Annotated in this window: 52 protein-coding genes, 1 other RNA gene and 2 pseudogenes (2 of these 55 cut by a window edge); 21 read left to right on the forward strand and 34 right to left on the reverse strand. The window is 38.1% G+C overall.

Annotated features, from left to right (window positions below; genetic code table 11):
* Window positions 1-1,637, forward strand: partial view of a heme ABC transporter ATP-binding protein/permease CydC gene (cydC, locus tag DV424_RS04340; RefSeq protein ID WP_118859193.1) — the 3' portion only. It extends 94 nt beyond the left edge of the window; the window shows 1,637 of its 1,731 coding nt (coding positions 95-1,731); its start codon lies beyond the left edge, outside the window; the stop codon is at window positions 1,635-1,637.
* A gap of 20 nt (window positions 1,638-1,657) precedes the next feature.
* On the opposite strand, the gene ffs is transcribed toward cydC, so the two are convergent.
* An RNA gene (ffs, locus tag DV424_RS04345) (signal recognition particle sRNA small type) lies at window positions 1,658-1,756 on the reverse strand.
* 128 nt (window positions 1,757-1,884) lie between these two features.
* Here ffs and nrdG point away from each other — a divergent pair.
* On the forward strand, window positions 1,885-2,352 hold the full coding sequence (nrdG, locus tag DV424_RS04350; RefSeq protein WP_046942786.1) for an anaerobic ribonucleoside-triphosphate reductase-activating protein: 468 nt from the start codon (window positions 1,885-1,887) through the stop codon (window positions 2,350-2,352).
* Between the two features lie 56 nt (window positions 2,353-2,408).
* On the opposite strand, the gene hpt is transcribed toward nrdG, so the two are convergent.
* From hpt to DV424_RS04375, 5 genes are all read right to left on the reverse strand, one after another.
* Entirely contained in the window at window positions 2,409-2,948 is a 540-nt protein-coding gene (gene hpt, locus DV424_RS04355) for a hypoxanthine phosphoribosyltransferase (protein WP_118859194.1), read from the reverse strand.
* A gap of 285 nt (window positions 2,949-3,233) precedes the next feature.
* Window positions 3,234-4,547: a fimbrial protein gene (locus tag DV424_RS04360; RefSeq protein ID WP_118859195.1), complete on the reverse strand. Its 1,314-nt coding sequence runs from the start codon at window positions 4,545-4,547 to the stop codon at window positions 3,234-3,236.
* A 19-nt stretch (window positions 4,548-4,566) separates the two neighbouring features.
* Complete coding sequence (locus tag DV424_RS04365) at window positions 4,567-5,235, reverse strand: fimbrial protein (protein ID WP_118859196.1); 669 nt, start codon at window positions 5,233-5,235, stop codon at window positions 4,567-4,569.
* Between the two features lie 13 nt (window positions 5,236-5,248).
* Window positions 5,249-7,762, reverse strand: coding sequence for a fimbria/pilus outer membrane usher protein (locus tag DV424_RS04370; protein WP_118859197.1), 2,514 nt, complete (start codon window positions 7,760-7,762; stop codon window positions 5,249-5,251).
* Window positions 7,763-7,856: 94 nt separating this feature from the next.
* The gene (locus tag DV424_RS04375; protein WP_005630389.1) at window positions 7,857-8,570 is read right to left on the reverse strand and encodes a fimbria/pilus periplasmic chaperone; all 714 of its coding nucleotides are present in this window, start codon (window positions 8,568-8,570) and stop codon (window positions 7,857-7,859) included.
* A gap of 609 nt (window positions 8,571-9,179) precedes the next feature.
* Here DV424_RS04375 and DV424_RS04380 point away from each other — a divergent pair.
* Window positions 9,180-9,818: a fimbrial protein gene (locus DV424_RS04380; protein WP_421800045.1), complete on the forward strand. Its 639-nt coding sequence runs from the start codon at window positions 9,180-9,182 to the stop codon at window positions 9,816-9,818.
* 96 nt (window positions 9,819-9,914) lie between these two features.
* Here DV424_RS04380 and DV424_RS04385 read toward each other — a convergent pair.
* A pseudogene (locus DV424_RS04385) lies at window positions 9,915-10,001 on the reverse strand (SlyX family protein); the annotation flags it as partial.
* A gap of 210 nt (window positions 10,002-10,211) precedes the next feature.
* Here DV424_RS04385 and DV424_RS04390 point away from each other — a divergent pair.
* Complete coding sequence (locus tag DV424_RS04390) at window positions 10,212-10,874, forward strand: hypothetical protein (RefSeq protein ID WP_118859198.1); 663 nt, start codon at window positions 10,212-10,214, stop codon at window positions 10,872-10,874.
* The gene (locus tag DV424_RS04395) at window positions 10,855-11,394 is read left to right on the forward strand and encodes a type II toxin-antitoxin system YafO family toxin (RefSeq protein WP_080563567.1); all 540 of its coding nucleotides are present in this window, start codon (window positions 10,855-10,857) and stop codon (window positions 11,392-11,394) included. Before DV424_RS04390 ends, DV424_RS04395 begins: the two co-directional genes overlap by 20 nt.
* A gap of 285 nt (window positions 11,395-11,679) precedes the next feature.
* Here DV424_RS04395 and DV424_RS04400 read toward each other — a convergent pair.
* Both DV424_RS04400 and pmbA read right to left on the reverse strand, forming a co-directional pair.
* Window positions 11,680-12,333 (reverse strand): annotated as a pseudogene (locus tag DV424_RS04400) (opacity family porin); the annotation flags it as partial.
* 275 nt (window positions 12,334-12,608) lie between these two features.
* The gene (gene pmbA, locus DV424_RS04405; RefSeq protein WP_005630381.1) at window positions 12,609-13,964 is read right to left on the reverse strand and encodes a metalloprotease PmbA; all 1,356 of its coding nucleotides are present in this window, start codon (window positions 13,962-13,964) and stop codon (window positions 12,609-12,611) included.
* 87 nt (window positions 13,965-14,051) lie between these two features.
* Here pmbA and yjgA point away from each other — a divergent pair, with 87 nt between their 5' ends.
* Genes yjgA through rapZ form a run of 6 tightly spaced genes read left to right on the forward strand, consistent with a single transcriptional unit; the run spans window position 14,052 to window position 17,846 of the window.
* Window positions 14,052-14,588 carry a ribosome biogenesis factor YjgA gene (gene yjgA, locus DV424_RS04410; RefSeq protein ID WP_005630379.1) on the forward strand — a complete coding sequence of 179 codons (537 nt, stop codon included), beginning with the start codon at window positions 14,052-14,054 and terminating at the stop codon, window positions 14,586-14,588.
* A gap of 49 nt (window positions 14,589-14,637) precedes the next feature.
* The gene (gene lptC / locus DV424_RS04415) at window positions 14,638-15,246 is read left to right on the forward strand and encodes an LPS export ABC transporter periplasmic protein LptC (RefSeq protein ID WP_005630377.1); all 609 of its coding nucleotides are present in this window, start codon (window positions 14,638-14,640) and stop codon (window positions 15,244-15,246) included.
* On the forward strand, window positions 15,227-15,745 hold the full coding sequence (gene lptA, locus DV424_RS04420) for a lipopolysaccharide transport periplasmic protein LptA (RefSeq protein WP_005630375.1): 519 nt from the start codon (window positions 15,227-15,229) through the stop codon (window positions 15,743-15,745). The genes lptC and lptA overlap by 20 nt, the downstream gene beginning before the upstream one ends.
* A 3-nt stretch (window positions 15,746-15,748) precedes the next feature.
* Window positions 15,749-16,474 (forward strand): LPS export ABC transporter ATP-binding protein, encoded by a 726-nt coding sequence (gene lptB / locus DV424_RS04425; RefSeq protein ID WP_005630373.1) that lies wholly within the window; start codon window positions 15,749-15,751, stop codon window positions 16,472-16,474.
* Window positions 16,475-16,476: 2 nt separating this feature from the next.
* The gene (gene ptsN / locus DV424_RS04430; RefSeq protein ID WP_005630372.1) at window positions 16,477-16,971 is read left to right on the forward strand and encodes a PTS IIA-like nitrogen regulatory protein PtsN; all 495 of its coding nucleotides are present in this window, start codon (window positions 16,477-16,479) and stop codon (window positions 16,969-16,971) included.
* Window positions 16,972-16,988: 17 nt separating this feature from the next.
* A complete protein-coding gene (rapZ, locus tag DV424_RS04435; RefSeq protein ID WP_005630370.1) occupies window positions 16,989-17,846 on the forward strand; it encodes an RNase adapter RapZ in 858 nt (285 codons plus the stop codon).
* Window positions 17,847-17,886: 40 nt separating this feature from the next.
* Here the strand turns inward: rapZ and DV424_RS04440 are convergent, their stop codons facing one another.
* The 18 genes from DV424_RS04440 to DV424_RS04525 form a co-directional block, all read right to left on the reverse strand.
* Window positions 17,887-19,044 (reverse strand): chorismate mutase, encoded by a 1,158-nt coding sequence (locus tag DV424_RS04440; RefSeq protein ID WP_005630368.1) that lies wholly within the window; start codon window positions 19,042-19,044, stop codon window positions 17,887-17,889.
* 124 nt (window positions 19,045-19,168) lie between these two features.
* Window positions 19,169-20,086, reverse strand: a complete 918-nt coding sequence (lpxC, locus tag DV424_RS04445) for a UDP-3-O-acyl-N-acetylglucosamine deacetylase (protein WP_005630366.1) — start codon at window positions 20,084-20,086, stop codon at window positions 19,169-19,171.
* A gap of 43 nt (window positions 20,087-20,129) precedes the next feature.
* The gene (ftsZ, locus tag DV424_RS04450; RefSeq protein WP_118859199.1) at window positions 20,130-21,392 is read right to left on the reverse strand and encodes a cell division protein FtsZ; all 1,263 of its coding nucleotides are present in this window, start codon (window positions 21,390-21,392) and stop codon (window positions 20,130-20,132) included.
* An 81-nt stretch (window positions 21,393-21,473) separates the two neighbouring features.
* Complete coding sequence (ftsA, locus tag DV424_RS04455; protein WP_118859200.1) at window positions 21,474-22,751, reverse strand: cell division protein FtsA; 1,278 nt, start codon at window positions 22,749-22,751, stop codon at window positions 21,474-21,476.
* 15 nt (window positions 22,752-22,766) lie between these two features.
* A complete protein-coding gene (locus tag DV424_RS04460; protein ID WP_118859201.1) occupies window positions 22,767-23,531 on the reverse strand; it encodes a cell division protein FtsQ/DivIB in 765 nt (254 codons plus the stop codon).
* A complete protein-coding gene (locus tag DV424_RS04465) occupies window positions 23,531-24,451 on the reverse strand; it encodes a D-alanine--D-alanine ligase (protein ID WP_118859202.1) in 921 nt (306 codons plus the stop codon). Before DV424_RS04465 ends, DV424_RS04460 begins: the two co-directional genes overlap by 1 nt.
* An 85-nt stretch (window positions 24,452-24,536) precedes the next feature.
* The gene (gene murC / locus DV424_RS04470) at window positions 24,537-25,964 is read right to left on the reverse strand and encodes a UDP-N-acetylmuramate--L-alanine ligase (RefSeq protein WP_118859203.1); all 1,428 of its coding nucleotides are present in this window, start codon (window positions 25,962-25,964) and stop codon (window positions 24,537-24,539) included.
* A 96-nt stretch (window positions 25,965-26,060) separates the two neighbouring features.
* On the reverse strand, window positions 26,061-27,116 hold the full coding sequence (murG, locus tag DV424_RS04475; RefSeq protein WP_118859204.1) for an undecaprenyldiphospho-muramoylpentapeptide beta-N-acetylglucosaminyltransferase: 1,056 nt from the start codon (window positions 27,114-27,116) through the stop codon (window positions 26,061-26,063).
* Window positions 27,117-27,127: 11 nt separating this feature from the next.
* On the reverse strand, window positions 27,128-28,312 hold the full coding sequence (gene ftsW, locus DV424_RS04480) for a putative lipid II flippase FtsW (RefSeq protein ID WP_118859205.1): 1,185 nt from the start codon (window positions 28,310-28,312) through the stop codon (window positions 27,128-27,130).
* Between the two features lie 22 nt (window positions 28,313-28,334).
* Window positions 28,335-29,648 (reverse strand): UDP-N-acetylmuramoyl-L-alanine--D-glutamate ligase, encoded by a 1,314-nt coding sequence (gene murD, locus DV424_RS04485; protein WP_118859206.1) that lies wholly within the window; start codon window positions 29,646-29,648, stop codon window positions 28,335-28,337.
* A gap of 123 nt (window positions 29,649-29,771) precedes the next feature.
* Window positions 29,772-30,854: a phospho-N-acetylmuramoyl-pentapeptide-transferase gene (gene mraY, locus DV424_RS04490; RefSeq protein ID WP_118859207.1), complete on the reverse strand. Its 1,083-nt coding sequence runs from the start codon at window positions 30,852-30,854 to the stop codon at window positions 29,772-29,774.
* A complete protein-coding gene (gene murF / locus DV424_RS04495) occupies window positions 30,848-32,221 on the reverse strand; it encodes a UDP-N-acetylmuramoyl-tripeptide--D-alanyl-D-alanine ligase (RefSeq protein WP_118859208.1) in 1,374 nt (457 codons plus the stop codon). Before murF ends, mraY begins: the two co-directional genes overlap by 7 nt.
* A 13-nt stretch (window positions 32,222-32,234) precedes the next feature.
* Window positions 32,235-33,701 carry a UDP-N-acetylmuramoyl-L-alanyl-D-glutamate--2,6-diaminopimelate ligase gene (murE, locus tag DV424_RS04500; protein ID WP_118859209.1) on the reverse strand — a complete coding sequence of 489 codons (1,467 nt, stop codon included), beginning with the start codon at window positions 33,699-33,701 and terminating at the stop codon, window positions 32,235-32,237.
* 9 nt (window positions 33,702-33,710) lie between these two features.
* The gene (locus DV424_RS04505) at window positions 33,711-35,543 is read right to left on the reverse strand and encodes a penicillin-binding transpeptidase domain-containing protein (protein WP_118859210.1); all 1,833 of its coding nucleotides are present in this window, start codon (window positions 35,541-35,543) and stop codon (window positions 33,711-33,713) included.
* A gap of 12 nt (window positions 35,544-35,555) precedes the next feature.
* On the reverse strand, window positions 35,556-35,879 hold the full coding sequence (gene ftsL, locus DV424_RS04510) for a cell division protein FtsL (protein ID WP_053465432.1): 324 nt from the start codon (window positions 35,877-35,879) through the stop codon (window positions 35,556-35,558).
* A 2-nt stretch (window positions 35,880-35,881) separates the two neighbouring features.
* Window positions 35,882-36,847 (reverse strand): 16S rRNA (cytosine(1402)-N(4))-methyltransferase RsmH, encoded by a 966-nt coding sequence (gene rsmH, locus DV424_RS04515; RefSeq protein WP_118859211.1) that lies wholly within the window; start codon window positions 36,845-36,847, stop codon window positions 35,882-35,884.
* Window positions 36,848-36,884: 37 nt separating this feature from the next.
* Complete coding sequence (gene mraZ, locus DV424_RS04520; protein ID WP_118859212.1) at window positions 36,885-37,340, reverse strand: division/cell wall cluster transcriptional repressor MraZ; 456 nt, start codon at window positions 37,338-37,340, stop codon at window positions 36,885-36,887.
* A 202-nt stretch (window positions 37,341-37,542) separates the two neighbouring features.
* Window positions 37,543-39,129: a carbon starvation CstA family protein gene (locus DV424_RS04525; protein ID WP_118859213.1), complete on the reverse strand. Its 1,587-nt coding sequence runs from the start codon at window positions 39,127-39,129 to the stop codon at window positions 37,543-37,545.
* A gap of 198 nt (window positions 39,130-39,327) precedes the next feature.
* On the opposite strand from DV424_RS04525, the gene DV424_RS04530 reads away from it, so the two are divergent.
* On the forward strand, window positions 39,328-39,561 hold the full coding sequence (locus DV424_RS04530) for a zinc ribbon domain-containing protein (protein ID WP_118795663.1): 234 nt from the start codon (window positions 39,328-39,330) through the stop codon (window positions 39,559-39,561).
* Between the two features lie 36 nt (window positions 39,562-39,597).
* Here DV424_RS04530 and fdhD read toward each other — a convergent pair whose 3' ends face one another.
* The gene (gene fdhD / locus DV424_RS04535; RefSeq protein ID WP_118859214.1) at window positions 39,598-40,410 is read right to left on the reverse strand and encodes a formate dehydrogenase accessory sulfurtransferase FdhD; all 813 of its coding nucleotides are present in this window, start codon (window positions 40,408-40,410) and stop codon (window positions 39,598-39,600) included.
* A 274-nt stretch (window positions 40,411-40,684) separates the two neighbouring features.
* Here fdhD and fdnG point away from each other — a divergent pair, with 274 nt between their 5' ends.
* The 4 genes from fdnG (at window position 40,685) to fdhE (ending at window position 46,395) form a co-directional block, all read left to right on the forward strand.
* On the forward strand, window positions 40,685-43,768 hold the full coding sequence (gene fdnG, locus DV424_RS04545; RefSeq protein WP_154099477.1) for a formate dehydrogenase-N subunit alpha: 3,084 nt from the start codon (window positions 40,685-40,687) through the stop codon (window positions 43,766-43,768).
* A gap of 1 nt (window position 43,769) precedes the next feature.
* Window positions 43,770-44,708: a formate dehydrogenase subunit beta gene (gene fdxH, locus DV424_RS04550; protein WP_118859216.1), complete on the forward strand. Its 939-nt coding sequence runs from the start codon at window positions 43,770-43,772 to the stop codon at window positions 44,706-44,708.
* Complete coding sequence (locus tag DV424_RS04555) at window positions 44,701-45,417, forward strand: formate dehydrogenase subunit gamma (RefSeq protein WP_050949328.1); 717 nt, start codon at window positions 44,701-44,703, stop codon at window positions 45,415-45,417. Before fdxH ends, DV424_RS04555 begins: the two co-directional genes overlap by 8 nt.
* 69 nt (window positions 45,418-45,486) lie before the next feature.
* A complete protein-coding gene (gene fdhE, locus DV424_RS04560; RefSeq protein ID WP_105877343.1) occupies window positions 45,487-46,395 on the forward strand; it encodes a formate dehydrogenase accessory protein FdhE in 909 nt (302 codons plus the stop codon).
* 38 nt (window positions 46,396-46,433) lie between these two features.
* Here the strand turns inward: fdhE and rimI are convergent, their stop codons facing one another.
* Together rimI and holD are read right to left on the reverse strand one after the other, a co-directional pair.
* On the reverse strand, window positions 46,434-46,874 hold the full coding sequence (rimI, locus tag DV424_RS04565; protein ID WP_105877344.1) for a ribosomal protein S18-alanine N-acetyltransferase: 441 nt from the start codon (window positions 46,872-46,874) through the stop codon (window positions 46,434-46,436).
* A gap of 2 nt (window positions 46,875-46,876) precedes the next feature.
* Window positions 46,877-47,281: a DNA polymerase III subunit psi gene (gene holD / locus DV424_RS04570; protein WP_005657846.1), complete on the reverse strand. Its 405-nt coding sequence runs from the start codon at window positions 47,279-47,281 to the stop codon at window positions 46,877-46,879.
* A gap of 105 nt (window positions 47,282-47,386) precedes the next feature.
* Between holD and rsmC the strand changes: the two genes are divergently transcribed.
* Window positions 47,387-48,379: a 16S rRNA (guanine(1207)-N(2))-methyltransferase RsmC gene (rsmC, locus tag DV424_RS04575; RefSeq protein WP_118859217.1), complete on the forward strand. Its 993-nt coding sequence runs from the start codon at window positions 47,387-47,389 to the stop codon at window positions 48,377-48,379.
* A gap of 63 nt (window positions 48,380-48,442) precedes the next feature.
* Here the strand turns inward: rsmC and era are convergent, their stop codons facing one another.
* Genes era through lepA form a run of 4 tightly spaced genes read right to left on the reverse strand, consistent with a single transcriptional unit; the run spans window position 48,443 to window position 52,887 of the window.
* On the reverse strand, window positions 48,443-49,351 hold the full coding sequence (gene era / locus DV424_RS04580) for a GTPase Era (protein ID WP_118859218.1): 909 nt from the start codon (window positions 49,349-49,351) through the stop codon (window positions 48,443-48,445).
* A complete protein-coding gene (rnc, locus tag DV424_RS04585) occupies window positions 49,348-50,031 on the reverse strand; it encodes a ribonuclease III (protein ID WP_118859219.1) in 684 nt (227 codons plus the stop codon). Before rnc ends, era begins: the two co-directional genes overlap by 4 nt.
* A 1-nt stretch (window position 50,032) precedes the next feature.
* Window positions 50,033-51,082 carry a signal peptidase I gene (lepB, locus tag DV424_RS04590; protein WP_118859220.1) on the reverse strand — a complete coding sequence of 350 codons (1,050 nt, stop codon included), beginning with the start codon at window positions 51,080-51,082 and terminating at the stop codon, window positions 50,033-50,035.
* Between the two features lie 8 nt (window positions 51,083-51,090).
* The gene (gene lepA / locus DV424_RS04595) at window positions 51,091-52,887 is read right to left on the reverse strand and encodes a translation elongation factor 4 (RefSeq protein ID WP_118859221.1); all 1,797 of its coding nucleotides are present in this window, start codon (window positions 52,885-52,887) and stop codon (window positions 51,091-51,093) included.
* Window positions 52,888-53,194: 307 nt separating this feature from the next.
* Between lepA and DV424_RS04600 the strand changes: the two genes are divergently transcribed.
* The 4 genes from DV424_RS04600 to DV424_RS04615 all read left to right on the forward strand — a co-directional run.
* Window positions 53,195-53,803 (forward strand): fimbrial protein, encoded by a 609-nt coding sequence (locus DV424_RS04600; RefSeq protein WP_118859222.1) that lies wholly within the window; start codon window positions 53,195-53,197, stop codon window positions 53,801-53,803.
* Window positions 53,804-53,869: 66 nt separating this feature from the next.
* Complete coding sequence (locus tag DV424_RS04605) at window positions 53,870-54,565, forward strand: fimbrial biogenesis chaperone (RefSeq protein ID WP_118859223.1); 696 nt, start codon at window positions 53,870-53,872, stop codon at window positions 54,563-54,565.
* A 70-nt stretch (window positions 54,566-54,635) separates the two neighbouring features.
* Window positions 54,636-57,131, forward strand: a complete 2,496-nt coding sequence (locus tag DV424_RS04610) for a fimbria/pilus outer membrane usher protein (protein WP_118859224.1) — start codon at window positions 54,636-54,638, stop codon at window positions 57,129-57,131.
* Between the two features lie 122 nt (window positions 57,132-57,253).
* A protein-coding gene (locus DV424_RS04615) for a fimbrial protein (RefSeq protein ID WP_239993570.1) crosses the window boundary here: on the forward strand, window positions 57,254-57,671 show its 5' portion. It continues 599 nt past the right edge of the window; the window shows 418 of its 1,017 coding nt (coding positions 1-418); it begins with the start codon at window positions 57,254-57,256; its stop codon lies beyond the right edge, outside the window.

Below are 57,671 nucleotides of genomic sequence, written 5' to 3' on the forward strand. Positions count from 1 at the left end.
GCATGGGCTTGCTTACCATTTCAGGCTGGTTTTTAGCCGCTACAGCCATTGCAGGACTAGGCACGCTATTTAACTTTTTCTACCCTTCAGCCAGCGTGCGAGGTTTAGCTATCGGACGAACCGTCATGCGATATTTTGAAAAAATAGTGACGCATGATGCAACATTCCGTATTTTGTCGAAATTGCGCGTACAAGTATTTGAAAAAATCATTCCTTTAAGCCCAGCAGTATTAAATCGTTATCGTAATAGCGATTTGTTAAATCGTTTGGTGTCTGATGTTGATACGCTTGATAGCCTCTATTTACGTTTACTTGCGCCATTTTTCACTGCTGTATTTGTAATCATTGCCATGACGATTGGACTGAGCTTTATCAATATTCCACTCGCACTTGGTTTAGGCTTATTTTTGTTAATTTTATTAATAATTATCCCTACTGTTTTCTATCGACTAGGACAGCAATTTGGCGAACGCTTAATCCAAGCACGTGCGACCTATCGAACCCAGTTTTTAGAATTTATCCAAGCACAAGCCGAGCTTTTATTATTTAATGCAGAAGATAAATTAAAAGAAAAAATGTCAGTCACAGAAAAAACATGGCAGGAAGATCAAGCCAAAGAAGCAAAATTAAGCGGATTTTCTACCGCACTTGTTCTCTTTCTTAATGGTTTGTTGATTTCTGGAATGCTATGGTTTGCAAGTAACGCCGATTTTGGCACAGATGAATACCACACGGCTTATATTGCACTTTTCACTTTTGCTGCACTTGCAGCCTTTGAGATCATCATGCCATTGGGTGCGGCATTTTTACATATAGGTCAAGTGATTGCAGCAGCAGAGCGTGTGACCGAAATCATTGAGCAAAAACCGCTTGTTGAGTTTAATGGTAACGAGGAATTTGAAACAAAAGTGCGGTTAATTTCTGCGAAGAATTTAAATTTTTCCTATCCCGAACAAGAAACACTCGTATTAAAAAATCTTACATTAGATTTAGAACAAGGACAAAAAATTGCTATTTTAGGCAAAACTGGAAGTGGAAAATCTTCACTTCTTCAACTTTTAGTACGCAATTATGATGCGAATCAAGGTGAGCTTTTATTGGCAGAAAAACCCATTTCCGCCTATTCAGAAGAGACATTACGCCAGCAAATTTGTTTTTTAACTCAACGTGTTCACGTATTCAGCGATACACTTCGTCAAAATTTACAATTTGCAAGTGCGGATAAAATTTCTGATGAAAAAATGATTGAAGTACTACATCAAGTTGGCTTAAGCAAATTACTTGAGCAAGAAGGAAAAGGTTTAAATCTTTGGCTTGGGGATGGCGGTCGTCCACTTTCTGGTGGGGAACAACGCCGTTTAGGTTTAGCACGTATTTTACTCAATAATGCGCCAATTTTATTGTTAGATGAACCAACAGAAGGTTTAGATCGCGAAACTGAACGTCAAATTTTACGTTTAATTTTGCAACATGCCGAAAATAAAACCCTAATTATGGTCACTCACCGTCTAAGTTCAATTGAACAATTCGATAAAATTTGTGTAATTGATAACGGAAGATTAATCGAAGAAGGCGATTACAATAGCTTAATCACAAAAGAAAATGGTTTCTTTAAAAGATTGATTGAGCGAGTATAAGAAAAGGAAGTTGGGCGGAAACCTTCCCAGCTTCTTCTCGGCACACAGTAATTCCGACTTTGGCTGCTTCCTTCCGGACCTGACCGAGTAAACCAGACACCGTTGCGAGAGACCGAGAAGGTTTCCATTGATATCGCAATGCGATTGCGCGCTATTATGCAGAAATTACCGCCGTATTGCAAAGATTAATTAAAAAGTGCGGTGAATTTGGCGAGAATTTAAGCCACATTTTTAGGATTTTTATGAAATGAACTATCTCCAATACTACCCTACCGATGTTATTAATGGCGAAGGTACAAGATGCACACTTTTCGTCAGTGGATGCACGCATGCTTGCAAAGGCTGCTATAACCAAAAAAGTTGGTCATTTTCAGCGGGTGTATTATTTGATGAAGCAATGGAACAACAAATCATCAATGATTTAAAAGACACTCGTATTAAACGCCAAGGGCTGACGCTTTCAGGTGGTGATCCACTTCATCCCCGTAACGTAGAAACATTATTGCCATTTGTGCAACGTGTAAAACGAGAATGCCCTGATAAAGACATCTGGGTTTGGACGGGTTATAAGCTAGATGAATTAGATGAACAACAATGTGCTATGTTGCCTTATATTGATGTGTTAATTGATGGAAAGTTTATTCAAGAACAGGCTGACCCAAGTTTAGTTTGGCGAGGCTCAGCAAATCAAATTATTCATCGATTTAAGTTATAAAAAGTGCGGCTAAAAATTCATTTAAAATTTCAACCGCACTTTTCGATAAAATCAAATTATTCTTCTAAAACAACTTTACCGATGTAGCCTAAATTACGATGGCGTTGTGCGTAATCGATACCATACCCCACCACAAATTCATCAGGAATTTCAAAACCAACCCATTCAACAGGCACTTCCACTTCGCGGCGAGATGGTTTATCAAGTAACGTACAAATTGCAAGACTAGCAGGCCCACGCAAATTCAAAATATCACGCACTTTTTCCAACGTATACCCCGTATCAATAATATCTTCCACAATTAAAACGTGTTTACCTTTTATATCGCCGTCCAAATCTTTGGTAATACGAACGTCGTGATTCGTAGTCATGCCTGTGCCATAACTTGAAGTGGTCATAAATTCAATTTCCACAGGTAAATTTATCTGACGAACGATATCTGCCATAAACATAAAGGAACCACGTAAAAGGCCCACAACAACAAGGCTATCGATATATTTTTCTTGATAAAATTTTGTAATTTGAGCACCTAATTCAGCAATACGAGCATGAACATCGTTCTCTGAAATTAAAACGTCAACGTGGTGTTTTTTCATTGTGTTTCCTTATGAAATGAGAGGGGATAAAATCGTTTGCTATTTTACAAAAAAAAGGCTGAAGTTTAAACCTTCAGCCTTTATATTCCCACCCTACGTTATTATTGATATGACATTGTAAAAGTGGCAGCGGCTTTGACTTTTCCTTCGGTTAAGGTGCCTCTTGTTGAATCTTTAACGTAATAGTTGTAGGGTGGGCTTCAGCCCACCTTTGTTATGGCTAAATGGATAAAAAACGGTGGGCTAAATGAATAAAAACGGTGGGCTAAAGCCCACCCTACGTTATTATTGATATGACATTGTGAAAGTGGCGGCGGCTTTGACTTTTCCTTCGCTTAAAGCACCTCTTGTTGTGTCTTTAACGTAATAGACTTTGAAAGTTTCTCGGGCGTTTTTATCCCCTTCACTAGGTTGTTGGTGTACTGCAAATTGTCCTGGATTCTTCATATTAGCTGAATCAGGTCCATATTTAACCGAATCGCCATTACCACTATCACGTTTGATTTTTAAGCTAACGCCTGTGGCTTGTCCGTTACCTTTTTCTGTTTTGAGTAAGTCGCTTGAACCGTTATTGGCAGTGTCTTGTTCGCCTGTGAAAGTAATCATGACACGAGGGAATAACCATTGTCTGTTTATTTGGTTTTCTTGTCTATTGCAAGATACTCTTAGTTTAAATTCGCCGCCCTCAATTTCATTTGTGTTATCAAATGCGCTTTTTTTGACTTTTTTTAATGTAACAGTAGAGGGTACATCTCCATTATTCGATAGATAACATTGGCGTTGCTGGTGTATTAAACGGATTTTGGGGGGTTGTAAATGAACGGCTATTTTCCCATTATCCTGCACAATAAATCTCAAACCTTTATTATTTGTGGTTTCAGTTGGAATTAATCTAATATACCCTAAATTTAAATCTGCCAATGAAATATCTTTCGTCTGATTTATTATATTATTGCCAAGAACGTGTAATCTAGCACGAAGCAAAAAAATAATTGATACATAATTTCCAAAATATATTTCAACCGTGCCAATTCTTGCACTGTTAAGTCCATCAAATTGCAACGGTGGTAAATAAGCAGTATGACCTTGATATTGCGTGCCTAGTTGAAAAGATACCCCTAACTCTGGGTGGTCACTAAGTTGAAAAATGGTATCTCCAGTATCACTAACTTGATCAGTTTTGATTAATTTACCTTGATTTAAATAAAAATCTAATGGCAATGTTATTTTAGGACAATTAGAGCAAGAAAAGCCTGCAAAAGCATAGCCTGAATCCCCTGTTACAGTAGTGGTAATCCAATTAGTTAATGGATCAAATGGACTAAATAAACCATTTATAGTGTTACTGGAAAAAGTATCATATTTAGTATTATCTCGAGCTTTAGAAAAAAGAACTACTTCAGGTTGTGAAGATTTTGCAGTCAAACTACTGTCTCCATTAAATGTAAAGGTTTTTGTTCTATCTCTACCATATAATTTATCCTCTGAGTGAGCCTGCTTCGGAGCCGCCATTACTGGATATGCGGAAAAAAGAAATAATAGCACCATAAGATATGCTAAAAGAGAGAGATGGCGCGGGCTTGATTTTAATGTTTTCATTTTATTTGCCTATTAAAAATTACTTATACTGCACTTGAAAAGTTGCAGTGGCTTCAACATCGCCTGCGGTGGCGGCACCTGTGGCGTAATAACGTGCGAAGTAGTCAAAACGGGGTTGAATAACTGTGCCGTTTTGCGCTTTGCCTGTGTCGGGGGCTTTTTCGCTGTCGGATTGGCTGCCGTCCACTTGAATGGGCGTGCCTGTGCCATCGGCTTTGACAATTTGAATGCCAACATTAGTGGCTTTGCCGCTGTCTGTGGCGTTAGGAAGATAAGGTTTCCCTGCTGTTGCCCCGCTAAATAGCAGATTAGCTTTTTCAGCATCAGCTATCTTGCATTCTTTTAGCGTGATGGAAAAAGGCACGGGCGCAGCTGTTTGCCCTGTGCTGCTTAAATTGGCTTTTCCCACTGTTGGCAGGGTAACAGTGCGATTTTGGCTGTCTGTTTCAATTTTACAAGTGCCATCACTTAAAATCTCCCCTTCAAAGGTCACTTTGCCATCAGCGGCGGCATAAGCAGGCAGTGCCACAATGCAATCAAGCAGAGCCACGCAAGCAAGCAGCGCCAGACGATGAAGCCTAAAGCATTTTGAGCCACTATAATTTGCTCCACTATAATTTGATCCACTACAAGAAGCGGTGGATTTTTGATGGAAAAGTGCGGTTAATTTTTTGGGTGTTTTTTGCATAAATCCTCTTCAATTATTCTGCGGTTTTGCATTGAATATCGTGGCTTTGTATTTGTGCGTTATCCAAATCAACTTGATATTGGAAGCGGCATTGTTCGCTTTCTCGCTCACCCCATTTGACGATTAACTCGCCTTTTGGCTGGGTAAGTTTATTAGCGAAAAGCACGCCCCCTTGCACCACATCGCCCACAAATACCCCTTCGCTATCTTGTGCGGTGGATGCCATTGGCACTGGCTCGCCATTTGGCAAAGTGAGGTTAAATAACACCATTGTGTTTTTGCCCGTGCGGAAATCCACTAAGCTAATTGAATTTGCACGAGGAATGATTTGGCGTTCAGTGGCTTCAAATTCCACATTTGCCTCCGCATCAGATGGATTGATACCGATATAATTGATTTCATACGGGCTGGTGTAAGGCATAACCGCATTGCCAAAATAATCAAGGCTCACATTGGCACCTGATTCCACTTTTGCCCCTGCGGCATCTTTGGCGTGAATAATGGCAAAACTTTCGCCAACAGGTTGGCTTAAGGTAATACCGTGTTTGTGCGCCACGACAGCACCGCTTGCGCCTAATGAAGTGGAGCGATTTTTGAGGCTGTCACGTGAATAAGAAGCACGGTAACTACCAATGCTATTGTTATGTGCAAGATTTGCGTCATAACTGCGATAACCTTGATTATTGCGTGAAGCGTTAATGCCATAACTCCATTGATGACGTTCACCAAAAGAGCCATTTACGCCAAGTCGTTGGTTAATATCGTTACCACTGCGAGAATAACTACTATCTGCAGAATGGTTATCGCCTAATGGCAGGCTGAGACTCAAATAAATGCTGTTGTCACGTTTGCCCGTTTCTTTATCAATACTCTGTGAGAGGTTTACAGAGTAATTGAGAATGTGGAAGCTGTTTGAATAGGCAACTTGATATTGCGTATTCGTGCCACGTTTTTCCCAATAATTATAGGTTTGTCCTGAAAGATAGAGATTTCCCCAATTCCCCAGACTTTGGCTTAAACTCACTTGAAACTGATTTTTTGGGCGGTAAATTTCAGGCAAATACGCACCGCTAAATTGTCTGAAAGTACGGTTAAGACCAATGGTGTCGCTTAAGGTGTAAAAATCCCGTGAAGAATAGCGATAGGCTGCCAACGTGATATTGGTGCCACTTTCATTGAAGTTAATACTATAACTGCCGTGCAAGCTGTAGCCGTTTTTGCTCACATGTTTTAGCGGAAATTCAGCGTGCGACCAAGTGGCATCAGCAGAAAACGCCCCAATCGGCGTATTTAAACCAAAACCAAACAGCCCTGCACGATAATGACGTGTATAAAGCAGGCTTGAATTCAGCGTGAGATGATTAGTTAAACCATATTGCAACACGCCTTGTAACACACGTTCATCAAAGGTGCGGCTGTCAATTCGATAACGTCCGCCAGCTAATTGATAACGCAAATGCCCCACACGCATTAATGGGGCAAGATTAGAAAACGGCACAATAAATGACCGCACTTTGCCATCACTTTCTTGGATTTCCACCGTTAAATCGCCGCTATAACCGCTGGCATACAAATCGTTAATCACGAAAGGCCCAGCGGGAACGGTGATTTGATAAATCGTATAGCCATTTTGTTTGATGCTGACTTTGGCGTTTGTGTTTGCCACGCCACGCACCACTGGGGCAAAACCACGTTGTGATGGAGCAAGCATTCTATCATCAGAGGCAATACGCAAACCACGCATACCAAAATTTTCGCCAATGCGGGCTGTGCTGAAAAAATCCCCAACAGTGACATTGCCACGAAGCAGGGCGAAATCTCGTTGTAAATAGGTATCGCCACGTTCGTAATGATTTTTGCCCTTATCAGTAAAACCCGAGCTACTTTGGTTTTCAAAACGGCTAAAACTGCCGCTATGACGCAATGCCCAGTTGCCAAAATTTACGCCACTACGCAAACCCACATACAAACTTTCGGATTTTACTTCGGGATTACCAGAACGATAATAGTTGATATCGTAATTTGCAAAAGCGGCATTGGTGCCAGTTTGCCAGCGAGATGGCGCAATATAGCCTCTTGGTCGGCGAATAGTGAGAGCTTGAGGGAGCTCAAGTTTCAATTTCATTTCGCCGCTTTGATATTCAAACGTGCCTTGAGGAATGGCATCAGAAGCAAAGACACAAGTGTCATCTTCTGAATTGGGCGATTTCACAATGGCTTCATCCATCAAATCCAGTATTTCTTGAAGTTTAGGCGTAAAGCATAATTCTGCCCGACCTGTGGCAGGATTATCAGCAAAAATAATATCGCTTTCGCCTTTTTCTTCATTATTCACATAGATTTGAGCTTCATAACGCCCTGGTAACACGGCATTTTTTACATTAAATCGGGCAAAATCAACGCCCAACACCGAACCATCTCCCCAAAGAGAGGCATCAAATTGATCTTCCGCCCACGCTAAAGGATTTGCCAATAGCAGTGAACAAGCAAACGCAATTTTATTTAAGGGAAAAATTTTTGTTTTCACAGATTAATCGTTCTTTGTGGTTGTAGGGTGGGCTTCAGCCCACCTTTGTTATGGTTAATCGGTGGGCTAAAGCCCACCCTACACGAGTTCGTTATTATTGAGCGATGGCTTCGCCTTCTTGGTCGGCACCGTAATCATTAACCAATACCCATTTCAATTTATCGCCAGAACGCACGCCTTTGGCTTCAAATACCGCTTGAGAAAAAGGCGCAACCATTTTGACATTTTTCGCAGGTTTATTTTGATGTAACAAACCAATATAGTTCATATAATAAGGTGTTTGATTATCCACCAACACCCCTTCAGGCGTGGCTTTAAACACTACTTTTTTCATTGCATCAAAAGAATCAATCGAGAGTTTCGCAGGGCGATAAAACAACTTCAAACGTGAACGAATGGCAATTTGCATAAAACTGCCGTGTTTTGCCAGAAATGCTGCATCAGGTTTCGGCGGAATATCTAACAAATTAAAATAAAAGAGGCTTTCGCGATCGTCAGGCAAAGGCTCGCCGCCTGTGAACGTAATCCGCAAACTTTGCCCTGATTTTGCTTCCACGCGAGCAACAGGCGGGGTAATCACAAAAGGGGTTTTGGTGTATTTTGGATCGGCATTTGGATTACCATTATCAATCCAGGCTTGCACCAATGCTGCCGAATCATCATTATTTTCCAGTTTAACGATAACATTTTTCTGCCCAGCGGGATAAATCACTCTGGTGCCAGTGATAATCACATTTGCATTGGCTGAAAATGCACAAAGTGCAGTAAAAAATAGTGCGATAAAAAATAAAAGTGTTTTTTTAAACATTGTTTTCCCCATTTCAACATAATTAAATCCGTAAATTGGGCTAAGCCCATATTTATCCTTATTCATTTCCCCGTAGGTGGGGCATAAGCCCACCGCGCCTAATACATTACAGTTGTTTGATTATGTTCCGCGTGGGCTTACGCCCACCCTACAAATCTTTTTTATATGTCTCCACGTGGGCTTACGCCCACCCTACAAATCTTTTATATGTATCCACGTGGGCTTACGCCCACCCTACAAATCTTTTTTATGTGTCTCCACGTGGGCTTACGCCCACCCTACAAATCTTTTTTATATGTCTCCGCTAATCTCGTAGGGTGGGCGTAAGCCCACGCGTTAAAAAAGTGCAATGCCTCGTGTTGTAAGGTTTTCTCGTCTTTCCCACGTAAGCTAAAGCCAACCTACAGCGAAAATTCAAAATAAAATATGCAATTTTTTTCAAAAAGAACTTTAATTATATATATATATATATATAATGGAAGCGTTTTTTACTTTTTTTGGGAAAACAAATCTTGCTGTTTATTGAGGCTTTGGCATTTTGATAAACGGTTTATATTCATCTTTTGCCTTATTTATAAGGCGCAAACCTCTTTTATGGAGCAATTTATTATGAAAAAAACACTACTTGGTAGCTTAATTTTATTGGCATTTGCGGGAAATGTGCAGGCGAATGTTAATGCAGAAACCTCTGGTAAAGTTACTTTCTTTGGTAAGGTTGTTGAAAATACTTGTAAAGTGAAATCAGAACATAAAAATCTGAGCGTTGTGTTAAATGATGTAGGTAAAAATAGTTTATCTACTGACGGAAATACTGCGATGCCAACGCCATTTACGATTACATTGAACGATTGTCAAATTGCCGCTCAAGGCAATAATCAAGCGAAAAAAGTTGGGCTATATTTCTATTCTTGGGACAATGCGGATAAGAATCACAACTATACATTGAAGAATATGACAGGTACAGATAAAGCGAGTAACGTTAATATTCAGCTTATGGAAGCTAATGGTACAACACCAATTAAAGTAGTAGGTAAAGAAACGGAAGATTTTGTTCATTCGAACGCCAATGGAGTACAAGGAACACAATTAGACTCAACCGCCGTAGCGAATAAACATATTTCGGGCAGTACAGCATCAACAAATAATAACTCAGTTGACCTCCATTTTATTTCTCAATATTACGCAATAGGTCAAGCAACCGCGGGCAAAGTACAAACCTCAGTTGATTTCCAAATTGCTTACGAATAATTCCTAATGTAACGCAATCTAAGCCCACGCGTTTGTTATATCCCGCGTGGGCTACGCCCAGCCTGCAATTACTTTTCATTCTCTACATCACAAAAATTAATAATAAGGCGGGGGTGTTTCTTCAGATTGGCTTGCAATATTAGAGGGTTGAAAATCTTTTAATTTATTTGCCAATACATCGAGCAACAACAAACACCCGATTAGTTAGCCTTGAAACGGCTACGCCGTTTGTTTCTTATATCTCCGCTCTAAAAAACGGAGTTTTACGGCTGGATCTGATAAATTTTCTGCTTTTATACATTATGGAAGTTGTAATGGAAGTTGTATTTTTCCTGTAATTAAGTATTATACTTAACATAAATTAAACAAAGTATATCTATTCAATTCTGTATTATGTCTAAACTACCTCCTCTTTCTATTGGAAAAACTTTCTTTGTAGGTTTGTTTGCTGTAGCGATTGGAGCATCCAAAACAAGTTCTGATCTTCCATCCTCTTACAATGCTACAAATAAAGCTATCATTCAAGTTACTAAAAGTATGAATAATGAAAAAATTAGAGAGATTAAAGAGTTGATCAATAATCATAAAACTCCTTTAAAAACTATTGATCAAACCAAGATTCTAGAATTTAAAAACTTTATCAATGAGATTAGTAGTGATATTTCAGAACTAAATGATGGCATTTATGAATTACTTGTTCTATTAAAAGATATTCAATCTAATATCTCGTTCTTAAAGAAAAATCGAAGTTTTTTTACTAAACAAGTAGCTAAAAGTGCAAAAATATATATTCAATATGTTGAGTCTTTAGAGGGCATTCTTTCAATAAAAAGAGAACTAAATTTAGATTTGGCAAAAAATGAAAAAAGTATACTAAGAGAAATGCAATTAATTAGAAGTGGCTTAAGAGACATTTCAATAACCATAAAGGATATTTCTTTGTTATCCTTTCCAAAGAAAAAAAATAAAGAATTAAATGTAGAACATTGTGAGTCTAAAATCAAATATTCATTACGATCTTCTATTAATAAGTCTAATGAGTATTTCTCGGTTTAACTTAAATATTAATATGCTCTTTTTTCTTAAAAAATCTCTAGATTATAAAATCGACAAATTACAATTAATTGCGCTAGGAAAAGATATTCAACAGATTGAGAATATTAACGAATGCCGAGCTCAATCACAACATATTGATGATTGCGATGAATTAGAATATCCCTTACAACTAGGAAAACAGGGGCGTCTAGGGGTATCTATAGAAGGTAAAATTATAAATAGAGACCAATATAATTCTTTAATATCTAAAATACATATCGCATTAAGTGATGAAGATTTCAAATCTCCCAAGTGGAAACGTAAAACTGCTGAATCAAGAACTAGCGATAATTACGTCTTGTATATAAAACATCCTAATATTTCAAATTGTATCCTTATCTTGGGTGTTATAAGCCCTGATGCCCATAGTCGGATTGAAAATGATAAATCTTTAATACAGAAATTAATTAATATTGCGAATTCTTTTACAAATTTGGATAGTAAAAATGAAATCTTAGAATGTGATAATTTTATTTCATAGATAACTTATATACCATCTTTAAGCATAGTAAACAAAAAGAGGGGCATAAGCCCGCATTTATCCTTATGCCACCCTACAGGTACGTGGTGTTTTTTCATTTTGTTTCCTTATGAAATGACAGGGGATAAAATCGTTTGCTGTTTTACAAAAAAAAGCTGAAGTTTAAACCTTCAGCCTTTGTATTCCTGCCCTAATCACATATATCCACAATGATTGGTCAAAGTCATATCAGCCTTATAAAAAAACTAAGTCTTTCAACTTAGTTTTTTATTTTTCTTAATAGATTTAGAACGTAAATCTCAGCCCAGTAGAAACTTCATGAGTTCTAATTTTATTTTTCTCTAATTTACCCCAGTCGTCATAATGATATGCCAGATCCAAAGCAAGATTTTTGGTAATTTCATAGCTTACTCCAACTATTGCACCAAGACCTACGCGAGTGAGGCTAATGTGGTTTGTAGTAGGAGCAAAATTTACTGTTTGATGCGGTGCAATAGCTGGAAAACCAGGACTTACTGTTCCAGCAGGAATAGTAACCAAGTTATGTGTATTAGTAATATAACCATCATCACTAAAATCCATAGTAATATGATTTACACTTAAGCGCGCACCAATATAAGGTTTAATAGGCGATTTGGTTTCAAAATCATAAATCGCAGCAACACCGAACGTCTCACTTTTTACTTTATTATGTGTGTTATATTCAGTTATGAATATTGGCTCTTGAGAAGTATAGGAATGGGCATCTTTTCTAAGCGGTTTATAACGAGAATAATCAAAAGCTAAACGCCATTGACCAAAATCATAACCTAAAGAAAAGCGTGGATGGAGGGCTTTATTTTTATATTTAGCATTAACGCTATCATTGGTAAGTTTTTCCCAAGCATAACCTAAATCAGCTTGAACATAAAAACCTTTGCTTTGTTCATTATCGGCAGCTAGAGCCGCAGAGGAGCAGAGCTCGTTTCATATTCTTCATAAAAATATCCTTTTGTCAATAGAAAATCTTATTCATTCTATCAAATAGCATTTTCCTATTCAAGAAATAAAAAATAAAAAAGGCTGAAGTTTAAACCTTCAGCCTTTTTGAACCCTAACGAATTTACTTTCTACTCTACCTGTTGGAGCAACCTGCAATCGCTTAACAGATGTACGTATAGTAACAGATATTTATCCATTGTCAATAAGAATTATTCTCAATTTCAAAAATATTCTTAATTTCCTGAAATTTTTATCTTATCTAACAAAATAGAACCCGTTTGGATGTTAGAACGATGCTCTATATCATCCGCTACAGCAACCATATTCTTCAACATATCTTGCAATTGCCCCGCAATAGTAATTTCGGCGACGGGATATTGAATTTCACCATTTTCCACCCAAAAACCTGATGCGCCACGGGAATAATCGCCTGTAACGATATTGACACCTTGTCCCATGACATCAGTTACTAACAATCCAGTTCCCATTTGACGTAAAAGTGCGGTCAATCCACCGTTCAAATTTGGCTTAACAAGCCAGTTGTGAATGCCTCCAGCATGCCCTGTACTTGGCATACCAAGTTTTTTACCACTGTAACTTGTCACTAAATAAGTTTGTAATATCCCGCCTTCGACAATTTCACGATCTTGCGTACGAACACCTTCACTATCAAAAGGCGTAGAAGCTAAACGGCGTAATAAATGTGGTCGTTCACTAATATTAAACCAATCTGGTAAGACCTGTTTATCTAAATGATCGAGCAAAAAACTCGATTTTCTATATAAACTGCCACCACTTATTGCAGCGGCAAAGTGAGAAATAAGACCAGTGGCAACATCATTTAAGAAAATAACAGGCACTTCTCGTGTACTCAATTTTTGAGGATTTAAACGAGAAACGACTTTCTTTGCACAATTTTCTCCAACCCAAATTGGCGATTGGAGTTTGTCAAATTCACGAGAAATTGTATATTCGTAATCATTTTCTAAGGCATCTTCTACGCCACCAATAACCGAACAAGATAAGGAATAACGGCTTGATAAATAACTTTGCAACATGCCATGACTATTTCCATACACTTTCACGCCTGTATGTGAATTAAAACTTGCACCATTACTATTTATAATACGCTCGTCCGCCTGTAAAGCCGCCTTTTCAGCCTGAAGCGCAAGTTCTGTTGCTTTATCAACATCCACATCAGCAGCATGATAAAGCTCTAAATCAGGCGCATCAAAAGCCATTAGATCTTTATCAGCCAACCCTGTGCAATCATCGGGTGAAGTGTATTTTGCAATTGCAAGTGCGGCTTCTACCGCATTTTTAATTGCGCTTTCGCTTAAATCGGAAGTAGAAGCATTGCCTTTTTGTTGCCCCATATAAACGGAGATCCCCAATGCGCCATCATTAGTAAATTCAACATTTTCAATTTCTTGCAAGCGTGTGGATACTGACAATCCGCTCACTTTAGTGACGGCAACTTCTGCACTTGCGCCAGCTTTCGTTGCTAACTCCACTGCAAAACTGACGGCTTGACGTAATTCTTGTTCTTGTGCTTTTAAAAGTGCGGTTGAATTTTCAGCTGTTTTCATTATTTTTTCCTATTAAAAATTTTCAACATTTTATCTTATTTTCAAAGTTTATGGTAAAATGCGCGCCAATTTTTATAAGGATAAAAAATGGCAAAACGTAAGAAAAAAGAAGTTTTCGATTGGGAAGATGAAGATCAAGAAGAAATTATTTGGGTAAGTAAAAGCGAAATCAAACGCGATGCAGAAGATTTAAAACAACTTGGCGAAAAGATTGTCAATCTCACGAAAAACAATCTGGCAAAAATCCCACTTGATGAATCCTTACTTGATGCCATTGAACTTGCACAGCGTTTACAAAAAGAAGCTCGTCGCCGTCAATTACAGTATATCGGCAAATTATTTCGAGGCATTGATGTTGAGCCTATTCGTGAAGCATTAGATAAAATCGAAAATAAACATAACCAGCAGCAGGCTATGCTGCACAAAATCGAAAAAGTGCGGGATGAATTAGTGGAAAAAGGTGACGTGGCTTTAACTGATTTATTAAATGATTATCCTAATGGCGATCGTCAGCAACTACGCAATCTGATTCGTTCGGCACAAAAAGAACGTGAGCAAAATAAACCATCGAAAGCCTATCGAGAAATTTATCAAATGCTCAAGGTATTAATGTTGGAAGATTAAAAACATTGAAATTTTCATCCGCACTTTGTGGATAAGTGATTGAAATAAAATGAATATTCGTTGGAATGTAATTTTGGGCGTTATCGCACTTTGTGCTTTGGCGTGGTTTTATTCCTTAAATCAGGAAACCGCAGATTTATCTGAACTTGTGAAAAAGCCAGATAGTCCAGATTATGTGGGTTATAAAATGGAAACAACGGTTTTTTCCCCTGAGGGTAAAAAACAATATTTGGCTTTATCCGATAAAATTGAACATTATACAGTCAATGAACAAACCCTTTTTACCGCGCCTTTAGTTTATTTATATCCCATAACATCAAATGAAAAGGAACAAAATTCCAATCAAAATGTAGATTTTTTTAGCACACAAAACTGGAAATTAAGCGCAAATCAAGCAAGATTGACAAAAGATCAAATATTGTATTTAGAGGGTAATGTCGTCGCGCAAAGTTTAACATCAGATTCTCGTTTGCAACGCATTGAAACAGAATCAGCGGTCGTCAATTTGAAAACACAGGATATGACTTCCGAAACACAGGTTAAAATTAAGGGTAAAAATTTTAGTTCTACAGGATTAAAATTAGTCGGAAATTTACGCCAACAAGTGGCGACATTAAAGGAACAGGTAAAAACATATTATGAAGTTAGTAAGCAATAAAATTCTTTTTCTTGCAACGATGGTATTAGCATCAAGCTCAGCTTTTGCATTGAAAGATGACGTTAATCAGCCGATAAATATCGTTTCGGATAATCAATCCTTAGATATGGAAAAAAGTGTAGTGACATTCACAGATAATGTAGTAATTACACAGGGATCTATCATCATTAAAGCAAATAAAGTTGTTATCACTCGTCCCGCTGAAAAATCAGGGAAAAAAGAAACTGTAGAAGCATTCGGTACGCCAGTCACATTCCATCAACAGTTAGATAATGGTAAGCCAGTGGATGGAAAAGCAAACAAAGTTCACTATGATCTTGGTACTGAATTTTTAACATTAACCAACAATGCCGAATTAAAGCAGCTTGATAGTAAAATTAATGGACAACTAATTACCTACGATGTGAAAAAACAGCAACTTAAAGCTAATGGCAATGGAAAATCACGGGTAACCACAGTCCTTATTCCATCTCAATTACAACAAGCTAAAGGGAAGTAATCTATGTCAATTTTGACTGCAGAGAATTTAGCTAAAAGCTACAAAAGTCGTAAAGTTGTTTCGGATGTCAGTTTAACCGTAAATTCTAATGAAATTGTCGGTTTGCTCGGGCCAAACGGTGCTGGGAAAACAACAACCTTCTACATGGTTGTCGGATTAGTTCGCCAAGATCAAGGTAAAATTATTATTGACGGAGAAGATATTAGCTTACTCCCAATGCATAATCGTGCGCAACGTGGAATCGGTTATTTACCACAAGAAGTCTCTATTTTTCGCCGTTTGACTGTATACGAAAATCTAATGGCTGTATTAGAAATACGCAAAGATTTAACCTCTCAACAACGTCGAGAAAAAGCTGATGAGTTGATTGAGGAATTTAATATTGGCCATATTCGGGATAGTTTAGGTCAGTCATTATCTGGCGGTGAACGTCGTCGAGTTGAAATCGCACGAGCATTAGCTGCAAATCCCAAGTTTATTCTATTAGATGAGCCATTTGCTGGTGTAGATCCAATTTCTGTCAGCGATATTAAGAAAATTATCACCGACTTACGTAACCGAGGATTAGGTGTTTTGATTACCGATCATAATGTACGTGAAACACTTGATGTATGTGAACGCGCTTATATTGTAGGTGAAGGCAAAATTATCGCAACAGGCACACCAGAACAAGTGATGAACGATGAACACGTTAAACGCGTTTATTTGGGCGAACAATTCAAATTATAAAAATGAAAATAACTGAACTATTAAGCCCTGAGAATATTCGTCAGGGCGTTAGTTTTTCTAGCAAAAAACGATTATTTGAGTCTATTGCGCATTTTGTAGAAGAACAAATCCTTGCAGAACAAGGCGAACAAGCCTGTTTTGAATGCCTTTTTGAACGTGAAAAACTGGGGAATTCTAGTTTAGGAAATGGGATTGCAATGCCAAAAGCGAAAATCCCCGTAACAGTATCAGATAAAGCAATCGCAGTATTTATGCAACTCAATAATCCGATTGATTACGATGCTTTTGATGGTAAACCAGTGGATTTAATCTTTGCCTTGCTGATTCCAGAAAATCAATGTGAAACCTACATTCCAGTTTTAGCATCATTAATAGAAAAACTGACTGATAAAAATGTGTTGAAACAATTGCGTTCAGCCAAAAGTGCGGATGAAATTTGGCAAGTTTTTGAGATTTCAGATAGGGCAGAAAGTTCGCCGGAAGAAGTAAAAGAATAATTACAGTGGGGAAACTTATGGAAATTATCATTATTAGTGGACGTTCTGGCGCAGGAAAATCCGTAGCCTTACGAGCATTAGAAGACGCCGGATATTATTGTGTTGATAATATTCCTCTAGATTTACTTCCTCAATTGACTGATATTCTATCTCAATCCCAAACTTCTGTCGCAATCAGCCTTGATATTCGTAATATTCCTAATTCAGCCAATACTCTTGAACAAACTCTAAATACCTTACAAAAATATCATCAATTAAAGATTATTTTCCTTGAAACAGATCGTGGCACATTGATTCGTCGTTATAGCGACTCACGCCGTCTGCACCCACTTTCCTTGCAAGATCTATCTCTTGAAGCAGCAATAGATGAAGAATATCGCTACCTTGAGCCATTAATTCAACACGCAAACTTTATTATTGATACCACTCATCTTTCTACTCATACCCTTGCGGAACGCCTACGCGAATTTTTACGAGGAAATAGTGATAAAGAACTAAAAATCGTTGTTGAATCTTTTGGCTTTAAATATGGAATTCCTTTAGACGCTGATTATGTTTTCGATGTCCGTTTCTTGCCTAACCCACATTGGGATCCAACATTACGCCCAATGACAGGATTAGATGCGCCAGTAGCAGAATTTCTAAATAGTCACACGCAAGTAAATGAATTTATCTACCTCACTCGTAACTATATTGATACTTGGTTGCCAATGTTAGAAAAAAATAATCGTAGCTATTTAACCATTGCCATTGGATGTACTGGGGGAAAACACCGCTCCGTTTATATTGCCCAGCAGTTAGGCGAATATTTTCAAGCTAAAGGGAAAATCGTCCAGATTCAGCATAAATCTTTAGAACGAAATAAAAAAGCATAAAAAAAGTGCGGTCAAAAATAATTTTATTGACCGCACGTTCTTATAAATTAACTGGTTTTACAATCTCGCTAGGATAACAACCTAAAATCTTTAGATAGTTACTACAATTCTTTAACTCTTCCAAAGCTTGCTGAATATCAGGATGATGGATATTCGCTTCTATTTCGAGATAAAACATTTCTTCCCAAGGTTTCCCATAAATTGGACGAGACTCTAATTTCGTCATATTAATTTGATGTTTTTTGAAAACTAAAAGTGCATCAACTAATGAGCCAATTTGCTGTGAAGTTGTCATTAACAATAATGTTTTTGCCGGTATCTGTGGTGAAACCTCATGCTGTTCTTTAGCAACGACAATAAAACGCGTAATATTGTTCTCTTGATTAGCAATATTAGTTTTTAATACGCTAAGTCCATACAATTTACCACCATCTTCATTCCCTAATGCCGCAATATTCGGCTTATTTAAACTTGCAATAAGTTGCATTGCATGAGAGCTACTTTCACAATACTCAATATGTACTCGATCAAGGCTATGTATAAATTGACTACATTGTTGAATCACTTGAGGATGACTATATAAAGTATCAATTTCACTTAATTCAGTTGTGCCATTTACCAAAACACAATGCTGAATTGGATAAGCGAGCTCGCCTACCAATGATAAGTCAGTATGCTGGAGCAAATCATAGACTTCATTAATAGCGCCTGATGTTGTATTTTCTAAAGGCAATACGCCAAAATCTGCTTCACCATTTTGCACTTTTTCAAATACTTGATCAAAAGACTGACATCCTAGTTCTACAAATTGTTTTTGATAACGAGCAGCATAATTACGTGCAGCTAAATTTGAATAAGACCCTCTCTTACCTAAAAAAGCAATATGTAAATTTTGATTACGTTGTTCATTAAGTTTATTCTGCAAATAGACTTGCTGGGTCAATACTGAATCTTCAATAATTTTTTGGAAAATTGAAGTGATATATTGTGGTTCAAGTTGATAATTCTCATTTTCTGAAAATTGAACTAATTCTTGTAAAAGTTGCTGTTCTCGCTCTACATCACGTAAAGCTTTTTGCGAAATCTCTTTACTTCTCACTACATCGAAAGCTAAACGATGACGCTCAGAAAGCAATTTTAATAAACTACGATCTATTTGCGTAATTTGTTGGCGAATTTCAGATAATTCTAGCTTCATAGTATCCCCTTATAAAAAATAAGAAAAACAAACCGCACTTTTAAGCCTTAGTCATTTAAAGTGCGATGAAAATAAAAAAGCTATACTTCTTAGCAGAAATATAGCTTTTTCAAAAATAAAATGATTAGATAAATACTTGAACAGGCGCAACATATCCTTGCGGTACTTGTTCTTTATCTTCGAAAGTTACAAACTCCCACGCTTCTTGATTTGCTAATACAGCACGTAGTAACTTGTTATTTAAACCATGACCAGACTTATAAGCTTTAAAATCACCAATAATGTTATAACCAGCCATATAAAGATCGCCAATTGCGTCTAACATTTTATGACGAACAAGTTCATCTTTAAAGCGTAAGCCATCTTCATTTAAAATTCTATAATCATCAAGAACAATAGCATTATCAAGGCTACCACCTAATGCTAGCCCTTGAGATTGAAGATATTCTATATCTTTCATGAAACCAAATGTTCTTGCTCGACTAATTTGATGAACAAATGCTTGAGCAGAGAAATCCATGACATAATTGCGAACATTTTTGCCAATAGCGGGATGATCAAAATCAATAGTGAAATCTAAACGAAAACCATTGTAAGGTTTAAATTCAGCCCATTTATCACCATCTTCAACTCGAACATATTCTTTAATACGAATAAATTTCTTAGGTGCATTTTGTTCTTCAATTCCCGCATCTAACAACAAATAGATAAATGGACTCGCGCTACCATCCATAATAGGAATCTCAGGCGCATCAACCTCAATAATGATATTATCAATACCGAGGCCAGATAATGCTGCATTTAAATGTTCAACAGTAGAAATGCGCACACCTTGCTCATTAATTAATGCAGTACAAAGCATTGTATCACGCACTGAATTTGGATCAGCTGGGAATGCCACAGCTGGATTTAAATCTGTACGATAGTAAACAACACCAGTATTTGGCATAGCCGGACGTAATGTTAAAGTCACTTTCTTACCGCTATGTAAACCAACACCTGTTACTTTAATACTTTGTTTTAATGTTCTTTGTTTAATCATTCTACTACCTTAATATTCCAGGTATTTCTCAAAACCAATTAAATTAATTCTCTTCACGTTGCGCAGGATTAAAGAAACTATTTTTCTTAAATGCTTCTAAACGATCTGTGATCGGTTTATCCAGCGGGCGATGATATTCTTCTGCTGGAGTTTTTTGAGTTTCTACTGGCTCACGAGTATGTATATCAGGCACAATATTTACGCGACCTGAGCCTTCTGGCTCAACTGGACGAGAAGGACGCAATACTTGAACAGACTCAGTTGGAGCGATTTCCCCCAATCCTGTTGCCACAATAGTCACTCGAATTTCATCACTCATCTCAGGCACTAAACTTGTACCAATAACCACTGTCGCATCTTCTGAAGCAAAGCTACCGACAGTTTCACCAACGATATTAAACTCTTCAAAAGAAAGATCCATACCAGCTGTAATGTTTACTAAAATACCTTTAGCATTAGAAAGATCGATTTTTTCCAATAAATCATTACGTACTGCAATACGAGCGGCTTCTTCTGCTCGCCCCTCACCTGCAGCACCAATAGCAGAACCGAAACCAATCATCGCTTGACCCATTTCAGACATAACCGTTCTTACATCGGCAAAGTCCACATTGATTAGACCAGGTGATGTAATCATATCCGAAATGCCCATAACGGAATTACGTAACACATCGTTTGCTGCAGCAAAAGCATCAATTAATTTAGCATTTTTAGGGAGAACTTTTTGGATTTGTTGATTAGGGATAATAATCATCGAATCAACATACTGAGCTAAATCTTTAATGCCAAGCTCTGCAAATTGCATACGCTTCTTGCCTTCAAAAGCAAATGGTTTGGTCACAACAGCAACAGTTAAAATACCTAATTCTTTAGCTATTTTTGCGACAACAGGCGCTGCACCAGTACCAGTACCACCGCCCATACCAGCTGCAATAAAGACCATATCCGCACCTTCAAGCATTTTGCGAATTTCTTCCTGATCATCTTCCGCAGCTTTACGACCAACATTTGGATTTGCCCCAGCGCCTAAACCTTTGGTAGTTTCTCCACCAATTTGTACTGTTTGTTGAACTTGGCTTTTACGTAATGCTTGAGCGTCTGTATTTACAGCGTAAAAAATAATACGACCATGCTCTTCTGAAGTTAATGAGCTTTCACCTAAATAAGTACCACCCATTTCTTGCTTTACCATACTCATAACCATATGGTTTACAGCATTACCGCCACCGCCGCCAACACCTACAACTTTGATCAGTGCACCGGATTCATTAAAATTATCGTACTCAGGGTACTCTGGGTATAACATCGATGTTCTCCGTTAAGGCCAGATAAGCTGGCTCAATATAAAACCTAAATTCTCTCTATTGTAGATGAAAAATCAAAATAATCAAAATTCTGACCGCACTTTATTCACAATTTTTTTAATTCCATTCAAAATTGGTTTTAGTATTCCGTCATCAGATTCATCATTTCCTGAAATCAAATCATCATCACTGTTACTATGGTTATACTGCAATAAGCCGACCACTGTTGAATATTGAGGACGATTCACGTAATCTGTCAATCCAGTAATATTCAGCGGGCTACCAATACGTACTTGGCAATTAAATACGTCAGATGCACATTCTTTCAAATCTTCTATTTGCGCCCCACCGCCAGTAATCACTACGCCAGCAATAAGCTCAAACTTCACATGTTTTGTTTCCAGCTCAGCTTTTAATTTATCTAATTCATCTTTTACAACACCTAGAAGTTCCGTGTAGCGAGCTGATGTAATTAAAGATAAATCACTTTTTGTTAATGAACGAGGTGCTCGCCCACCAATACTTGCAACTTCAATTTTTTTATCACCGTGCAAACGAGCTGGGTAAAATGCACTTGCATAATTAACTTTAATTCGTTCAGCTTCTGCACGCGAAATAGTACAAGCATGAGCAATATCGTTAGTCACAATATTTCCTGCATAAGGAATAACCTTACTGAAACGTAATGCGCCGTTTATATAAACCATCACATTCATTGTGCCTGCACCGAAATCAATCAAGCAAACACCAAGATCTTTTTCATCTTCGGTTAATACTGAATGCGTTGCTGCAAAACCGGAGAAAACCACTTTATCCACTTGTAAACCGCAGCGCTCAACCGCTTTTTTCAGGTTGTTTTGCCAATCTTGATGACAGGCAATTAAATGTACTTGTGCTTTTAAACGAACACCTTGCAACCCCAATGGATTTTTAATATTTAACTGGCGATCCACCGCATATTCTTGTGGGATCACATGTAATAAGGATAAGCCTTCAGGCAACTTGATGGAGCTCGCTGTATGCAGTGCAGAATCAATTTCGTCTTGTGTTACTTCACCATCTGAAATTGGCACAAAACCACTTTCATTTAAACTTTGAATATGTTCACCAGTAATTGCCAAAGTGACACTCATAATCTGACAATCAGCCATAGATTCAGCGGCTTCAATGGCTCTTTGAATAGAATTTACGACAGCTTCAAGATCGGTGATACTGCCACGATCAATCCCTTTAGATGGGCAACTACCAACACCTAACACATTCACTACGCCATCAGGAAATACCTCACCGACTACGGCAACAACTTTTGACGTACCGACTTCTAATCCTACAATTGTTTTAGCTTCCACACCTTTAACCATTTTCACACCTAGTTTTTATTTATCAGCCATACCCACTGCAGCGCCTGCCGCATATCGTAAATCTACATAATCTATTTTTTTATTTTCTGGAACATCAACTTGCGGATAAATCGTAACAAATCGTTCAAGCTTAGATTTCCATTCTCCACGACCTAACTTTAACACAATGTCATTATCAAGTGTTACTTGCCATGCTCCGCGTTCATCAATATTCATGCCTTTTGCAATTAAATTTTTTGATTTAAAATCGGCATAAATCTGATTCCATGCTTCCAATACTTTTAAACTCTGATAATCTGGCCCACCTAAATAAGGCAAAGCATTCTCTTTTAAGCGTTCAATTGGAAGTTGGAATACAACGCCATCTTGAGTAACAAATTGATTCTGATTCCAAAATGCCACTGGTTGATATTCAGTAATCCAAATACTTAAACGATTTGGCCATATTTTTCGCACAATTGAGCTTTTAACCCAAGGTAAAGCTTCTATTTGCGCTTGAATTGGCTCAACATCTTGCCCCCAAAAGCCTTTAAGAGTGCCCATTTTTAATAAGCTTTCCTTAATATCGGCATCCGTGGTAAAAATCTTTTGTCCAGCCAATGCAAAACCGCTAATAGGCTTATCATCCATTTTCTCTAGCAGCGTTTGCCAATTAAAATAGATACCAAGAGCCAAAAGTATACCAAGCAAAGCCAAGAAAGCCCGAATATGAAAATAATATTTAGGCTTTTGTTCACCAAAACGAATATTCTGTGGAGTTTTCCTTTTCAGAATGCTCATTACACACTTAGCTCCAAGATTTTCACAACAAGCTGTTCAAAAGAAATACCCATGTTTGCGGCTGATTTTGGGAATAAACTGTGACTAGTCATTCCTGGATTCGTATTCACTTCAACTAAACGAAAATCACCTTTCGCATCGCACATGACATCAATACGGCTCCAACCACGACAGCCCACTGCATCATAAGCGCGTTTTACTAATAGAGCCAACTCTTGCTCACGCTCAAGCGTTAAACCTGCTGGGCAGAAATATTGAGTATTATCAGAAATATATTTCGCATTGTAATCGTAGAACTCACCTTCAGGAACAATACGAATAGCTGGAAGTACCTGGCTATCCAATACAGGCACAGTTAATTCATCGCCAGCCAACCATTCTTCAATCAGAATCGTACTATCAAATTTAAGCGCATATTCCACCGCACTTTTTATCTCATCCACGGCTTTAACTTTAGTTAATCCAACACTAGAGCCTTCTAAAGAAGGTTTCACCATTAATGGTAAACCTAGTTTTTCCACTACAGCCTGAGCGTCTAATTCAGCAAAGGTTTCTCGGGTTACTACTTCCATATCTGCTACAGGTAATCCAAATGCTTTCCACAACATTTTTGTACGCATTTTATCCATAGTTAATGCGGAAGCCATCACTCCACAACCAGTGTAAGGTAAACCAATTTGCTCTAATAAACCTTGCATTGTGCCATCTTCACCACCTCGGCCATGCAAAATATTAAACACTCGATGAAAACCCTCCTTTTTAAGATTGGCAACATTATATTCTTTAGGATCAATAGGATGAGCATCATAACCTTGATTTAATAAAGCCTCTAATACCGCTTTACCTGAATTGAGAGAAACTTCACGCTCAGCGGATGTTCCGCCTAATAACACTGCAATTTTTTCTTGTTTTAAATTCATTTTATCCTACTTATATATCTTATTCTGGTGTCCTTAATTAATAGATAAGGCTATCTCAAATTTCTAAAATCTGTTTATAACAGTCTTAATTTTTCCAAGATTGAGCTAAGCCACGAGAAATTTTACTTACGCTACCCGCACCTTGTGCCAAAATCAAATCACCGTCTTGAATAATTTGATCAAGAACGTCGCCTAATTGTGATGTGTCAGAAACCAAAATTGGATCGATTTTTCCTAAATTTCTAATTGAACGACAAAGCGATTTACTATCAGCTCCAACAATTGGTGCTTCCCCCGCTGCGTACACATCAAGCATAATTAATGCGTCCACTTGCGAAAGCACTTGTACAAAATCATCAAACAAATCACGAGTACGAGAATAACGATGCGGTTGGAAAATCATCACAATTCGTTTATCTCCCCAGCCTTCTCGCGCGGCTTTAATCGTTACACCGACTTCTGTTGGATGATGACCGTAGTCATCAACTAAACGAACTTTACCATTTGGACGAATAAACTCACCTAACTGATCAAAACGACGACCTGCACCTTGGAAATCAGCAAGGGCTTCTAAAATAGCCTCATTACCAATACCTTCTTCTTTCGCTACAGCAAGTGCAGCCGTTGCATTTAACGCATTATGTTTTCCAGGAACATTTAACAGCACATTAATACGTTCATTATCTGGACAAATCACAGTGTAATGACCTTGGAAACCTGTTTGTTCATAATCTTCAATGCGATAATCAGCGTGTTCACTAAAACCATATGTAATCACTTGGCGACCAACTTTTGGCACAAGTTCCATTAATACTGGATCATCTGCACACATCACAGCTAAACCATAGAATGGCAAATTATGTAGGAATTTCACATAGGTGGCTTTCATTTTTTCAAAATCACCTTCGTAAGTATCCATATGGTCTGGTTCCATGTTAGTCACAACAGATACCATTGGCTGCAAATGTAAAAACGAGGCGTCACTTTCATCCGCTTCCGCAATTAAATAACGACTAGCACCTAAATGTGCATTTTTACCTGCAGATTTAACCAAACCACCATTAACGAACGTTGGATCGAGTTTTGCTTGGGTGTAAATCATGGAAATCATAGCAGTTGTCGTCGTCTTCCCATGTGTTCCTGCAACAGCAATACCATGACGGAAACGCATGATTTCAGCCAACATTTGTGCTCGTTGAATAACTGGGATACGTTTTTGTTTCGCTGCAACTAATTCAGGGTTATCATCTTTTATCGCGCTAGATACGACAACAACACTAGCTCCTTCAATATGTTCTTCTGCATGGCCAATGTAGATTTTTGCTCCAGCTTGAGCTAAACGTTGAGTTACTAAGCCGTCAGCAATATCTGAGCCAGAGATTTGATAGCCTTCATTCAATAAAATCTCAGCAATACCACTCATTCCCGCGCCACCAATTCCAATAAAATGAATTTGTTGCACTCGACGCATTTCAGGGATAATTTTTCTAATTTCTTCGTGGGAATGTTTCATTTATTTTTCCTTTTTGACACATTGGCAAAATATTGGCGCCTATTCTAAAAGTGCGGTTGAAAATCGCAATGTTTTTCTTATTCTTTGGAAGATCAATTAGTTTGAGTTTTCTATAATAACCTCAGCAACTCGCTGTGCAGAAAGTGGCGTCGACATTGCTTTCGCTTTCTCAGCCATTTGTAATAAATTTTCACGAGTAAAGTTTTTTAAATAATTCACCAAAATTTCAGGCGTTAAATCTGCCTGTTCTACAATCTTTGCCGCTCCCACATCAGACAAATATTTCGCATTCAAATATTGTTGACGATCTTTATGTTGGAAAGGTACAAAAATAGCTGCAGCGCCAACTGCCGCAATTTCACATACAGTTAATGCGCCAGAACGGCAAATTATCACATCAGCCCAGGCATAAGCCTCAGCCATATCATCAATAAATTCTGTTATTTTAACTTGTTCTGAATTCTCGCCATAAAGTTTGCTAACTTCTTCTACCGCACCTTTACCTACTTGATGACGAACATCTAATTTATCTGCAAGCTGGGCGACTACTTTAGGTAAAGTATGGTTAAGCACTCTCGCGCCTTGGCTACCACCGACCACTAAAACACGTAATTTTTCCTCACGCTTCGCAAAACGAACTTCAGGATATGGCATCTTAAATAAATCTTCTCGAACTGGATTTCCTACAACTTCAGCATTAGGAAAAGCACTTGAAAATGCTTGCAATACACGAGTTGCAATTTTAGCTAACCATTTATTCGTTAAACCCGCTATGGCATTTTGTTCATGCAAAATTATCGGGACACCACAAAGTTTTGCAGCAATACCGCCAGGGCCTGAAACATAACCACCCATTCCAAGTACCGCGTCAGGCTTTTCTTCTTGAATAATTTTTTTTGCCTGCAACACAGCACGGAAAATCGCAAAAGGAGCACTTAATAAAGCTTTTATACCTTTACCACGCAAACCAGAAATTTGGATAAATCTAATCGGGATTCCATGTTTTGGTACAAGGTGAGCCTCCATTCGATCTTTCGTACCTAACCAGCAAATATCCCATCCTTGTTTTTGTAAAAATTGGGCAACTACTATTGCTGGAAAAACATGACCGCCAGTTCCACCTGCCATCACTAATAATTTTTTATTTTTCATCTTCTTTATCTCTAATCATCACGTAGGCGTGCTTGGCCCGCGCGAAGTAAACGATTTTCGTGATCAATACGTAATAAAATGCCAATAGTCGCTGACATAATGATAATACTCGAACCACCATAACTCACGAGTGGAAAGGTTAAACCTTTAGTCGGTAAGATTCCTAGAGCCATACCTAAATTAACAAAGCCTTGGAAGAAAATCCAAAAGCCAATGCCTAACGCTAAAAATCCTCTAAAACGTTGTTCTAACATTAAAGATTCTTTACCAATCTTCAGGGCGCGAAAAACAAGTAAACCGAGCAAAATAACAACAATTAAAATGCCTATAAAGCCAAACTCTTCACCAATAATAGCCATGATAAAGTCAGTATGCGCTTCAGGTAAATAATCTAGTTTTTGAATTGAATTACCTAACCCCTCCCCCGTTATTTCTCCACGACCAAATGCCATAAGAGAGTTCGTTAATTGGAAGCCTGTACCATAAGGGTCTTTAAACGGATCTAAAAAACCAGTGAAACGTTTTAAACGATAAGAAGCAGAGATGATTAACCAAGCGCCAAGAATTACACCTGTTGCACCAAGTAAAATAAATTGGAAAAAGTGCGCGCCAACGATAAATAGCATACCGAAAGTAATAACAAACAGTACAACTGTACTTCCCATATCAGGCTGAACTAAGAGGAACATCCCCATCACGCCCATCACAATAAAGGGTTTTATCGCACTAAATTTTCTACCTCGAACCTCATCATAACGACGAGTAAAATAGCTTGCCAAGAAACAAGTCAGTGCCAGCTTCGCAAATTCAGCTGGCTGAAAATTCAAAATCCCCAATGAAATCCAACGTTTAGCACCATTCACTGATGTACCGATAAATAATACGGCTATCAATAAAGCCACGGCTGCCCAGAAAATATTTACATTCCATTTTTCCAACTTTTCAGTTGGAATATACAACATGGCATAACAAGTCGCTAAAGAAAGAAATACATAAAAAGCATCGCGTTTTGCAAAGTAAAAAGGATCATTAAATAAACGAGAGCTATAAGGAATAGATGCAGATGTTACTGCCACTAAACCAATTAAAAGCAAAATAACAAATAACCAAAATAGCGCACGATCATACAACAAACCTTGAGGTGTGATGCGTGTCCATTCATCGTAATTTTTTTTGATGTTTTGTAAAAATTCCATCTTATTTTTATTAATGACTAAATTAGGCTGAATATTGCGCTAAATGAGTAAATTCTTCACCGCGCTTTTCAAAAGAGGCAAACTGATCGAGGCTTGCACAAGCTGGCGACAATAATACCATATCTCCGCTTTGCAATGTTGGGCGTAAAAATTCTATCGCTTGTTCCATTGTATCGAACAAATAACTTTGCGATGAAAGCTTAGCGAGTTGCGCACCATCTCGACCAAAACAATAACAAATAATATGTGGTTGATTAATTAATTCAGCTAATTCTGAAAAGTCAGCTCCTTTTCCATCACCGCCTAACAACAAATGTAATTTGCCTTCCACACAAAGGCCTGCTAATGCGGCAACTGTACTCCCCACATTTGTTGCTTTAGAGTCATTAATCCAACGAATGCCATTAGCTTGATGCGCTAATTGAAAACGATGATCTAGCCCTTTGAAATGACGAAGTGCAGTACGAATTGAATCTAAATTAATACCGACAGCTTGTGCCAATGCCGTTGCCGCCAAAATATTCATATAATTATGGCGACTGACTAATGTTGCTTCTTCACAAGGCAAAATTACTTCCTCTTTTGCCATTAAGTATTGCTTGCCATTTTCCGTTTTTAGCCAATAATCTGCTGTATTTTCCGCAAAAGAAACATTTTGTTTCGCTTGATTTTCACCTTCACCAAAAGTCAGCGTATCCTCATTATTCAAAACTCCGACCTCAGCATTATGATAAATGTGTAATTTTGCTTGGCGATAATCTTCTAAATCCACATAGCGATCCATATGATCTTCAGTCACATTCAAGACCGTTGCAGCCGCAGCTTTTAAGCTGTAAGTTGTTTCAAGTTGAAAACTAGACAGCTCTAATACATAAAGTTCACAATCTTCATTCAACAATGACAAAGCGGGAACCCCAATATTACCGCCCATACCAACTTTCACGCCAGCAGCTTTCGCCATTTCATAAACTAAAGTAGTCACGGTACTTTTTCCATTTGAACCGGTAATCCCCACAATAGGCTTTGTCGCCGCTCGGCAGAATAATTCAATATCACCGATTACTTCTACGCCAGCTTTAAGTGCGGTTTGAATTTCAGGTGTTTTTACCGCAAGCCCAGGACTAATAACAATCATATCGCTTTCAAGTAACCATTCCTGATTTAAACTACCAGTATGAAGAGGGATATTTTGAGGGAGTTTATCAACACCAGTAGGATTTTTTCGGGTATCAATCGCACGAATATTAGCCTGTTGGGATAAGAGATAATCCACGCAAGAAAGACCTGTTTTGCCAAGCCCGATGATAGTAATATTTTTGTTTTGATAGGCGTTCATTTTCTTTCTTCTTAATTGCTATAAATTTTAAAATTATATTATTGATGGAAATATAAATTTCCTTTACTAACGTAAAAAAGGTCGCCCTTTCAAAAACTGAAAGAGCGAACCTAGCTATATTTATTAACGCAACTTCAAGGTGACCAATCCCATCAACACCAACATTAAAGAAATAATCCAAAACCGAATAATCACTCTTGGCTCTGGCCATCCCTTCAATTCAAAATGGTGGTGAATCGGTGCCATTCTAAAAATGCGTTGTTTGCGTAACTTATAAGACCCTACTTGCAAAATAACAGAGAGCGCTTCAACAACAAATACTCCGCCCATTATCACAAGTAAAAATTCCTGACGAACTAGGATCGCCACGACACCAAGTGCTCCACCTAATGCAAGAGAACCTACATCGCCCATAAAGACTTGTGCGGGATAAGTATTGAACCACAAGAACCCTAACCCTGCACCAACGATGGCGGTACAAAACACAACCACTTCAGAACTATATTTAATGTATGGGATGTGCAAGTATTCTGCGAAATTCACGTTACCAGTTGCCCATGCAATTAACGCAAATGCGCCTGCAACAAGCGCGGTTGGCATAATCGCCAATCCATCCAAACCATCTGTTAAATTCACCGCATTACCCGTTCCAACAATCACAAAGTAAGATAACACAATATAGAACAAACCTAATTGAGGCATAATGTCTTTAAAGAATGGAATCACTAAACGGGTGGCATCAGTGTCATGGCCAAGCCAATAAAGCCAAAGGATTGCCATTAATGCCACAACAGACATCCAAAAATATTTCCAACGAGCAATCAAACCATCCGTGTTTTTACGAGTAATTTTGCGGAAATCATCCACAAAACCAATAGCACCATATCCAAATAATACAAATAAGCAAACCCAAATATAGGGATTAGAGAGATTTGCCCATAATAACGTACTTACTCCAATAGAGAATAAAATCATCACACCGCCCATAGTAGGGGTGCCTTTTTTTGCAAAATGACTTTCAGGACCATCATTTCGCACTTCTTGGCCAAATTTTAAGATCTGTAAACGTTTGATCACTTTAGGGCCAATCCAAAGTGAGATAAAAAGTGCGGTTAATAATGCAAGAATTGCACGGACAGTAATATAAGAAATCGCATTAAACGCGGTTTCATAACGAACAAGATATTCAGCAAGCCAGACTAACATTTAATTTTATCCTTTAATGAATAGATCACATCTTCCATTTTCATTGAGCGCGAGCCTTTTCCTAGCACCACGACTTTGTTATTTTGTTGTAATTGGGTTTCAATCAATGGTACAAGAAAATCAACCATTTCCACCTTATCAGTAAAATGCTTGCCCGAAACAGCCTCAGAAATAACCGCACTTTCGTTGCCATAAGAACAAACTAAATCTAAATTTACCGAGTTGGCATATTGTCCTACTTCACGATGAATAACGAGAGAGTTTTCGCCTAACTCTTTCATATCGCCGACACACAAAATACGGAAAGCGTCATAACTTTTTAAAACATCAATGGCAGCACACAGAGAATCTTTATTTGCGTTATAAGTATCATCTAATAACAATAAATTAGGCGTTACTTGAATTGGGAATAAACGTCCTTTCACTTGTGAACGTTGTTCTAATCCAGCTTTTACATCCGTAAGAGTGGCGCCAACATTCATGGCAAGTGCGGTGGCAGCCAAGGCATTTTTTACATTATGTTCACCAAGGTAAGGTAAGTTAATCTCAATTTCACCTTGTGGGGAAATAAGTGTAAAAGTGGAACCTTGATCAGTATGATGAATATCTTTTGCAGAATAATCTTTACCGTTGAAATATTGAATTTCATGTTCACCGATTTCTTTTTGCCAACAATCTAAATGGTTATATTCTGCGTTAATAATCGCTACACCATTCAATGTTAAACCACGATAAATCTCACCTTTAGCTTGTGCAACGCCCTCTAAAGAACCAAAGCCCTCTAAATGCGCGGGCGCAATATTATTAATCAATGCGGCATCAGGTTGAGCTAATTTTGTAGTGTAATCAATTTCACCTTGATGATTTGCACCAAGTTCGATCACAGCGAAACGATGTTTTTCTGTTAAACGAAGAAGGGTTAAAGGCACACCAATATCGTTATTAAAATTCCCATTGGTAAAAAGTACCGCTTCTGAATCAGCAGCAGTATGTTGCAAAATACTCGCCGTCATTTCTTTCACCGTGGTTTTACCAGAAGACCCTGTCATCGCGACAGTACGTGGCTTAATTTTTTCTCGTAACCATTTTGCAAGTTCGCCCAAAGCAATTCGAGTATCCTTAACCACAATTTGTGGAACAGAAATGGAAGAATTTTCTTGCTGAACAACAACGGCTACCGCACCTTGTGCTACCGCTTGTTCAAGATATTGGTGAGCATCAAACTTTTCGCCTTTCAACGCAAAAAATAAACTATTTGATACGCTTTTTCGGGTATCTGTATTAATTTCTTCAACTTGCACATTTTTATCGCTAATTAATTTAGCTTGAAGGATCTGTGCTAATTGTTCAGTAGAGAGTTTAATCATAATTTAATTGTTATTATTTTAAAAAATCATGGGCAATTTCTTGGTCTGAAAAATGCACGATTTCAGTGCCAATAATTTGATAATTTTCATGGCCTTTGCCAGCAATTAAAATCACATCATTTTCAACCGCACTTTCAATCGCAAACTGAATGGCCTGTTCTCGATCAGGAATAATGCCGACTTTATCCATATTTTTAAAACCAGCGACAATATCTGCTTCAATTTGGCTTTGTGATTCTGTTCTAGGATTATCTTTTGTCACAATAACCTTTTCAGCAAACTGCTCTGCGACTTGTGCCATTAATGGGCGTTTGCCTCTATCGCGGTCTCCACCACAACCAAAAATACACCATAACTCACCTTGGCAATGTTCACGCGCTGCCATTAAGGCTTTTTCTAGTGCGTCAGGTGTATGCGCATAATCTACAATAACTGTTGGTTTATTTGGATATTGAATCATTTCCATTCTTCCACATACTCCTTTCAAAGATTTCGCCGTAGCGAGTAAATTTTCCAATGGGTAACCAAATGATAATAACGTGGTCATCACTAATAACAAGTTGCTTACATTGAAAGCACCGATTAATGGACTATGCAATACGCCATTACCCCAGCTAGATTCAAAAGTAATATCTGAGCCTTTAGCATGATAGTGGATATTTGTTGCTTTCATCCATTGATGTGAGTTTGATTGAAAATCAGGGCTCGTACTTACCGCAATAGCATCTGGCAATTCACTTAACCATTGGCATCCAATCTCATCATCAGCATTAATCACTTTAATTTGAGTATCTAATTCGGTGAACAAGCGTTTTTTTGCGGAAGCATAATTTTCCATAGTCTGGTGATAATCTAGATGATCACGCGTTAAGTTCGTAAAAATCCCTGCCTTAAAATGCAACGACTCCACACGATGTTGTACCAAACCATGCGATGAAACTTCAATAGAAGCAAAATCTGCACCTGCTTGCTTAAAACTGAAAAGTGATGATTGAATTTCCACTGCTGAGCCAGTTGTATTTTTAGCTTCTACAACTTGACCTAAAAGGCCATTACCAATGGTTCCCATCACAGCAGCACGATGACCTAATAATTCCGTCCATTGTGCTAATAATTGAGAAATAGTCGTTTTGCCATTTGTCCCCGTGACACCAACAAGCGTTAATTTTTTAGAAGGCGAATCATAGAAAATATCCGCCAAAGACGAAAGATGACGTGCAAGTTGATAATATTTCACTACTGGCACATTCCCAATAAATGCTACGGTTAAATGCTCGCTAGATAATTCTGTCTCAGACACCACCGCACTCGCACCAGAATGAATAGCAGAATCAATAAATTGATTTCCATCAACCTGATGACCTTTTATCGCCACAAAAAGATCGCCCGCTTTAACTTTACGGCTATCCAACACCATATTATGGAGTTCTATATCATCCTTTAATTCAGGCAAATTAAAAAGTGCGGTGAGTTTTTTCATAATTTTTCCTTAATTCACTTTTTGATTCTTGTGATCACCAACATATACGATACGTTTTGCGCTTTTAGTTGCTGTTTTCTCAGCAGGTTCAGCATCTTGTGGAATAGCATTTGCACGCAAAGCATAGCCCATAATGCTAGAAAATACTGGCGCAGAAACTGCACCACCATAGTATTCACCGGCTTTTGGATCATTAATCAAAATCACCAATGCATAACGAGGGTCACTAATCGGTGCAATACCTGCAGTAAATGCCACATATTTATTCACATAGTGACCATTTTCAATCTTACGCGCTGTACCAGTTTTCACGCCAACACGGTAGCCTTCCACCATTGCGCGTTTATTTTTAATTGCGACTTTCTCTAAAATCCCCACGATATCTTTAGTTATTTTTTCAGAGAAAACACGTTTTCCAATGACTGGCGGATCGACTTTTGTGATAGAAAGCGGGCGATAAACACCAAAACTACCAAGGGTTGCATATGCTCGAGCAATTTGTAAAGGTGTCGCAGTAATACCATAACCATAAGCGACTGTTGCACGTTCAATATCGGCCCAGCGTTTACGGTTTGCGTTCAAAATCCCAACTTGTTCACCAATCAAACCTAAATCTGTCGGTTTACTTAAACCTGCATTTTGATAAGTTTCCATCAATGCACTTGGTGGCATACGCAATGCAAGGCGACTCACACCACGGTTACTTGAATTAATTAAAATCTCATCTAAAGTTTGTTGTGCGCGAGGTGCAACGTCCACAATTTCTTTGCCACTCACTGTAAATGATCCCGTGTTGATGATTTCATCACGGCGCACTACTCCACGTTGAAGTGCGGTTAAAACTACGAAAGGTTTTACAGTAGAACCTGGCTCAAACGTATCGGTGATTGCACGGTTACGCATTAACTCAGATTTCACACCAACACGGTTGTTTGGATTGTAAGATGGTGCAGTAGCCATAGCCAACACTTCACCAGTTCTAACATCAACTAACACCGCAGTACCGGACTCAGCATTATTGTCAGACACCGCCTTTTTAATCTCACGATATACCATGGATTGTAATTTTTCATCGATACTCAAGGTGACATCTTGCGCATCATATTTTTTCTCATCCGCAATATGTTCAACGATATTTCCGCGTTTATCTTTACGAACAGTACGTGAACCATCTTTACCCACAAGCATGGAATTAAAGCTTTTCTCAATGCCCTCAATACCGTTTCCATCAATATCGGTATAACCCACCACATGCGCAGCTTCTTCTACGCGAGGATAAAAACGACGATGCTCAGTTTCTAAATTAATACCTTTAATCTTAAGTTTACGAATATAATCTGCTTTGTTAGATTCTACTTGACGGGCTAAATACAAATAACCTGATTTAGAATTCTTCTCGATTTTTTTCACCAAATCATTTTCGCTCATACCCAATTCTTGAGCCAAAGCAGTAACCCGTTCTTTATCCGCAAGTGCATTTTCTTTTAGCATAGTTTTCGGATCTGCAACTACAGCATTCATCGGTACACTCACAGATAAAAGCTGACCATTACGATCTAAAATTGAACCACGCACAGATAACACTTCATCTTTACGCAAAGAACGTTTATCCGCCTCTCCAGATAAGGTACTCGAATCAACAGACTGCACATAAGCCGCACGAGCGACTAAAGCACATAAACCGGCCAAAATAAAAAAAGCAGAAACTCCATAACGAACACGCATAAAACATTTTTCAAACACAATTTTCTGTTTGTTATGTTTTACGGTTTCAGGTGCGGTCAATTTTCTAATTGTTTTTTTTGCTTTACCTGATTTACGAGAAGAATTGAACTTAACCATCTTTTCTACCTATTATTCTCTAATTTCAACTTCTTGTTCTGGGGACAATATTTTCATTTTTAATGTACCAACAGCAATAGACTCGACTCTAGTACTATCTCCTTCCGTTGCTTCTTGCACTTGCAAATTTCGATATTCACTTTCAAGTGCTTGGCGCTGTAAAACCAATTGACCATTTTCAGAAATTAATCGACGAGTCTGATGAGTTACCCAAATCACGCTCATTGATGAAATCAAAATCGCAACCAATAACAACACAATTAATTTATTTGAAGAAAATAGATCTTCGACCAAAATCTGCTGTAACGGATAACGAGGTTTATTATTTTCAGACATCACTAAATTCTCTCCGCCACACGCAATACCGCACTTCTTGAACGAGGATTTGCTTGAATTTCTGCATCACTTGGTTGAATTGCTTTACCTATAATTTTTAATTTTTGATTACGTTGAATTTGGTCTTCTCGCAATGGCAAACCTTTAGGGATATCCTCACCTTTACTTTGTTTTTTCATAAAATGTTTCACCATTCTATCTTCCAAAGAATGGAAACTAATAATTGATAAACGCCCTTCTGGCGCTAACATATCTAAAGCGGAATTAAGTACACTTTCCAATTCATCTAATTCTGCATTGATGAAAATACGGATAGCTTGGAAACTGCGAGTCGCAGGATGTTTATGTTTATCTTTAAAAGGTACCGCTTGTGAAATAAGCTCAGCTAATTGACTAGTACGCGATAAAAATTCAGTGCCATTTTTAGCCGCACTTTTGTTGTAATCAACAATAGCAGTTGCAATACGTTTAGCGAAACGTTCTTCGCCAAAAGTTTTCAAAACCCAAGTTAAATCCTCGATCGATACTTGTTTTAACCATTCTTCAGCCGACAAACCTTGAGTCGTGTCCATACGCATATCAAGCGGACCATCTTTCATAAAACTAAACCCACGCTCTGCTTCATCAAGCTGTGGGGATGACACGCCAAGATCAAGCAAAATACCGTCAATTTTGCCAACCAAATTTAATTTTTCACAAATTTCAGGAACATGGGAAAAGCTATTGTGTTCAATCTGAAAACGTGAGTCTTGAATTTTTTGAGCTTCAACAATGGCTCTAGGATCGCGGTCAACGCCAATGAGACGACCATTTGGAGATAATTTAGAAAGGATTAAGCGAGAATGTCCACCACGGCCAAAAGTACCGTCAATATAAATTCCATTTTCCTTCAATGCCAAGCCATTCACGGCTTCGTGAAGTAAAACTGTAATATGTTCAGGTGAAGAAAAGGAATTTTCGGTATCCATAAATACAATATAAAAGTAAAAAACGGTGAATCATTTTCTATAATGAGAAATTTTTCAAAGCCTCAGACGCAAAGTCTGCACTTGAACCAATTTCCATATCTTCTTCAATTTGAGCATGCCATTCTACAGCACTCCAAATTTCAAATTTATTAAGTTGTCCCACCAACATTAAACCTTTTTCTAATTTTGCATGTTGGCGTAATGGCCCACTAAGCAAAATACGGCCCTGAGCATCCATCTCACATTCAGTGGCATGGCCAAGCATTACCCGCTGCAAACGGCGTTGGGTAGGATCAAAGTTAGAAAGTGCGAGAAGTTTTTGTTCGATTTTTTCCCATTCATCAAGTGGATAAAGTAAAAGGCAGGGTTGGCGAATATCTACAGTACAAACCATTTGTCCTTGATTCTTTTCAAGAATTTCAGAACGATAGCGGGTTGGGATCGCTACGCGTCCCTTAGAATCTAAATTAACCGCTGTTGCACCACGAAACATATTACGCCTTAAAATTGAACTTATTTTGAGAAATTTTTCTAAAAATCTCCACAAAACACCACTTTTCTCCACATCTGCGTAAGTTTATAATTTGTTTGATTAAGTTGCAAGCGATTAACCCTGAAACAACCCTATTTTTTATCAAAATAAAAGCCGTTTGAGAAAATATCCCAAACGGCTTTTTTAAACCAAATTATCTTGATTAATTATTCACATAAGCTTCTTCATCACGCTCGCCTAATGGCTTAAGCATAGCGAAGAATAACACGATACAAACAATTGTTGTTGCAAAACCAAGATAAACTGAAAGTTGATAATCTAAACCGAAACCGATTTTGTTGTAGAACAAGTAAGTTGCACATACTGTTGTAATAAACCAAGCCGGAATAGACGCAACCCAGTGGAATTTATGGTAGCGATATAAGTATGCTGCTGCAGTCCATAACATTACCATTGCAGTCATTTGGTTTGCCCAAGTGAAATAACGCCATAACACGCTAAAGTCAATAGTTGAAACGAAATAGCCTAATACGAATAGTGGTACAGCAATTAATAAACGTTTAGGTAATGAACGTTGGTCGATATGGAAAATTTCTGCTAATTGTAAACGAGCTGCGCGGAATGCGGTATCGCCAGAAGTAATAGGTAAAACCACTACACCTAACACAGCAAAAATACCACCGATAAAACCTAAGAAGTGTAACGAACTGTCATACACAACTTTAGACGGAGAACCTGCTGAAATCGCATCTTGTAATGCTTGTGGGTTTTCATAGAATGCAAGACCAACCATACACCATACTAATGCAATCACACCCTCAGTAATCATTGCACCGTAGAAAATAAAGCGACCTTCTCTTTCATTTTCTGCACAACGCGCCATTAATGGGGTTTGCGTTGCGTGGAAACCTGATAACGCTCCACAAGAGATAGTTAAGAATAACAATGGCCAAATTGGAACATCACCTTTCACTTGGAAATTTTGTGTAAATTTCGCCCAAGTTAAACCCTCTCCATCAGCATTGATTGTACGGAAAAATTCAATTGGATCAGTTGCACTAAAATGCGAGACTACTAGCCCATATACCATACCAACTGACATAAAGAGTAATAACGCACCAAAGAGCGGATAAATTCTTCCGATAATTTTATCAACTGGAAGTAAGGTCGCAAGGATATAGTAAGCGAAGATAATGGCTGTCCATACCGCCACCACTGTTGCTTTATCCATGCCCCATACTTTAATTCCACCCGCTTCAACAGCGTGGTGAATCGCTTCAGCATCACCAAGTGATAATGCCCCTTGTGAAGCCCCAAATACATCCATTGTAATGGTTCCCATTAATTGAGCTGGGCTTGCCACAAATACGACACCGACAAGTAAGAGCAATACAAGAGCTAACGTATTAATAAAAACTTTAACTGGGCGACCTAAAAATTTACCCGCCAAATATGGCATAGTTGCGCCACCATGACGAATACTTAACATACCACAAAAATAATCGTGAACTGCACCAGCAAAAATACAACCAATTACAATCCATAACATTGCTACAGGCCCGTATAATGCGCCAAGAATTGGTCCAAAAATCGGGCCAGTTCCTGCAATGTTTAATAATTGAATTAGCCAAATTTTAGTTTTTGACATCGGCATATAATCCACACCATCATTCATTTGGTAAGCTGGCGTCTGACGTTTTGGATTAATCACAAAGATTTTTTCGATAATTTTTCCATAAACAAAGTAACCAAGAATCAACATGGCTACACAAAAGAAAAACCATAACATAGAAAGGCTCCTCAAAAGATAAACAAAAATATTTAGTGTATGCCCTAAACAAGCCGCGGTATTCTATTTCAAATTGTTCTAAATCAAAAATTGAATTTAAAGATTTTTATAGATTTGTGACTTATATCACATTTGTAAAATCTAAAAATTCAATTAATATACTAATAAATAAGTAATTTTATAGATTATAGAGAAAATATGGCCTTAACTCGATGCCCTGAATGCAGAAAAAAGATTAGTGAAAATGCAGAAAACTGCCCTAATTGTGGTTTTTCTTTCAAACACACAGATTTAGAAATTTATAAACAACAATTAGAAAAACGACGCCTGCATAATGCTGAAATCAATCGTAAAAGTACAAAACTCCACATAATTTGGTTTTGCATCTTTGCTATTTTTATCGCGCTGGCTAGTTGGATTACAAATAAATAGAAGAAATATCTCGTATGTATAGAGTTACTTCAGATATCAACTATTAATTCGCCCATCTCCACTATAGATATTCCCTTTACCTTCTCTTGCAAAGCCAATCAAAGTCAAATGATGCGCTTCAGCCATTTTCACAGCAAGATCAGTTGCCCCAGAAATGGTCACTAACATTTCCACCCCACAAGAAATAGTTTTTTGAACCATTTCATAACTTGCACGACTCGAAGCAACAATAATTCCATTAGGCTTGCCTGATTTTGCATGCCAGCCAAGTAATTTATCAAGCGCAACATGACGGCCCACATCTTCAAAAATGGCAAGCATATTCCCTTCTAAATCAAAAAAACCACAAGCATGAGTCGAACCTGTTTGCTGACCTAATCGTTGATTTTTATTAAGATCCGACAAACAGCCATCTAGCAAATTCAAATCAAACTGAAAAGTGCGGTCTAATTTTGGAAAATTTTTATATACTTGATTAAGCTGCTCCGTGCCACAAATGCCACACCCAGTCCGTCCAGTTAGGTTACGGCGATGCTCTTTTAATGCCATAAATTTTCGGCTAGACAGTTCGATTTGCACTTCAATACCATTGCAAACTTCCACAACATCGATGCCGTAAATATCCGAAGGTTTTTCAATAATTCCTTCCGTGAGAGAAAACCCTAGAGCAAACATCTCTAAATCTTTCGGTGAACACATCATCACCGCATGAGAAATACCGTTATAAACTAATGAAACTGGCATTTCGACAGCAAGAAAATCTTCTTTTGATTGTAAAAGTGCGGTTGAATTTTCTACACTTTTATTTCTTTTAAAAAAGTTAATCGTTTGTTTAATCAGCCAATCCATTCTTTACCTACCCATTACTTAAATGTAAAAAAAATGTTAATTTTTTTATAAAATCATGATCTAGATCACAATATTTCTGCATTATAATGCCATTTGATTATAGATTTATCGTTAAAAAATCGTTATTCTAGGCGCCCATAAATTGGCCTACTTTGAACCAATTTGCGATGTTGAATAACGTTATTCTAACGGAATCAACCAAATTATCTAGTTACACTAGACGAATTTATTACTATCTAAATATCTCAACAACTTGTTGTTGAAAGGAGTGATTATGCAGATCTCAAGAAGAAAATTCTTTAAGGTCTGTGCAGGTGGTATGGCGGGAACATCGGCTGCAATGTTGGGTTTTGCTCCAGCAAATGCATTAGCTGCGCCGCGTGAATATAAATTATTACGCGCATTTGAATCTCGTAACACTTGTACATATTGTGCCGTAAGCTGCGGTATGTTGTTATACAGCACAGGCAAACCTTACGATTCATTAAGCAGCCATACTGGCACAAATACTCGTTCAAAACTCTTTCACCTTGAAGGCGATCCAGATCATCCAGTCAGTCGTGGAGCTCTTTGCCCGAAAGGTGCTGGCGCACTAGATTATGTCAATAGTGAAAGCCGTTCTTTATACCCTCAATATCGCGCACCTGGTTCTGATAAATGGGAGCGAATTTCTTGGAAAGATGCAATTAAACGCATTGCTCGCTTACTGAAAGATGATCGTGATGCTAACTTTGTTGAAAAAGACGCAAGTGGCAAAACTGTGAACCGTTGGGCAACTACAGGTATTATGACTGCATCTGCTATGAGTAATGAAGCGGCACTTCTTACTCATAAATGGGTGAGAATGTTAGGCATAGTGCCGATGTGTAACCAAGCGAATACTTGACACGGACCAACGGTAGCAAGTCTTGCTCCATCATTTGGTCGCGGTGCTATGACAAATAACTGGGTTGATATAAAAAATGCCAACCTTATCATTGTTCAAGGCGGTAATCCTGCTGAAGCTCACCCTGTTGGCTTCCGTTGGGCAATTGAAGCGAAGAAAAACGGTGCGAAACTTATCGTCATCGATCCACGCTTTAACCGTACAGCCTCTGTTGCAGATTTACATGCGCCAATTCGTTCTGGTTCTGATATCGCATTTTTAATGGGTGTCATCCGTTACTTATTGGAAACAAACCAGATTCAACACGAATACGTTAAACACTATACCAATGCCTCATTCTTAATTGATGAAGGTTTCAAATTTGAAGAAGGTTTATTTGTAGGTTACAACGAAGAAAAACGTAACTACGATAAATCTAAATGGAACTATCAGTTTGATGAGAACGGACACGCTAAACGTGATATGACCTTACAACATCCTCGTTGTGTCATTAACATCTTAAAAGAGCATGTTTCACGTTATACTCCAGAAATGGTTGAACGCATTACAGGTGTAAAACAAAAACTTTTCCTACAAATCTGTGAAGAAATTGGTAAAACCTCTGCACCAAATAAAACGATGACGCATCTATATGCGTTAGGCTTTACCGAGCATTCAATCGGTACACAAAATATTCGCTCAATGGCGATGATCCAATTACTTTTAGGTAATATGGGTATGCCTGGTGGTGGTATTAACGCATTACGTGGACACTCCAATGTGCAAGGTACAACAGATATGGGCTTATTGCCAATGTCTTTACCAGGTTATATGCGTTTACCAAACGATAAAGATACCTCTTACGAGCAATACATTAATGCGATTACACCAAAGGATATTGTTCCAAACCAAGTGAACTATTATCGTCATACTTCAAAATTCTTTGTTAGTATGATGAAAACCTTCTATGGTGATAAAGCAACCAAAGAAAACGGTTGGGGTTTCGATTTCTTACCAAAAGCAGATCGCTTATATGATCCAATTACTCACGTTAAATTAATGAATGAAGGCAAATTACACGGTTGGATTTTACAAGGCTTTAACGTATTAAACTCATTACCGAACAAAAATAAAACTGTTGCAGGAATGAGTAAGTTAAAATTCTTAATCGTGATGGATCCGCTTCAAACTGAATCTTCCGAATTCTGGAAAAACTTTGGTGAGTCAAACAATGTGAATCCAGCAGATATTCAAACTGAAGTATTCCGTTTACCAACCACCTGTTTTGCCGAAGAAGATGGTTCTATTGTTAACTCTGGTCGTTGGGCTCAATGGCACTGGAAAGGCTGTGACCAACCAGGTGAAGCGTTACCAGATGTTGAAATTCTTTCTATGATTCGTGAAGAAATGCATCACCTTTATCAAAAAGAAGGTGGTCGTGGTATCGAATCTTTCGAAGCGATGACTTGGAATTATGCTCAACCGCATTCACCAAGTTCTGTAGAATTAGCAAAAGAATTGAATGGTTACGCACTTGCTGATCTTCTCGATGCAGATGGCAACGTCATGTATAAAAAAGGTCAATTACTTAACGGATTCGCTCACTTACGTGATGATGGTACAACTTCATCAGGTAACTGGCTCTATGTGGGTCAATGGACTGAAAAAGGTAACCAAACTGCAAACCGTGACAACTCAGACCCATCAGGTTTAGGTTGTACATTAGGTTGGGGCTTCGCATGGCCGGCAAACCGTCGTATCCTTTACAGCCGTGCTTCACTTGATATTAACGGTAATCCTTGGGATAAACACCGTCAATTAATCAAATGGAACGGTAAAAACTGGAACTGGCATGATGTGGCTGACTATGGTACACAACCACCAGGTTCTGATGCAGGTCCATTCATTATGTCTGCAGAAGGTGTAGGCCGTTTATTTGCAGTAGATAAAATTACAAGTGGTCCAGTGCCTGAGCACTATGAACCAATTGAAAGCCCAATTGATACTAACCCACTGCATCCAAGTGTAGTCTCTGATCCGACAGTTCGTATCTATAAAGAAGACCGCGAATTTATCGGCTCAAATAAAGACTTCCCGTATGTGGCAACGACTTATCGTTTGACCGAGCATTTCCACAGTTGGACTGCTCAATCTGCATTAAATATCATCGCTCAACCACAACAATTCGTGGAAATCGGTGAAAAATTAGCTGCAGAAAAAGGTATCCAAAAAGGTGATATGGTGAAAATTACTTCTCGCCGTGGCTACATTAAAGCCGTCGCAGTAGTAACGAAACGTTTGAAAGATTTAGAAATCGACGGACGTACTGTACACCATGTGGGTCTTCCAATTCACTGGAATATGAAAGCCTTAAATGGTAAAGGTAACCGTGGTTTCTCTACGAATACCTTATCACCATCTTGGGGTGAAGCAGTCACTCAAACACCAGAATATAAAACATTCTTGGTAAATATTGAGAAAGCGGAGGCATAATATGGCAGGAAGTGGTCAAGGCGTTCAAACGCAAGACGTTATTAAAATCTCCGCAACATCTGGTTTAACACCAGCACCACAAGCGAGAGATCATAAAGTTGAAGTCGCAAAATTAATTGATGTTTCAACTTGTATAGGATGTAAAGCCTGTCAAGTGGGTTGTTCAGAGTGGAATGATATTCGCTCTGATGTCAATGCACAATGTGTTGGGGTTTATGACAATCCAGTTGATCTTGATGCAAAAGCATGGACGGTGATGCGTTTTAACGAAGTTGAAGAAAACGATCGTTTAGAATGGCTGATTCGTAAAGATGGCTGTATGCACTGTGCAGAACCTGGTTGTTTAAAGGCTTGTCCGGCACCCGGTGCAATCATTCAATATGCTAACGGTATTGTAGATTTCCAATCCGATAAATGTATTGGTTGTGGTTATTGTATTGCAGGCTGTCCATTCAATATTCCACGAATGAATCCTGAAGACAATCGTGTATACAAATGTACTCTTTGTGTGGACCGTGTTTCTGTAGGTCAAGAGCCTGCATGTGTGAAAACTTGTCCAACTGGTGCTATTCGTTTTGGTTCTAAAGAAGAAATGAAACTCTACGCGGAAAAACGCATAGCTGATTTAAAATCTCGTGGTTATGAAAATGCAGGGCTTTACGATCCTCCGGGTGTAGGCGGTACACACGTAATGTATGTGTTGCATCACGCAGATAAACCTGAGCTTTACAATGGTCTTCCAAAAGATCCTCAAATTGATTTGAGTGTGACCTTATGGAAAGATGTATTGAAACCAGTCGCTGCAGTTGCAATGGGTGGTCTAGCTCTAGCAGAAGTTGCGCACTACTTAACCGTTGGCCCAAATGTAGAAGAAGATGTGGAAGATCATCATCACGAATTTGAAGAAAATAAACCATCTAAGGGGGAAAATAATGAGTAAAATTGAAATTAGCAACGATACTCGCGTTATCCGTCATAGAACCCCAGCACGTATCAGTCACTGGATGTTGGTTATTTGCTTTTTTATGACGATGTTCACTGGTGTTGCATTTTTCTTCCCTGATTTTGCTTGGCTCACAGAAATTTTGGGTACACCACAAATTGCGCGCGCCATTCATCCATTCACAGGGATTTTAATGTTCTTCGCTTTCATCTACTTAGCGTTATTATACTGGGATCACAATATTCCAGAAAAAAACGATATTCGCTGGGCAAAAGGTGTCGTTGAAGTTCTTAAAGGGAATGAACACGCGGTTGCTGATAATGGCAAATATAACCTTGGTCAAAAAATGCTCTTTTGGACATTAAACTTGGCAATGGTAACGTTATTAGTCACTGGCATCATTATGTGGCGTCAATATTTTTCACATTACTTCTCAATCCCAGTATTGCGAATTGCTATTTTACTCCACTCTGCAAGTGCTTTTATGTTATTCACTGGTATCTTAGTGCATATATATATGGCATTTTGGGTTAAAGGATCAATTCGCGGTATTGTTGAAGGTTGGGTAACCGTTCGTTGGGCGAAAAAACACCACCCAAGATGGTATCGTGAAGAAGTTTTATCAAAACTTGAGGAAGATTTACTCAACGAGCAATCTGGCAAAGTAGGTAAAACCAAAGTCTTATTTAAAGGATTTGGCAAATAAGCTGAAATCCTGAAAAAGAAAAAGTGCGGTTAAAATTGACCGCACTTTTTATTATAAAAGTGAGAGAATATGAGTATCAAAATCTTATCTGAATCAGAAATTAAACAAGTAGCAAATTCATATCAAGCCCCAGCGGTTTTATTTGCCAATCCTAAAAATCTTTACCAACGCAGAGCGAAACGTTTAAGAGACTTAGCACAAAATCATCCTCTATCTGATTATTTATTATTTGCTGCAGACATAGTTGAAAGCCAACTTTCCACGTTAGAAAAAAATCCTTTACCGCCACAACAGCTTGAACAGTTAAATGCTATTGAGCCACTAAATGCCAAAACCTTTAAGAGAGACAGTATTTGGCGTGAATACTTAACTGAAATTCTTGATGAAATAAAGCCCAAAGCTAACGAGCAAATTGCTGCAACAATTGAATTTCTTGAAAAAGCCTCTTCTGCTGAATTAGAAGAAATGGCAAATAAACTCTTAGCACAAGAATTTAATTTAGTCAGCAGTGATAAAGCCGTCTTTATTTGGGCTGCACTTTCTCTTTATTGGTTACAAGCAGCTCAACAAATTCCCCATAATAGTCAAGTTGAGAACACCGAAAATTTACATCACTGCCCTGTTTGTGGTTCTTTACCTGTTGCAAGTATGGTACAAATTGGTACATCACAAGGTTTACGCTACTTACATTGTAATTTATGTGAAAGTGAATGGAATTTGGTACGCGCACAATGCACCAATTGTAATAGTCATGACAAACTTGAAATGTGGTCATTAAATGAAGAACTTGCGCTTGTTCGTGCCGAAACCTGTGGTAGCTGTGAAAGTTACTTGAAAATCATGTTCCAAGAAAAAGATCCTCATGTAGAGCCAGTAGCCGATGATTTGGCTTCTATTTTCTTAGATATTGAAATGGAAGAAAAAGGTTTCGCCCGAAGTGGATTAAATCCATTTATTTTTCCTGCAGAAGAAGCATAAAAATATAGCCTAGAAATATCTAGGCTAATTATTTAAATCTATAGATAACACGCCATTACCACGGCATTTTCTCGTCCACCACTGGGTTTCGGATAATAATTTTTCCGCATATCCACTTCATTAAAACCAATTTTTTCATACAAGAAACGAGCAGGGTTAGACTCTCTGACTTCTAGCCATAAAGTCTGAACATCTTTTTCTTTCAATCGAGCGATTAACTCATTCAACAATAATTTTCCCAATCCATTACCTTGATGAGACGGTACAATAGCAATATTAAACAAAGTCGCTTCATCCAATACGGTTTGGCAAATAGCAAAACCGATAATCTGATTATTCTCTATTAATTTTAAATTGAGATAACGCTCACCTTGATTATTTTTTAACGTACCAAATGACCAAGGCACCAGATGGGCTTGCTGCTCGATTTCATACAATCGGTCGAAATCACAGGCTTCAATTTGAGAAATAATAGACATAATTAAGGCTGCTGAATTTGTTGCCACAACGCTCGTTTGGCTTGATGATTAGATTGAAATTGCTGCCAACTTGGCGAGCGATAAACCTGCTCAGCCTGCTTGCAAAATGGCAAAGTGCGGTCAATTTGGTCGCTATTTTCTGATAGTAACCAGTAACGAATAGGCTGCTTACATTCCATATGCTGGATTTGATCGTAATTCAAACATAAACAATTTTCTTTTTTAAGATTAAGGCTTAACAGCACATCAGCCAACAAAGGCGAGCTACTGATATTTTCATCGGAAACAGTGATAAAGCGAATATTCTCTGCCACACTAATTCCTACTGAACCTTGCAGTACCTCGGGGCGATATAATTCCCACTGGGAAATGCCCATTTCTTGTAAAAGAAGATCGCGTCTGTTCATAAGTGAATTTTTAAAAACGTTGCTTGAAAAATAGTGTTAATTTCTTTTATTAATCTTTGCTAAAATGACGCATAATTTTAACTAATAACCCACAGGATTCAAAGCGTGATTTCTCTAGAAAGCCAAGTTTTAGAACGCCATCTTTCATTTTTTGATGGTAAATCGGTATTATTTGCTGGCGGTATTTCTGATAATTTTCCTCAAACATTAGCCTCAAAATGCCCATCAATCCAAATTTGGAGTTGCTATTTTGACTATGCAAGAACGCAAAGTGCGGTCAATTTTTCCGTTGAATTTCAAGGTCAAGCCGATTTAATCGTTTATTATTGGACTAAAAACAAACAAGAAGTCAATTTCCAACTGATTCAACTATTAGCTCAAGCATCTATTGGTCAAGAAATATTAATTATTGGTGAAAACCGTTGTGGCGTGCGTTCAGTAGAAAAAACATTATCACCCTATGGAGAAATAGCAAAAATTGATTCTGCTCGTCGTTGCGGGTTATATCATTTTTCACTCCAAAACAAACCGCACTTTGAACTTAAAAATTTCTGGAAAACCTATCAACATTCTACGCTACAAGACTTAACTATATATAGTTTACCTGGGGTATTTAGTGCGGCGGAATTAGACACAGGCACAGAACTGTTACTTTCAACCATTGATAATAAAATAAAAGGAAAAGTGCTCGATCTTGGCTGTGGCGCTGGGGTAATGGGCTCTATGATAAAAAAACGCACGCCTAACGCACAAATTACAATGACAGATATTCACGCAATGGCATTAGAATCAGCGCGTAAAACACTTTCTGAAAATCAATTACAAGGCGAGGTTTACGCCAGTGATGTCTTTTCTAATATAGAAGGAAAATTTGATTTAATCATTTCAAATCCGCCATTCCACGATGGCATTGATACCGCCTATCGAGCAGTGACAGAACTCATCACTCAAGCGAAATGGCATCTCAATCAAGGTGGAGAATTACGTATTGTCGCCAATGCATTTTTGCCTTATCCCGAATTACTTAGACAACATTTCGGTGATTACGAAGTGCTTGCTCAAACAGGAAAATTTAAAGTGTATTCAGTGAAAAATTAGAAACAAAAAAATCCCCATCGCAATAATGGGGATTTTTATTATGCGTATAAATTTTACCGCACTTTATTCATCCATATATCCTAAACTACGCAGCGCACGTTCATCATCTGCCCAACCTGATTTCACTTTTACCCAAAGTTCGAGGTGAACTTTGTTATCAAATAAACGTTCCATATCAGCGCGCGCTTCCATACCAATAGTTTTAATTTTTTGACCGCCCGCACCAATGACCATTTTTTTCTGACCTTCACGTTCAACGAGAATTAAGCCATTTATTTCATAAGTGCCACGTTCATTTACTTTGAATTGTTCGATTTCAACCGTAACAGAATAGGGTAATTCTTCTCCCGTAAAACGCATTAATTTTTCACGGATTATTTCCGATGCCATAAAACGTTGCGAGCGGTCTGTGACATAATCTTCTGGGAAATGATGTACACCTTCACGTAAAGATTGGCGTACAATTTTCTCTAATTCATGAACATTATTACCACGCTGTGCAGAAATTGGTACAATGTGAGCAAAGTTAAATTTACTGCTAAGATCTGTAATAAACGGCAATAAATCATCTTTATTCTTGATGTTATCTACTTTGTTGATAGCAAGCACAACGGGTGCTTTTGCATTGCGTAATTTGTTTAGCACCATCTCATCATCTGCATTCCAGTGTGTGCCATCTACGACAAAAATAATTAAATCAACATCGCCGATAGCACTACTTGCTGCACGGTTCATTAAACGGTTAATCGAACGCTTCTCTTCAATATGAAGTCCTGGAGTATCCACATAGATTTCTTGATACGCCCCTTCAGTTTTAATCCCAACAATACGGTGACGCGTGGTTTGTGCTTTACGCGATGTAATTGAAATTTTTTGTCCTAAAATTTTATTTAAGAGCGTTGATTTACCCACATTTGGGCGACCTACGATAGCAATAAAGCCGCAATAGGTTTTGTCGAATTGTTCGGTCATTTGATGTCCAGTTCTTTTAAAATTTGTTCTGCTGCCGCTTGTTCAGCTTTACGACGGCTAGATCCTTTTGCCACAAAAGTGCGGTCAATTTTCTCCGCACTTTTCACTTTGCATTCAACCGTGAAAATTTGGCAATGGGCTTCCCCTTGAATATTGACCACTTCATAAGTTGGCAATGGCAAATGTTTGCCTTGTAAATATTCTTGTAAACGAGTTTTCGCATCTTTTTGGTTATCACCTGGTTTGATTTCAGACAATAATTGTTGATACCAATTTCGAATCACTTGGGTCGTCACAGCCAATCCTTGATCTAGAGACATTGCGCCAATAATCGCTTCTACACAATCTGCTAGAATAGATTCGCGACGAAAACCACCGCTCTTTAGCTCGCCAGAACCAAGAGACATATAATCGCCTAATTCAAATTGACGCGCTAAAATCGCTAAAGTGGGTTCGCGTACCAAAGTAGCACGCATACGGCTCAGTTCTCCTTCATTACAACGTGGAAACTGATGATAAAGTGCTTCAGCGATAGTGAAATTAAGAATGGAATCGCCTAGGAATTCTAGGCGTTCATTATGTTGAGTCGCCGCACTTCGATGCGTAAGAGCCTGCTTTAAGAGCGCAATATTATTAAAACGATAGCCGATTTTACGCTCAAGTCGATCTAAATGATTCATCTTATTTTATTGCTGTAAAGAAACGCTCAAAACGGAAACCTGTTGGCCATTCATTCGCTTCTTTTTCTAAGCTCATCCAAATATAAGTAGCTTTACCCACAATATTTTTTTCAGGCACAAAGCCCCAGAAACGGCTATCATCGCTGTGATCGCGATGATCTCCCATCACAAAATACTGCCCCTCTGGCACAAGCCATTCTGCAGTTTGCATACCTTCTTGTGGGAAAAATTCAAGGTCTGAATAACGACGATACTCACTAATTAACACGTTATGTGTTACATCGCCTTTTTCAGTCAATTCTAATTCATTTGGAAAAGCAGGATTTGTTGGATTTTGTGTATATTCAAACGCCTTGGTTTCGCAATCAACCTCACAAGGTTTACCTTCTTTGCCATATACCACTTTTAGCGTTTTTTGTTCCGCATCAAAAATGACGCGATCTCCGCCCTTTCCAATAATACGCTTAATATAATCCACACCAGACATATTATCTTTTGAGCTTAACGCTAAATTTTCTGCAAATGCTGCTCGAGTAGCCCCAAGACCTGTACGAATTAAAGCTTGTTGTGGTGCTTTAAACACAATTACATCACCTCGTTGTGGTTTTTCACCAGCAATAATGGTGTTTTGGAAAATCGGATCTTTCACGCCATAAGCATATTTGTTCACTACCAAAAAGTCACCAACTCGTAAGGTTGATTCCATTGAACCTGATGGAATTTGAAACGGTTCAAACAAAAAAGAACGAACCAAAAATACCACTGCAAGCACAGGAAAAAGTGAAGACAAAAATTCTGAAGCCTCAGAAATCGGTTCAATTTTTGCTTTTTCTTCGTCAGTTAATACTTGGCCTGAACGCTGTTCAGCACGTGCGATTTTACGATTACGTTTTGGCGTTACCACAAAATAATGGTAGCACCATAATACACCTGAAAGTGCGGTCAAAATTAGCAATACAATACTGAATGTGTTTGGTAATTGAAAATAATCTAAAACTTTCCACACACCAAAGCCGACAGCCAATAAAATCACAAAAAATAAATTTGACATAATTTTCCTTATTTATCTTTTCCTACGTGTAAAATTGCTAAAAACGCTTCTTGTGGTACATCTACATTACCCAAAGACTTCATACGTTTTTTACCTTCTTTCTGTTTCTGTAAGAGTTTTTTCTTACGGCTCACGTCGCCACCATAACATTTTGCCAATACGTTTTTACGTAATTGTTTTACGGTTGAACGCGCAATAATGTGGTTTCCAATCGCTGCTTGAATGGCAATATCAAATTGCTGACGAGGAATTAACTCACGCATTTTTTCAACCAATTCACGACCACGATATTGTGCATTATCTTTATGAACGATTAAAGCCAACGCATCTACTCGTTCGCTGTTAATCATAATATCCACGCGAACCATATCTGCAGCTTGGAAACGTTTGAAACCGTAATCTAAAGAAGCATAACCACGCGATGTTGATTTTAAACGGTCAAAGAAGTCTAAAACCACTTCTCCCATTGGAATTTCATAAGTCAGTGCGATCTGATTACCGTGATATACCATATTGGTTTGCACGCCACGTTTTTCAACGCAAAGGGTAATGACGTTACCTAAATATTCTTGCGGCACCAGCATATTACATTCAGCGATTGGCTCGCGAATTTCAGCAATATTATTAAGTGGAGGCAATTTTGCAGGACTATCCACATAAACAACCTCGCCATTCGTTAATTGCACTTCGTAAATTACCGTTGGCGCAGTTGTGATAAGATCTAAATCATACTCACGCTCTAGACGCTCTTGAATGATTTCCATATGTAGAAGCCCAAGGAAACCACAACGGAAACCAAAACCAAGTGCGGTCGAAGTTTCTGGTTCATAGAAAAGTGATGCATCGTTTAAACTTAATTTACCAAGCGCATCACGAAACGCTTCATAATCATCAGAACTTACAGGAAAAAGCCCAGCATAAACCTGTGGTTTTACTTTTTTAAAGCCTGGTAATACTTCAGTTGCAGAATTATGTTGATGGGTTAAGGTATCGCCCACTGGCGCACCTAAAATATCTTTAATCGCACAAACTACCCAACCCACTTCGCCACATTCTAAAACAGTCGTATCTTCTTGTTTTGGCGTAAAAATCCCTAAACGATCTACGTTGTAAGTTTGCCCTGTGGACATCACTTTAATTTTATCGCCTTTACGTAATACCCCGTTTTTAATACGCACTAAAGATACCACGCCCAAATAGTTATCGAACCAAGAATCAATAATCAATGCTTGTAATGACGCATTAGGGTCGCCTTCTGGTGCAGGAATTTTTGCCACGATTTCTTCTAATACATCTTCGATACCTACACCCGTTTTAGCAGAGCATCGAACCGCTTCCATCGCATCAATTCCAACAATATCTTCAATTTCTTCCGCTACACGTTCAGGATCTGCGGCAGGCAAGTCGATTTTATTCAAAATCGGCACCACTTCTAAATCCATTTCGATTGCGGTATAACAGTTTGCCAGAGTTTGGGCTTCGACTCCTTGACCTGCATCGACTACCAACAACGCTCCTTCACAAGCAGCAAGAGAGCGAGACACTTCATAGGAAAAGTCCACGTGTCCTGGGGTATCGATAAAGTTTAATTGATAAGTTTCGCCATCTTTGGCTTTATAATTTAAAGTCACACTTTGTGCTTTGATGGTAATTCCACGCTCACGCTCAAGATCCATAGAATCTAGCACTTGCGCTTCCATTTCACGATCCGAAAGTCCACCACAGGTTTGAATTAATCGGTCAGAAAGGGTCGATTTACCGTGGTCAATATGGGCAATAATAGAAAAGTTGCGAATATTCTTCATAAAAGATAGTTTTTCTCAAAAAATCAATAAATTTAACTGGCGGATTGTACCTGAAATGCGTGTAAATCGCTAGGGATGCAAAAGAAAAGTCAGCAATCTATAAAATAAAAGGTTCAATTCCATATAACGCCCCCCTCAAAATGCTATAAAAGGGATCGAATGGTTAAAAAATAATCTGAAATCGTTTTTTTTTTTGCTCATTAAGTGTATTATGCGCAGGTTTTTAACATTTTAAAAACAGTCGTGATCACAAAATAACAAAAAAATGTGATCTTTACATAATTACTTCCATTCTAAGGATTAAATAATGAAAAAATTAACGTTAGCAGCAGGCTTACTTTTTAGTTTAGGCGGAATCTCGAGTGCATTTGGCGCAGCAGATGGCACCATTACATTTAATGGTCGTGTTGTTGATCAAACTTGTACTGTTACTACAGGTACAAGTGGTAATTTTGATGTAACACTACCAACAGTCAATAAAACACAATTAGCGGCAGATGGTGCAGTTGCTGGTGCAACACGTTTTAATATTGAATTAACGGGTTGTAAACCAGCTGCAACAGGAGGCACAGATGGTGTTCGTGCTTATTTTCTGCCAAATAGCCAATATGTGGATCCTAACACACATAATTTAAAAAATATTGCACAGACTACTGCAGCTGGAACAACTCCAGCTGAACATGTACAAATTCAATTAACTCATGCCGATACCAGTAAAGTGATTGCAGTGGGTGAGAATGTTGATACTCAAGAAAACAAGCCTTACAACTCTTGGTTTAATTTTGAGAACGATACTACTGTTGCAGGAACAGCTAAAGCTAAATTAACTTACTATGCACAATATATTGCCGTTGGTGCTGCAGCTACCGCTGGTGTTGTTCAATCTAAAGTTGAATATAACATTATCTATAAATAAACTTTCTTTTATCCGACTAACGCTTTCTGCGTTAGTCGTTTTTTCTGTTTCCTATTGAGTAATCCTATGCTAAAAAAAATCTTCCTCTTTTTAACCGCACTTCCTTTTTTTGCCCAAGCAAATGTCGTGATTACTGGTACACGCATTATTTATCCTGCTGAACAAAAAAATATTTCCATTCAATTAAGTAATGTAGGCGATTCTCCCGCATTGGTGCAATCGTGGTTAGATAAAGGCGATATTAATAGCAGTCCTAATTCAACTAAAGTGCCTTTTGTCATTGCGCCGCCCATTGTTCGAGTAGAAAGCAATTCTGGGCAATCTTTACGCGTAAACTTTACTGGCACCGAAGCCTTACCCCAAGATCGAGAATCAATTTTTTACTTTAATTTATTAGATATTCCCCCTAAACCAAAAGCGGAATCATTAGCGATCAACCCTAATTATTTACAATTAGCCATCCGTTCACGCTTAAAATTTTTTTATCGTCCAACAGGATTAGCAATATCTATTAATGATGCTTATCAAAAAGTGAATTTTTCAACAGATGGTTCTTCTTTGCGAGTGGATAATCCAACGCCTTATTTTATTACCTACGATCAAATTAAAATCAATGGAAAATCAGTGAAAAATGTAGATATGGTTGCGCCTTATTCACAACAAACCTATCCATTTAAAGGCGCACACGCGAATGAAACAGTTCAGTGGACTGTCGTAAATGATTATGGCGGCGATCAAAAAGGCGAATCAATTTTACATTAATTCAATCGCTAAAAATTAAGTAAAATTTTACCGCACTTTTTTTCTAATTAATCAGATAAGAAAATTAATAATGCTACAAAAATATCAATTACATCCAATTTATTGCGGGCTAGCTTTATGTTTTAGCCTGTCATTTTATGTTCACGCAGATGATGAATTTGATGCAGGCTTTTTACGACAAAGTGAAAATGCACCTGTGGTGGATATTCGCCGTTTTAATGAAAAAAATGCGGTTCTAGCAGGTCATTATCCCGCAGAAATTTTTGTCAATAATATCAACAAAGGGCATTTACAACTGCGTTTTGATGATACTGAAAACGGTATTTCGCTTTGTTTAACCCCTGAATTAGCCGAAATCTTAGATTTACAACCGAAAGCTTTTTTGCAATCGCCGTCTAATGCAATATGTGTGCCTGTAAATACAGCAATTTCACAAGTAAAAACAGAATTTGATACAGGGCTTTTACGCCTTAACGTGGAAATTCCTCAGGCTCTTACCATGCAACGTCCACGCGGTTATATTTCTCCAAGTCGTTGGCAAGATGGCGAACCTGCCGTCTTCTTAAATTACAATGCCAACCACTATCGCTATAACAATGGGAATAATACCTTAGCGCAATCTTATCTTGGTATTCGTGCTGGAGCCAACATAGGCAGTTGGGCATTACGACATTCTGGCTCTAAAAGTTGGCAAAAGTCAGTAGATCAAAACCAAAATAGTCACTATGAAAGTACAGAAACCTATTTACAAAAAGATTTTGCCGCTATTAGAGGGCTTGTAACATTAGGCGATTTCTATACATCTGGCGAATTAATGGAGGGGATGTCTTTACGTGGATTAAAAGTGGCTTCAGATGATCGAATGCTCCCCTCCTCAATGCGTGGTTACGCGCCTATTGTTCAAGGTGTCGCAAATAGTAATGCCAACGTGACAATTCGTCAAAATGGTTCAATTATTTATCAAACTTCTGTTCCTGCAGGTGCTTTTACAATTACGGATCTTTATCCAAGTGGCTATAGTGGCGATTTAGTCGTTGAAATTACAGAATCAAATGGGCAAATACGCACATTCACAGTGCCATTTGCTAATATTGCACCTTTGATCAGAATGGGACAATTTCGTTATCAAACTGCTTACGGTCGTTATCGTTATGGTTCTGAAATATATCCAGATAATGTATTACAAAGTACATTGCAATATGGTTTACTAAACAATTTCACGATTAATAGCGGAATAACATTACATAAAAATTATCGTGCAGAATTGCTAGGCGCAAGTCTAAATACGCCAATTGGCGCATTTTCTGCAGATGCCACCTTTGCACAAAGCATCTTTGATGAAACGAGAGAAAAGAAAAACGGTTATAGCCTTCACGCAAGTTATAGCGTAAATGTACTTTCGACTAAAACAAATGTGACTTTAGCTGCTTATCGCTATTATTCAAAAGATTTCTATACATTGAGAGATGTCATTTGGGCGAAAAATAATGACTATAATCTTGCCAATGAATCCTTGGGAAATATGCTATTTTCTCGTCCTAAGAATCAATATCAACTTTCAATTAATCAAAATCTTGGCGAAAAATGGGGTGTGCTTTATTTAATTGGTTCAACTTATAGTTACTGGGGAAAAAGCGGGGTACGTAATGAATACCAACTTTCTTACAGCAATAATTGGAAACGATTAAATTATCAAATTGGTTTTTCACAATCAGTTGATCAAGAAAGAAAAACGCGCGATAACAGTTTGTATTTAAGCTTCTCTATTCCATTGGGCGAACAATATGTATCTTCAACATTTACACATAATCGCCGTTATAACAATGCGCAAAGTAGCGTAAGCGGTTCAACAGGTCAATATAATCAATTTAATTACGCATTATCCGCTGCTAGCAATAATCAAAATAATCGTTCTGTTTCTGCGAATGTAGGCTACCGAGCCGATGTTGGTGATTATCAATTCTCTGTGGGACAAGATAATCAACACAATCGTCAAATCTCAATGACAGCCTCTGGTTCTGTTGTTGCACACCCTTATGGTGTGACGTTAGGGCAAACAGTAGGAGATAATTTTGCCATTATTCACGCCAAGGGCGCACAAGGTGCGTTAGTTACTGCAACAGGTATGGGTCAAACTTTAGATTATTTCGGTAATGCTATTGTGCCTTACACCTCCCCTTATTCTATTAACTATATTGGTATTGATCCGACCCATTTACCAATAAATATAGAGTTTGATTCAACAGAACAACAAATCGTGCCACGCGCCAATAGCATCAATCTAGTCAATTTTGATACGCAAAAAACGACGATGGTGCTATTTAATGTAGCAACGCCAAAAGGCGTTATTCTACCAATGGCAACAGAAGCTAAAGATGATAAAGGAAATCTCGTAGGCTATGTTGGGCAAGGTGGCGTTCTTTTTGCGAATAATTTAACGAAAGCAAAAGGCACACTTGTTGTTTCTTGGGGATTAGGGAAAAACGAGCAATGTTATTTTGATTATCAAGTCAATTTAGATAATGAATCAGAAACAATGCAAATTTATGATGTGAAATGTAAATAAAAGTTGAGAATCATATGTGGAAAAAAATAATATTTCTAACAGGCTTATGTTGCTACACTTTACCCTCGCTATCATTTGAACGTCGTACTAATGGCGATGGTTATCACTACAGAGGCGATAGTATGGAATATGATATAGTCGCGCCCTTTGAATTAGGCGTAAAAACGGCAGATGGCACCATTCCTTTATATTCACGCCATTACTCCGCAGACGACTTACCGCGTAAATTTGATAATTTCGGTAATGCATTTTTTGTAAACGATGCCGAAAAATATAAGTTTGTTCGTGGTCATAACAATGGAGATAATTTTTGTACAGAACTTTATGCAAGATCTATTTTACCTGTTATTGGCTCCATAGATAACCAACCTATTTATGATATAGGGAATGAATATATTGGGATTCTAGTCTATGCTGGCGATACCAATAGCCCCGTAGCTGTTAATAGTAGTTCTTGGCAAAAAGTGTTTAATGGATGGTGCACAACATCAAGTCAAGGAGCTTCAGCTAGAGTGTTTCCTGTTCTTCTAAAACAACCTC

This window comes from Haemophilus haemolyticus, assembly GCF_003493605.1.
Taxonomy (GTDB): domain Bacteria; phylum Pseudomonadota; class Gammaproteobacteria; order Enterobacterales; family Pasteurellaceae; genus Haemophilus; species Haemophilus haemolyticus_J.

Coding starts and splice junctions, on each gene's coding strand:
- nrdG (WP_046942786.1), top strand. CDS start 1,885: ATGAACTATCTCCAATACTACCCTACCGATGTTATTAATGGCGAAGGT.
- hpt (WP_118859194.1), bottom strand. CDS start 2,948: ATGAAAAAACACCACGTTGACGTTTTAATTTCAGAGAACGATGTTCAT.
- DV424_RS04360 (WP_118859195.1), bottom strand. CDS start 4,547: ATGAAAACATTAAAATCAAGCCCGCGCCATCTCTCTCTTTTAGCATAT.
- DV424_RS04365 (WP_118859196.1), bottom strand. CDS start 5,235: ATGCAAAAAACACCCAAAAAATTAACCGCACTTTTCCATCAAAAATCC.
- DV424_RS04375 (WP_005630389.1), bottom strand. CDS start 8,570: ATGTTTAAAAAAACACTTTTATTTTTTATCGCACTATTTTTTACTGCA.
- DV424_RS04380 (WP_421800045.1), top strand. CDS start 9,180: ATGAAAAAAACACTACTTGGTAGCTTAATTTTATTGGCATTTGCGGGA.
- DV424_RS04390 (WP_118859198.1), top strand. CDS start 10,212: ATGTCTAAACTACCTCCTCTTTCTATTGGAAAAACTTTCTTTGTAGGT.
- DV424_RS04395 (WP_080563567.1), top strand. CDS start 10,855: ATGAGTATTTCTCGGTTTAACTTAAATATTAATATGCTCTTTTTTCTT.
- pmbA (WP_005630381.1), bottom strand. CDS start 13,964: ATGAAAACAGCTGAAAATTCAACCGCACTTTTAAAAGCACAAGAACAA.
- yjgA (WP_005630379.1), top strand. CDS start 14,052: ATGGCAAAACGTAAGAAAAAAGAAGTTTTCGATTGGGAAGATGAAGAT.
- lptC (WP_005630377.1), top strand. CDS start 14,638: ATGAATATTCGTTGGAATGTAATTTTGGGCGTTATCGCACTTTGTGCT.
- lptA (WP_005630375.1), top strand. CDS start 15,227: ATGAAGTTAGTAAGCAATAAAATTCTTTTTCTTGCAACGATGGTATTA.
- lptB (WP_005630373.1), top strand. CDS start 15,749: ATGTCAATTTTGACTGCAGAGAATTTAGCTAAAAGCTACAAAAGTCGT.
- ptsN (WP_005630372.1), top strand. CDS start 16,477: ATGAAAATAACTGAACTATTAAGCCCTGAGAATATTCGTCAGGGCGTT.
- rapZ (WP_005630370.1), top strand. CDS start 16,989: ATGGAAATTATCATTATTAGTGGACGTTCTGGCGCAGGAAAATCCGTA.
- DV424_RS04440 (WP_005630368.1), bottom strand. CDS start 19,044: ATGAAGCTAGAATTATCTGAAATTCGCCAACAAATTACGCAAATAGAT.
- lpxC (WP_005630366.1), bottom strand. CDS start 20,086: ATGATTAAACAAAGAACATTAAAACAAAGTATTAAAGTAACAGGTGTT.
- ftsZ (WP_118859199.1), bottom strand. CDS start 21,392: ATGTTATACCCAGAGTACCCTGAGTACGATAATTTTAATGAATCCGGT.
- ftsA (WP_118859200.1), bottom strand. CDS start 22,751: ATGGTTAAAGGTGTGGAAGCTAAAACAATTGTAGGATTAGAAGTCGGT.
- DV424_RS04460 (WP_118859201.1), bottom strand. CDS start 23,531: ATGAGCATTCTGAAAAGGAAAACTCCACAGAATATTCGTTTTGGTGAA.
- DV424_RS04465 (WP_118859202.1), bottom strand. CDS start 24,451: ATGAATTTAAAACAAGAAAAAATTGCAGTGTTATTAGGCGGAACATCC.
- murC (WP_118859203.1), bottom strand. CDS start 25,964: ATGAAACATTCCCACGAAGAAATTAGAAAAATTATCCCTGAAATGCGT.
- murG (WP_118859204.1), bottom strand. CDS start 27,116: ATGAAAAATAAAAAATTATTAGTGATGGCAGGTGGAACTGGCGGTCAT.
- ftsW (WP_118859205.1), bottom strand. CDS start 28,312: ATGGAATTTTTACAAAACATCAAAAAAAATTACGATGAATGGACACGC.
- murD (WP_118859206.1), bottom strand. CDS start 29,648: ATGAACGCCTATCAAAACAAAAATATTACTATCATCGGGCTTGGCAAA.
- mraY (WP_118859207.1), bottom strand. CDS start 30,854: ATGTTAGTCTGGCTTGCTGAATATCTTGTTCGTTATGAAACCGCGTTT.
- murF (WP_118859208.1), bottom strand. CDS start 32,221: ATGATTAAACTCTCTACTGAACAATTAGCACAGATCCTTCAAGCTAAA.
- murE (WP_118859209.1), bottom strand. CDS start 33,701: ATGAAAAAACTCACCGCACTTTTTAATTTGCCTGAATTAAAGGATGAT.
- DV424_RS04505 (WP_118859210.1), bottom strand. CDS start 35,543: ATGGTTAAGTTCAATTCTTCTCGTAAATCAGGTAAAGCAAAAAAAACA.
- ftsL (WP_053465432.1), bottom strand. CDS start 35,879: ATGTCTGAAAATAATAAACCTCGTTATCCGTTACAGCAGATTTTGGTC.
- rsmH (WP_118859211.1), bottom strand. CDS start 36,847: ATGGATACCGAAAATTCCTTTTCTTCACCTGAACATATTACAGTTTTA.
- mraZ (WP_118859212.1), bottom strand. CDS start 37,340: ATGTTTCGTGGTGCAACAGCGGTTAATTTAGATTCTAAGGGACGCGTA.
- DV424_RS04525 (WP_118859213.1), bottom strand. CDS start 39,129: ATGTTATGGTTTTTCTTTTGTGTAGCCATGTTGATTCTTGGTTACTTT.
- DV424_RS04530 (WP_118795663.1), top strand. CDS start 39,328: ATGGCCTTAACTCGATGCCCTGAATGCAGAAAAAAGATTAGTGAAAAT.
- fdhD (WP_118859214.1), bottom strand. CDS start 40,410: ATGGATTGGCTGATTAAACAAACGATTAACTTTTTTAAAAGAAATAAA.
- fdxH (WP_118859216.1), top strand. CDS start 43,770: ATGGCAGGAAGTGGTCAAGGCGTTCAAACGCAAGACGTTATTAAAATC.
- DV424_RS04555 (WP_050949328.1), top strand. CDS start 44,701: ATGAGTAAAATTGAAATTAGCAACGATACTCGCGTTATCCGTCATAGA.
- fdhE (WP_105877343.1), top strand. CDS start 45,487: ATGAGTATCAAAATCTTATCTGAATCAGAAATTAAACAAGTAGCAAAT.
- rimI (WP_105877344.1), bottom strand. CDS start 46,874: ATGTCTATTATTTCTCAAATTGAAGCCTGTGATTTCGACCGATTGTAT.
- holD (WP_005657846.1), bottom strand. CDS start 47,281: ATGAACAGACGCGATCTTCTTTTACAAGAAATGGGCATTTCCCAGTGG.
- era (WP_118859218.1), bottom strand. CDS start 49,351: ATGACCGAACAATTCGACAAAACCTATTGCGGCTTTATTGCTATCGTA.
- rnc (WP_118859219.1), bottom strand. CDS start 50,031: ATGAATCATTTAGATCGACTTGAGCGTAAAATCGGCTATCGTTTTAAT.
- lepB (WP_118859220.1), bottom strand. CDS start 51,082: ATGTCAAATTTATTTTTTGTGATTTTATTGGCTGTCGGCTTTGGTGTG.
- lepA (WP_118859221.1), bottom strand. CDS start 52,887: ATGAAGAATATTCGCAACTTTTCTATTATTGCCCATATTGACCACGGT.
- DV424_RS04600 (WP_118859222.1), top strand. CDS start 53,195: ATGAAAAAATTAACGTTAGCAGCAGGCTTACTTTTTAGTTTAGGCGGA.
- DV424_RS04605 (WP_118859223.1), top strand. CDS start 53,870: ATGCTAAAAAAAATCTTCCTCTTTTTAACCGCACTTCCTTTTTTTGCC.
- DV424_RS04610 (WP_118859224.1), top strand. CDS start 54,636: ATGCTACAAAAATATCAATTACATCCAATTTATTGCGGGCTAGCTTTA.